40 protein-coding genes, 1 tRNA gene and 1 riboswitch (1 of these 42 running past the window's edge) are annotated in these 47,686 nt (G+C 46.5%); of the genes, 25 read left to right on the top strand and 16 right to left on the bottom strand.

The window, feature by feature from the left end:
• Nucleotides 1–75 (top strand): IS3 family transposase (locus tag CIK89_RS14005; RefSeq protein ID WP_144007332.1); only part of this gene is annotated, 75 nt, incomplete at its 5' end.
• A 252-nt stretch (nt 76–327) separates the two neighbouring features.
• Nucleotides 328–1,473, top strand: coding sequence for a glycosyltransferase family 1 protein (locus CIK89_RS02600; RefSeq protein ID WP_094389875.1), 1,146 nt, complete (start codon nt 328–330; stop codon nt 1,471–1,473).
• An 83-nt stretch (nt 1,474–1,556) separates the two neighbouring features.
• On the opposite strand, the gene CIK89_RS02595 is transcribed toward CIK89_RS02600, so the two are convergent.
• Both CIK89_RS02595 and rbfA read right to left on the bottom strand, forming a co-directional pair.
• Complete coding sequence (locus CIK89_RS02595) at nt 1,557–2,786, bottom strand: FtsX-like permease family protein (RefSeq protein ID WP_094389874.1); 1,230 nt, start codon at nt 2,784–2,786, stop codon at nt 1,557–1,559.
• Between the two features lie 8 nt (nt 2,787–2,794).
• Nucleotides 2,795–3,130, bottom strand: coding sequence for a 30S ribosome-binding factor RbfA (gene rbfA, locus CIK89_RS02590; RefSeq protein ID WP_094389873.1), 336 nt, complete (start codon nt 3,128–3,130; stop codon nt 2,795–2,797).
• A 352-nt stretch (nt 3,131–3,482) separates the two neighbouring features.
• Between rbfA and CIK89_RS02585 the strand changes: the two genes are divergently transcribed.
• Nucleotides 3,483–3,728, top strand: coding sequence for a hypothetical protein (locus CIK89_RS02585; RefSeq protein WP_094389872.1), 246 nt, complete (start codon nt 3,483–3,485; stop codon nt 3,726–3,728).
• A gap of 98 nt (nt 3,729–3,826) precedes the next feature.
• On the opposite strand, the gene murI is transcribed toward CIK89_RS02585, so the two are convergent.
• The 9 genes from murI to pckA all read right to left on the bottom strand — a co-directional run bounded on the left by murI (nt 3,827) and on the right by pckA (nt 14,042).
• Nucleotides 3,827–4,660 (bottom strand): glutamate racemase, encoded by an 834-nt coding sequence (gene murI / locus CIK89_RS02580; RefSeq protein WP_094389871.1) that lies wholly within the window; start codon nt 4,658–4,660, stop codon nt 3,827–3,829.
• A gap of 12 nt (nt 4,661–4,672) precedes the next feature.
• Nucleotides 4,673–5,236 (bottom strand): OmpH family outer membrane protein, encoded by a 564-nt coding sequence (locus tag CIK89_RS02575; protein WP_254046599.1) that lies wholly within the window; start codon nt 5,234–5,236, stop codon nt 4,673–4,675.
• Nucleotides 5,237–5,291: 55 nt separating this feature from the next.
• Nucleotides 5,292–5,789: an OmpH family outer membrane protein gene (locus CIK89_RS02570; protein WP_094389870.1), complete on the bottom strand. Its 498-nt coding sequence runs from the start codon at nt 5,787–5,789 to the stop codon at nt 5,292–5,294.
• Nucleotides 5,790–5,840: 51 nt separating this feature from the next.
• Nucleotides 5,841–6,365: an OmpH family outer membrane protein gene (locus CIK89_RS02565; RefSeq protein ID WP_254046600.1), complete on the bottom strand. Its 525-nt coding sequence runs from the start codon at nt 6,363–6,365 to the stop codon at nt 5,841–5,843.
• A gap of 72 nt (nt 6,366–6,437) precedes the next feature.
• The gene (locus CIK89_RS02560) at nt 6,438–9,101 is read right to left on the bottom strand and encodes an outer membrane protein assembly factor (protein ID WP_371591464.1); all 2,664 of its coding nucleotides are present in this window, start codon (nt 9,099–9,101) and stop codon (nt 6,438–6,440) included.
• Between the two features lie 47 nt (nt 9,102–9,148).
• The gene (locus CIK89_RS02555; RefSeq protein ID WP_094389882.1) at nt 9,149–9,889 is read right to left on the bottom strand and encodes an isoprenyl transferase; all 741 of its coding nucleotides are present in this window, start codon (nt 9,887–9,889) and stop codon (nt 9,149–9,151) included.
• A gap of 6 nt (nt 9,890–9,895) precedes the next feature.
• Complete coding sequence (locus CIK89_RS02550) at nt 9,896–10,567, bottom strand: DUF6089 family protein (protein WP_094389867.1); 672 nt, start codon at nt 10,565–10,567, stop codon at nt 9,896–9,898.
• Between the two features lie 16 nt (nt 10,568–10,583).
• The gene (locus CIK89_RS02545; protein WP_094389866.1) at nt 10,584–11,942 is read right to left on the bottom strand and encodes a DUF6242 domain-containing protein; all 1,359 of its coding nucleotides are present in this window, start codon (nt 11,940–11,942) and stop codon (nt 10,584–10,586) included.
• A 486-nt stretch (nt 11,943–12,428) separates the two neighbouring features.
• Nucleotides 12,429–14,042: a phosphoenolpyruvate carboxykinase (ATP) gene (pckA, locus tag CIK89_RS02540; protein ID WP_094389865.1), complete on the bottom strand. Its 1,614-nt coding sequence runs from the start codon at nt 14,040–14,042 to the stop codon at nt 12,429–12,431.
• 226 nt (nt 14,043–14,268) lie between these two features.
• Between pckA and upp the strand changes: the two genes are divergently transcribed.
• From upp to CIK89_RS02485, 11 genes are all read left to right on the top strand, one after another.
• Nucleotides 14,269–14,925, top strand: coding sequence for a uracil phosphoribosyltransferase (upp, locus tag CIK89_RS02535; RefSeq protein WP_094389864.1), 657 nt, complete (start codon nt 14,269–14,271; stop codon nt 14,923–14,925).
• 540 nt (nt 14,926–15,465) lie between these two features.
• Nucleotides 15,466–15,572: riboswitch (TPP riboswitch) on the top strand.
• A gap of 43 nt (nt 15,573–15,615) precedes the next feature.
• The gene (locus CIK89_RS02530) at nt 15,616–17,976 is read left to right on the top strand and encodes a TonB-dependent receptor (RefSeq protein WP_094389863.1); all 2,361 of its coding nucleotides are present in this window, start codon (nt 15,616–15,618) and stop codon (nt 17,974–17,976) included.
• Between the two features lie 2 nt (nt 17,977–17,978).
• The gene (gene pnuC / locus CIK89_RS02525) at nt 17,979–18,596 is read left to right on the top strand and encodes a nicotinamide riboside transporter PnuC (RefSeq protein WP_094389862.1); all 618 of its coding nucleotides are present in this window, start codon (nt 17,979–17,981) and stop codon (nt 18,594–18,596) included.
• On the top strand, nt 18,593–19,234 hold the full coding sequence (locus CIK89_RS02520) for a thiamine diphosphokinase (protein WP_094389861.1): 642 nt from the start codon (nt 18,593–18,595) through the stop codon (nt 19,232–19,234). Before pnuC ends, CIK89_RS02520 begins: the two co-directional genes overlap by 4 nt.
• A gap of 120 nt (nt 19,235–19,354) precedes the next feature.
• Nucleotides 19,355–21,037 (top strand): lipopolysaccharide assembly protein LapB, encoded by a 1,683-nt coding sequence (locus CIK89_RS02515; protein WP_094389860.1) that lies wholly within the window; start codon nt 19,355–19,357, stop codon nt 21,035–21,037.
• Nucleotides 21,038–21,040: 3 nt separating this feature from the next.
• Nucleotides 21,041–22,042: a TlpA disulfide reductase family protein gene (locus CIK89_RS02510; RefSeq protein WP_094389859.1), complete on the top strand. Its 1,002-nt coding sequence runs from the start codon at nt 21,041–21,043 to the stop codon at nt 22,040–22,042.
• Nucleotides 22,043–23,015: 973 nt separating this feature from the next.
• Complete coding sequence (locus tag CIK89_RS02505; RefSeq protein WP_144007331.1) at nt 23,016–24,914, top strand: HAMP domain-containing sensor histidine kinase; 1,899 nt, start codon at nt 23,016–23,018, stop codon at nt 24,912–24,914.
• 120 nt (nt 24,915–25,034) lie between these two features.
• The gene (aroQ, locus tag CIK89_RS02500; RefSeq protein WP_094389881.1) at nt 25,035–25,451 is read left to right on the top strand and encodes a type II 3-dehydroquinate dehydratase; all 417 of its coding nucleotides are present in this window, start codon (nt 25,035–25,037) and stop codon (nt 25,449–25,451) included.
• Entirely contained in the window at nt 25,448–26,074 is a 627-nt protein-coding gene (locus CIK89_RS02495; protein ID WP_094389857.1) for an O-methyltransferase, read from the top strand. The genes aroQ and CIK89_RS02495 overlap by 4 nt, the downstream gene beginning before the upstream one ends.
• A 315-nt stretch (nt 26,075–26,389) precedes the next feature.
• Nucleotides 26,390–27,232 (top strand): 5-dehydro-4-deoxy-D-glucuronate isomerase, encoded by an 843-nt coding sequence (gene kduI / locus CIK89_RS02490; RefSeq protein WP_094389856.1) that lies wholly within the window; start codon nt 26,390–26,392, stop codon nt 27,230–27,232.
• Between the two features lie 11 nt (nt 27,233–27,243).
• The gene (locus CIK89_RS02485; RefSeq protein ID WP_094389855.1) at nt 27,244–28,038 is read left to right on the top strand and encodes a gluconate 5-dehydrogenase; all 795 of its coding nucleotides are present in this window, start codon (nt 27,244–27,246) and stop codon (nt 28,036–28,038) included.
• Nucleotides 28,039–28,142: 104 nt separating this feature from the next.
• Here CIK89_RS02485 and CIK89_RS02480 read toward each other — a convergent pair whose 3' ends face one another.
• The gene (locus CIK89_RS02480; protein ID WP_094389854.1) at nt 28,143–28,418 is read right to left on the bottom strand and encodes an HU family DNA-binding protein; all 276 of its coding nucleotides are present in this window, start codon (nt 28,416–28,418) and stop codon (nt 28,143–28,145) included.
• Between the two features lie 235 nt (nt 28,419–28,653).
• Here CIK89_RS02480 and CIK89_RS02475 point away from each other — a divergent pair, with 235 nt between their 5' ends.
• The 3 genes from CIK89_RS02475 to secDF all read left to right on the top strand — a co-directional run bounded on the left by CIK89_RS02475 (nt 28,654) and on the right by secDF (nt 33,794).
• Nucleotides 28,654–29,568 (top strand): rhomboid family intramembrane serine protease, encoded by a 915-nt coding sequence (locus CIK89_RS02475; RefSeq protein WP_094389853.1) that lies wholly within the window; start codon nt 28,654–28,656, stop codon nt 29,566–29,568.
• Nucleotides 29,565–30,659 (top strand): endonuclease/exonuclease/phosphatase family protein, encoded by a 1,095-nt coding sequence (locus CIK89_RS02470; protein ID WP_094389852.1) that lies wholly within the window; start codon nt 29,565–29,567, stop codon nt 30,657–30,659. Before CIK89_RS02475 ends, CIK89_RS02470 begins: the two co-directional genes overlap by 4 nt.
• Nucleotides 30,660–30,764: 105 nt before the next feature.
• Nucleotides 30,765–33,794, top strand: a complete 3,030-nt coding sequence (secDF, locus tag CIK89_RS02465) for a protein translocase subunit SecDF (protein ID WP_094389851.1) — start codon at nt 30,765–30,767, stop codon at nt 33,792–33,794.
• A 212-nt stretch (nt 33,795–34,006) separates the two neighbouring features.
• Here secDF and CIK89_RS02460 read toward each other — a convergent pair whose 3' ends face one another.
• On the bottom strand, nt 34,007–34,471 hold the full coding sequence (locus CIK89_RS02460) for a MaoC family dehydratase (RefSeq protein ID WP_094389850.1): 465 nt from the start codon (nt 34,469–34,471) through the stop codon (nt 34,007–34,009).
• 94 nt (nt 34,472–34,565) lie between these two features.
• Here CIK89_RS02460 and CIK89_RS02455 point away from each other — a divergent pair.
• The 4 genes from CIK89_RS02455 (at nt 34,566) to nrdG (ending at nt 38,834) form a co-directional block, all read left to right on the top strand.
• Nucleotides 34,566–34,637: transfer RNA gene (locus CIK89_RS02455), tRNA-Arg, on the top strand.
• A gap of 29 nt (nt 34,638–34,666) precedes the next feature.
• Entirely contained in the window at nt 34,667–35,821 is a 1,155-nt protein-coding gene (locus CIK89_RS02450; RefSeq protein WP_094389849.1) for an N-acetyltransferase, read from the top strand.
• Between the two features lie 212 nt (nt 35,822–36,033).
• Complete coding sequence (locus CIK89_RS02445; RefSeq protein WP_094389848.1) at nt 36,034–38,277, top strand: anaerobic ribonucleoside triphosphate reductase; 2,244 nt, start codon at nt 36,034–36,036, stop codon at nt 38,275–38,277.
• A 56-nt stretch (nt 38,278–38,333) separates the two neighbouring features.
• On the top strand, nt 38,334–38,834 hold the full coding sequence (gene nrdG, locus CIK89_RS02440) for an anaerobic ribonucleoside-triphosphate reductase activating protein (protein WP_094389847.1): 501 nt from the start codon (nt 38,334–38,336) through the stop codon (nt 38,832–38,834).
• Nucleotides 38,835–39,825: 991 nt separating this feature from the next.
• Here the strand turns inward: nrdG and CIK89_RS02430 are convergent.
• Nucleotides 39,826–40,521 (bottom strand): Sir2 family NAD-dependent protein deacetylase, encoded by a 696-nt coding sequence (locus CIK89_RS02430; RefSeq protein ID WP_094389845.1) that lies wholly within the window; start codon nt 40,519–40,521, stop codon nt 39,826–39,828.
• A gap of 518 nt (nt 40,522–41,039) precedes the next feature.
• On the opposite strand from CIK89_RS02430, the gene argS reads away from it, so the two are divergent.
• The 4 genes from argS (at nt 41,040) to CIK89_RS02410 (ending at nt 45,652) form a co-directional block, all read left to right on the top strand.
• Complete coding sequence (gene argS, locus CIK89_RS02425) at nt 41,040–42,824, top strand: arginine--tRNA ligase (RefSeq protein ID WP_094389844.1); 1,785 nt, start codon at nt 41,040–41,042, stop codon at nt 42,822–42,824.
• A 3-nt stretch (nt 42,825–42,827) separates the two neighbouring features.
• Nucleotides 42,828–43,286 carry an RNase H family protein gene (locus tag CIK89_RS02420; RefSeq protein ID WP_094389843.1) on the top strand — a complete coding sequence of 153 codons (459 nt, stop codon included), beginning with the start codon at nt 42,828–42,830 and terminating at the stop codon, nt 43,284–43,286.
• A gap of 41 nt (nt 43,287–43,327) precedes the next feature.
• On the top strand, nt 43,328–44,116 hold the full coding sequence (locus CIK89_RS02415; protein ID WP_094389842.1) for a Cof-type HAD-IIB family hydrolase: 789 nt from the start codon (nt 43,328–43,330) through the stop codon (nt 44,114–44,116).
• Between the two features lie 210 nt (nt 44,117–44,326).
• Nucleotides 44,327–45,652 carry an ATP-binding protein gene (locus CIK89_RS02410; protein ID WP_094389841.1) on the top strand — a complete coding sequence of 442 codons (1,326 nt, stop codon included), beginning with the start codon at nt 44,327–44,329 and terminating at the stop codon, nt 45,650–45,652.
• Nucleotides 45,653–45,721: 69 nt separating this feature from the next.
• Here the strand turns inward: CIK89_RS02410 and ribD are convergent, their stop codons facing one another.
• Nucleotides 45,722–46,693, bottom strand: coding sequence for a bifunctional diaminohydroxyphosphoribosylaminopyrimidine deaminase/5-amino-6-(5-phosphoribosylamino)uracil reductase RibD (gene ribD / locus CIK89_RS02405; protein ID WP_094389840.1), 972 nt, complete (start codon nt 46,691–46,693; stop codon nt 45,722–45,724).
• Between the two features lie 61 nt (nt 46,694–46,754).
• Nucleotides 46,755–47,686 carry the 3' portion of an L-lactate permease gene (locus CIK89_RS02400; RefSeq protein ID WP_094389839.1) on the bottom strand. The gene runs 652 nt beyond the window's last position, so 932 of the gene's 1,584 nt are visible here — the last part of the coding sequence; its start codon lies off the right edge, out of view; it ends in the stop codon at nt 46,755–46,757.

Here is a 47,686-nt window from a genome sequence, read left to right as displayed (position 1 = left end):
AACAATAAAAGAATAAAAATCAAGTTAAATGGTATGAGTCCAGTACAATACAGAATGACTCAATTAAATACGTAAATGTTTAACCCGTCCAACTTCTTGGGGTCACTTCATTAGGTACTCACGTTCGGAAATGAAAATAAAAGCACGCTTTTATTTTGCATTTCTCTCACTTAATCGTACCTTTGAGGCTTTGCCTCTAAAGTACTCACGTTCGGGAATACAAAAGAAAAACGAGTTTTCCTTTTGCATTCCGCTCACTTAATCGTACCTTTGCAAAAAGAAGGCGGAAGAGTCATATAAAAACTATTCGACATCAGAAACAGGCACATGAACGACAAACTCATCATAGGATTGGATGCCAAACGCATCGTGAGAAACGGAACAGGACTGGGTAGCTATGGGCGGACGCTCGTCAACGACCTGGCGGAACGTCCATTGCAACTGCGCCTTTATGCTCCTGACGCAGGACGCGACGACCTCAGGCAACAGGTGATGGACCATGACAATGTGCAACTCTGCTTGCCCAAACGACCGTTGCCATTGGTGGGAAAGGCATTGTGGCGCAGCCGTGGCATGGTGGCTGACCTACAACGTGACGGAGTGCAGCTGTTTCACGGTCTGTCGGGTGAACTGCCTATCGGTATTCGTCGCCGTGGTATTCCTACTGTCGTCACCATCCACGACCTGATCTTTATGCGCCATCCAGAGTTCTATCACTGGGCTGATGTGCAGATTTACAAGTGGAAATTCCGTCAGACAATCCGTGAAGCCGACCATATTATTGCCATTAGCGAATGTACAAAGCGCGATATTATGGAGCTTGGAGACGTCGATGAGCGGCGCATCTCACTCATATATCAGAGTGCAGCCCATCGTTTTGCAGCCGAAGTCACAGCCGACGAGCGTCAGCGGGTGTGTCAGAAGTACGGCCTGCCGAAGCGCATCATACTGAATGTAGGATCGATAGAAGCACGAAAAAACATGTTGTTGGCGGTCAAGGCACTGCCTTACCTGCCCGAAGACGTGGGACTTGTGATGGTGGGACGCCATACACCATATACTGATACCATCGTCAAGTATGCTGAAACGCACCAACTGACCCACCGCCTGCATATCCTGCATGGTGTTCCCGATGAAGATTTGCCTGCCCTCTATGCTGTTGCTGAGGCTTTTGTATATCCGTCAGTATATGAGGGTTTCGGTATTCCTATCATCGAAGCCATCCGTCAGGGACTGCCTGTGGTGGCCTGTTCCGGATCGTGTTTGGAGGAAGCCGGAGGTCCAGACTGCCGTTATGTGGCGCCCGGCGATGTGCAGGGCATGGCAGATGCACTCCGAAAGTCGCTTGTGGGCGATGCAGAACGCAATGCGCGGATCATAGGCAGTCAGCAGTATATACGTCGTTTCGAGGGTAATACGGTGGCGAGTCAGGTTTATGACCTCTATCAAGAACTGTTGCGGAAACGCCCCTAAATGTTTCTTCCGACGGTTCTCCCTTGTCTTTTAGTGTTCTGACCGCCCCTTTGTGGCATCCTTATCGTTTATAATGGAACAAATCAATTGAGTAGCCGTTTGGCAAAATAATGTACGGGATACCACACGCTGATAAAGCCTACAGCGAGGACAGTGAAGAACACTACGACGATATCCCACGGGTGGACGCTGACAGGATAGGCATCGACCACAAACGAACCTTCGGTAGATCCTAAGCCTATCAAGCCGAACTGCTGCTGCAACAGGCATAGCAACAAGCCGATAGCAATGCCTATCACGGCACCAATGGCGGAAATCATGCGACCTTCGAAGAGGAAGATACGGATGATTTGGCGGTCGCTGGCACCCAGATTGCGTAGGGTCACCACGTCGTTGCGCTTGTCGATCATCAGCATAGAGAGGCTGCCGATGATGTTGAAACAGGCTATGACGAGGATAAAGGTGAGGAAGATATATGCCATGAGCTTCTCTACTTTCATGATGCGGAAGGTGTCTTCCTGCTGCTCATAGCGGTCGCGCACCACAAAACGGGTGCCTGCCATCTCTTGTACCTTGGCTTTCACATGCTCGAAATTGCTACCGGGTTTCAGTCGGAGTTCCAACGATGTGAGTTCTCCGTCGCGGTCAAAGAGGTTGCGGGTGAATTGTATAGCGGTGATAATATACCGCTTGTCGTACTTGCCTTGCTTGATGCTGAAGAGTACGCCCGGTGAATACAACTCGTCTTCCACGAATCCGTCTTGCAGATTAGCCATGTTGATCTGACCTTCGCGCCGTGGCGCATAGATCTTCAGCGGTTCGCGGTAGGTATAACCGATGCCGAGCTGATAGGCTACGCCCAGTCCCAAGATGCCATAGTTCATATCGGCAGCATGGAGTGCATAGTCGCCGTCACCTTCCAAAATCTGGCGGATATGGGTCAGCTTGTCGTAGTTGTCATCCACACCTTTAATCGTCACCATCTGCTGGCGGTCGCCATAGACAGCCAATGCCTGGTCTTCAAGCACATCGGTGGCTACAGCCACCTCGTCCAACTGGCGTATGCGCATCAGCGTAGAATCGTTGCTGGCGGCAGTCTTGCCCTTGGCAGGAGTGATTTTCAACTGTGGGTCGAGCTGCGTGAAAAATGATGCCACCATGTCGTGGAAGCCGTTGAACACGCTCAACGTCACCACTAACGCCATAGACGCCACGGCAACACCTACCACCGAAATGCCGCTGATGACATTGATGGCATTGGTAGATTTCTTGGAGAAAAGATATCTCCGTGCAATGTAGAATGGGAAATTCACAGTGACACTTATTGCTTAAGCAGCTCGTCGATGCGGTCTATGTAATCGAGTGAATCGTCGATGAAGAATCTTAATTCAGGGATGATGCGCAGTTGATGGCGCACGCGGGTACCCAATTCATAGCGTATCTGTGCGCTGGTCTTGTTGATGTTCTCCATAATTTCCTCTCCACGCTCACTGGGGAAAATGCTCAAATGGGCGGTGCAGATGCTGAGGTCGGGACTCACGCGCACTTGTGTGACGCTGACCATAACACCGTGCATGCTGCGTGTCTGTTGTTGGAATATCACGCTAAGTTCCTTTTGAAGCAGTCGTGCAATTTTGTTTTGTCTTGTTTCTTGCATATATATCTATTGATTCCTTTATTTTTGCAAAGTTACACTTTTCCTATCAAAACATCAAGGAAAACGCACACTTTTTCATCCTATCGCTGTCTGATAACTGGATTGCAACGTGCTTCTACCCTTCATGGACAACAGCAAGTCAGAGTGTGGCAACTATGGTTGGGTAGGGTAGGCAACCGCTTTGTGAATGATATGGAAGGTCTCTGGGACTGCGTGTAAACGACTGCTTGTCAGCTGGAAACGTTATTTCCGTTTGTAAATTCAATGAATTTGCTTTGCAATTTCAATGAATTTGCTGAGTAAACTCAATGAATTTGCTGACCAAACTCATTGAATTTCCTTTTATGCGTATATGATTCCAGCATGCTGTGGCTATGCTCTTGATGTGGTACGGATATTCCTTTGGATAGCAAATCAATTTGTTTTCCTTGGCAAATCAATTTGTTTTCCTTGGCAAATCAATTTGAATTCCTCAGCAAATCAATTTACTTTGCTGAGAAAAGTGATGTTAATTGCGGTGCAAAGTATTGAACGCGAGATTGATACATGGCGTTTGTGTGATGTCTGGCAAATAGCTGTTCAGCCGGCAGATAAGTGAGGTATTGCCTTTTGTCGGCAATCAGCATCTGGAAGGATGACTTTTGCGGGATGAGGCATGATAGGAGATTGCAGCGTCTGTTCATGCCCATCGGCTGTTTATCCCAGTGAGATATTCTCCACCTCAACGGGTTCGTGGAGAAACAGTTGAGCCGACTCTTTGAAGCGATCGGGGTTCTCGGTAGTGAGATAATGCACATGTCCGCCTTTTGTGCAACGCTGTTCCATGTCGGGATGGCGATCAAAATACTGGCGGAGCGACTCTGCCACATATTCCCCCTGTGATACGATACGCACGCCACGGGGTATGAATTTATTGATTTTAGGCAGCAGCAAAGGGTAGTGGGTGCAACCTAAAATAATGGTGTCAATCTGGGCATCGAGGCGCAACAACTGATCGACACGCTTCTTCACAAAATAGTCGGCACCGGGAGAATCGGCTTCGTTGTATTCTACCAAAGGAACCCAGAAGGGACATGCCACACCCGAAACCTTGATGTCGGGAAAGAATTTGTGGATTTCCAAGTTGTAGCTCTCGCTTTTAATCGTTCCTTCGGTGGCAAAGATACCCACGTGGCGAGTCTTGGTCAGTGTTCCCACCACTTCGGCAGTGGGACGGATGATGCCCAAGACACGGCGGTTGGGGTCTATCAGCGGCAGGTCTTTCTGCTGAATGGTGCGCAGGGCTTTGGCTGAAGCGGTGTTGCAACCGAGGATGACCAAATGGCAACCACGCTCGAAAAGACTGATGACAGCCTGGCGGGTAAACTCATATACCACGTCAAACGAACGTGTGCCGTAAGGCGCACGGGCATTGTCGCCCAGATAGAGAAAGTCGTACTGGGGAAGCAACTGGCGGATTCCATGCAGAATGGTTAGTCCGCCATAGCCGCTGTCAAAGATGCCTATAGGGCCTGGATTACTGGGCAACATCGGTAATGACGCTTATCGCAATGCAGTTTTCACAGCCTCGGTCACGTCTTCACCCATCATGGGGTGGGTCCATGCCACAGCCTGTTGGTCGGTATTGATGATAAAGGCAAGGCCACGCGCTATGCCAACACGACCCATGGCTTCGGCAATACGCTTGCGAAGAGGTGCCTCTGCCTTGGCTTTTGCCTGTTCCAAGAGTGCCTGACTCTCTTTCTTGAAGGTGATGTTACGGTTGAGCAAGTCTTGAAGTTCGCTTTGGCGCTTCTGCAAAATAGTCAGCGGCATATCGCGCTGCGTATCGAGAAACTCCTCGTACTTCCGGTTGAACTCGTCTTCTGCACGTTTCTGTTCGGCTGCATACTTCTCGTTGAGCTGCATCATGCTGGTCTCAACGGTGGCATATTCATTCATGCTGTGGAGCACGGCATCATAACTGAGATAGCCATACTTCAGGGTGTTGCCATCTGTTGCTACATCCTGGGCAGAAACAGTTAAAGGTAAAAAAGCAAAAAGGCAAAAAGGTAAAACCCATTTTACCGCATTTTTTACCATGCTGTCAAATATCATCTTTTTCATAAGTTTCTGTTGTTTTTATCTTTTTACGTTTTTACTTTTTTACCTCACACATTGTTTATTTCAGTCCGAGCTTGGCTTTTACCTGGGCTGTTACATCAGTAGAAAGGGTTGTGCTGATATAGGGCACGCCACCCTGAACATCCATGATATAGACATAACCACCAGCCTGTCCGACAGCCTTGATGGCATCGAGAACCTTCACGTTGATAGCCTGAAGCTTCTCACCCTGTGCCTTGTCGAGGGCCTGACGGTTGTCCTGATAGCTCTGCTGGATCTTCTGATACATCTCCTGAAGCTCCTGCTCACGACGCTGCTTGATGTTCTCTGGAAGGTTGGCCTGCTCCTTTTCGTAAGCCTGTGCCTTCTTCTGAAGCTCATCCTGCATGCTCTTCAGATCAGCCTCGTATTGTTTGGTGAGGGCCTCGATCTCGGTGCGAGCCTTGGTAAACTCAGGCATGGCCTGGATGATTTCCTGTGTGTTGAGGTGACCGAACTTCTGTGCGAATGTTGCCAGAGGGGCAAACACCAACAACATTAAAATAAGTTTTTTCATTGTTTAATTGTTTGTTTAGTTATTATTGTTTCTTTCTGTTTTATTTTGAAGTTAGCGTGTGGAACCCAAACGCGACAGTACATCGTCGGAAATGTCGATGCGGGGAGATCCGTAGATGATGCCCGAATCACTCGCACGGTCCAATACCAACTGATAACCGCGTGATTCTGCTACATCGCTCACAGCGTTATATACCAGTTCCTGAATAGGAGCAATGAGTGCGTTGCGCTTCTTGAAGAGTTCACCGTCGGGTCCGAAATACTTCTTTTTAAGTTCGGCAGCCTCGCGTTCCTTCTTCATGACAGCGTCTTGGCGCTCCTTCTTCTGTTCTTCTGAAAGGAACACGACGTCGCGCTGGTAGTTCTTGTACATGCTTTGTGCTTCTGTCTGGATGGCTTCCACCTCTGCCTGCCACTTCTTGGAAATCTGTGTCAGCTGTTCGTTAGCACGCTCGTAGGCTGGAATGTTCTTGAGAATATAGTCCATATCGAGCAATGCAAACTTCTGTGCACTGGCACTCTGGGGCAGGAAGATCATGATGGCTGCAACCAATAGTGCCTTGGCGGCGAGTGCCATCAGTAGGGTTTTGCCCATTGTCTTGTATTCTTTCTTCATATCAACAGTCTCCTTTCTGTAGGTTTTATAAGGTTAGAACTCTTGTCCGAGAATGAAGTGGAACTGGCTGCCGCCCTTCTGGTAGCTGCCGTTGTTATATACCTTGTCAAAGCCATAAGCCCAGTCGATACCCATCATACCTACCATTGGGAGGAAGATGCGGACACCCAGACCGGCAGAACGCTTCATGTCGAAGGGATTAAACTTCTTGGTATCTACCCATGCGTTACCGCCTTCAAGGAATCCAAGACCGTAGATGGTGGTGTTACCCAACATGAATGGATAGCGAAGCTCCAGGGTGAAGCGGTCGTAGGCATAGGCATTATAGTATGCACTCGTGCCTGCATGATAGGCTGCGGTGTTTGATATCGAACCGTTCTCATAACCGCGCAGACCGATGGTCTCTTCGGCATAACCAGTAGAGTAGCCACTCATACCGTCACCACCCACATAGAAGGTTTCGAAAGGCGACTTCTTGTCTTTATTGTAGGAGCCCAACAGACCGAGTTCGACACGGGTCATCAGCACGAAACACTTCTGACCGCTGGTCAACGCAGTATAGGTCTTTGACTTAAACTTCCATTTGTGGTATTCTATCCAACGGTATTTCTCCTGCAATTCACGCTCGTAGGCTGCTGAATAGCGGTCGGTGGCGAGGGTGGAATAGTCTTTGTGGTCGAACAAAGACCATGGTGGAGTGAGCTGTACGGATGCTGAGAACTCTGATCCCTGACGTGGGAAAAGCTGGTTGTCGATAGATGTACGTGACAGCGTAATACCGAGGTTGATGTTGTTACAGTTACCGTTGCTGATGATAAAGTAACTCCAGTCGCGTAGCATATAACGGGTGTATGCCAACTGCATTGACAATTGGAAATAGTCGTCGGGCCAGCGCAAACGCTTACCCCATCCCAATGCTACACCGAACATCTCAATATACTTATCGTCGTCGAGCATAGCGTCGTAGTTGTGACCGAAGTCGTTGTACGAACCAAAACCATACATGTAGTTGAGGTAGTTGTTATAGTAGCTGTTGTTGCGGTAACTGCTTGAAATATCGCTCTGCTTAGAGAAGAAGGCGCTGACGTTTAATGCATTCGGGCGCTTGCCACCAAACCATCCGGTGCTGTAACCTGTAGAGAGCGAGGTATAGTAGCGTCCGTTGGTCTGCAACGACAGTGACAGTTGTTCGCCATCACCGATAGGCATGATACCACGGTGCATCTTGTTCTTACCAAAGAGGTTGCGCATGGAGAAGTTGTTGAGCTTTATGCCGATTCGACCGATTACACCAGTCTGTCCCCAACCCAGTGAGAATTCAAGTTGGTCGTTAGACTTCTGTTCCAATTCCCAGTTGATATCCACGGTGCCGTCCTCATAGTTAGGCTTGATATCTGGGTTGATGGTCTCAGCATTGAAGTATCCCATGTTACCAATCTCACGGGCAGAACGCATCACAGCATCTTTAGAGAAGAGGTCACCGGGCTTGGTACGCAACTCACGGCGAACAACTTCTTCATAGAGGCGGTCGTTACCATAGATGCGTACAGCATTGATGTGAGCCTGCTGGTTTTCGGTGATACGCATCTCAAGGTCGATAGAGTCGCCCACAATATTGACTTCGGTGGGGTCGAGCTGATAGAAGATGTATCCGTTGTTCCAATAGTAGTTACCCACGGCATCTTCATCTTCTTTCAGACGTTTGTTCATCAGTTTCTGATTATAGACATCGCCCTTCTTCATGCCCAAGGCATTGTTGAGGAAGTCGCTGGTGAGTACTGAGTTACCCACCCATTCTATATTGCGGATGTAGTATTGCTGACCTTCATCCACCTTGATATATACGTTGACGTGCTTCTCGTCTTCGTTCCATACCGAGTCTTCCAAAATGGTGGCATCGCGATAACCGAGCTCGTTGTATTTTTCAATCAGGTTTTTCTTGTCGGTTTCGTAGCGTTCAGGGGTGAACTTCTTGGCTTTGAAGAAGTTTTTGAACTTGCCGGCTTCGTGTATCTTGGCAAAGGCTCCGTTCTTAAAGAATGTACCTGTAATCTTGTTTCTCTTGAGTTTTTCGTTGCCTTCGATGATGATGTGACGCACCTTCATCTTGTCTTTCTTGTCGATATCAACGTCAAGAATCACCTGATCCTTATTGGATACATCGTCGCGCTGAAGGATGCTGATTTCTGCGTTCTTATATCCTTTATCGTCAAAATAGCGCTTGGCGAGAATCTTTGCACGGTCTATCATGTTGGGCGTAATCTGGTTTCCCTTCATAATACCCAGCTTGTTTTCCAAATCTTCGCGTTCGCTCTTCTTCACACCATTATAGTTGATGCGGCTTACGCGTGGGCGAGTGCCGAGATGGATGCAGAGATAAATCTTTGAACCTACGATAGAGTCGGCAGTGATAGCCACTTTCGAGAACAGTCCGTGACGCCAGTAACGCTTCACGGCATCGGTGATTTCAGAACCTGGTACACTGATGACTTGACCTACGGAGAGTCCTGACAGACCTGTCAGCACATAGTCTTCGTAACCTTCTACGCCTTTTACAGCTATACCGCCAATCTCACAAACACGCGGTGTGCCTGTATAGGAGATTTCGGGATTGGTAATCACATCCTGTGCTTTAACAGCGGCAGGAAGGAAGAGTATGGTGCAAAGCAGCATCATGCACTTTGCCATGTCTGTCAATTTGTTGGAATAGAATATATTTCTCACTTTACTAATTATTTCCGTTGTTATTTCTCTTCATTTTCCACCTGTGCTTCGGTCTTGCCAAAACGACGTTGGCGCTGTTGGTAATTGGCAATGGCTTCGTGCAACGCTGCTTCATCGAAGTCGGGCCAGAATGTATCACAGAAATACAATTCTGAATAGGCTATCTGCCACAGCAGATAGTTGGAGATGCGCAATTCTCCGCCTGTACGTATCAGCAGTTCGGGATCTGGCATGAAATTGGTTGCCAGATGCTGGCTGATGGTGGTGTCGTCGATGGCATCAACAGACAGGGTGCCTTGTTTCACTTCTGTTGCGATATCACGCATGGCTTTGGTGATTTCCCATTTCGACGAATAACTCAACGCTACTACCAAGGTCATGGTAGTATTGTTGGCAGTATGCTCTTCGGTCTCGCGTAGTTTCTGAACGACAGACTCTGGCATTCTTGAGACATCGCCAATGACGCGGAAGCGTACATTGTTCTTCATGAAGAGTTCGTCTTCGAGTGATGTGAGTATCAGTCCCATCAGTGCTGCAACCTCGTCAGCAGGGCGGCTCCAGTTCTCTGTAGAGAATGTGTATAGTGTCAGATACTTAACTCCCAGTTTGGCAGACTCCGAGGTGATGCGTTTTACAGCCTCTACACCGGCTTGGTGTCCATAGCTACGCTCTTTACCTCGCTGTTGTGCCCAACGCCCGTTGCCATCCATGATAATGGCAATGTGCTCGGGGATGCGTGTCATATCCAGTTGCTTGTTCATAGTCATTTATATATCGTTGTTACACGTTTTGCATTTTCTCCAGATGTCGTATGTCAGTGACAACCGCAGGTGGCTGTAACCATCGGTATTCTTGAAGAGTCCACTGCTCTTGATGCCGTATGGATCTGCCACACCGTCGATTTTATCGCTGGTTGTGAAGTGTATGGTCCATTCCATTGCGACATTGGTACGGTCGCCTATCTTGTATTTCACACCTGCGCCAATTGGCATGTTGACAGCTGCTTCTGTCTTTTCCGGTTTTGCGATGGTGGCTCCGATACCTATATATATATAAGGTGTAAACCGTTGCGCTCCCCGATATTCATGTCCTGTGCCGTAGGGCCAGAAGTTATATTCATACCTCATACCTATGTCTGCCACCGAATGTTTGAAGCTCATGGGCTCCAAATCCGGGTAGTAGGTGTTGGCATGGGTTGACGATCCTTTCAGTTGTCCCCAACTGATATTGGCAGCCAGTGCCATGCGTGGATTGAGGCGATAGCGTCCTACGAGGGTCAGCATGGGTTGCTGGTTGCGTAGCGGATTGCCGTTGAAATCGCCTTCATAGGCCACCAGTCCTATTGCCCCGCCTATCTCGGCTCGATATTCGGGAGCTTCCTGTGCACTGGCATGTATGGTCAGTGTGAGGAGAACCAGTGTTTGCAGTATCTTTCTCAAAGATAGTTTCGTTCTTTTACCACGCCAGTTTGTTGAGTCTGCCACGCCATACTTCGCCGTTTACTCCGCCGAAGAGCCAGATATTCACACCGTCTGATGTGGCGGCATAGCGTGTGGTGCTGGTATCGAAATCGTTTGGCAGTTGGTAGTACTTGTTCTTTTTCCAAGTGATACCGTTGTCGCGCGACTGGTAGATATAGGTAAAATTGCCATTCACCGTACCGATGGCGAGTACGCCGTCATCGTAGGGCACCAGTGTGAGGTTGTCGAGTTGTGGCAGTTCGTATCTGTTGCCGTCGGCTTCCATATATACCCATTGTCCTGGCTCGCTATGATAGTTGAATTCTGCAATCTTTCTCCATACCACGGCAGCTTTGGCGTTTGCTGTACTGTTGCCTGCCATAACGACATAGTCGGTAGAGTCTGCCATGTTCATTGGATAGCATGTCGTGGCGACTGTTGCAGTGGGTAGGAGTGATTCGCTTGCGTCGATGGCATCGGCTTGCCACTGGTGTCCACCGTCGCGTGATACCATGAGTTTGTTGTCGGCAGTCATGCCGTAGAGTTCTTTCTTGCTTGCACCGATGAGTTTGGCAATAGCTGTTGTCTCGCCAATCTCGTCCCATTGGCTGCCGTCGGCAGTGCGCAACAGCATGTTGCCGTTCATCATGTAGATAGAATCTGCATTTGCCACGGTTTGTTTGTATGCTCCTGCGGTCAGCGGTGTGTTGATGTTGGGAGTGAGTGTAGTCCATTCGTTGCCATCGGTGGTGGTATAGCCAACGGTAGTGCCGCCATCGTTGCCGAATACGAAGATACGCTTGCCCAATACCATGGCCTTCATGCCAGAGAGTGCTGCCAACTGGTTGTTGTCAGCCATTTGTTTCCATCCAAAGGCATCGCCGTCTTCTTGGTGGACATTCACTTTGATGGTGTATTTCTGATACGACATACCATCGGTAGCATAGACACGGGCTTCGCGTGGTTGCGAAAAGTCGATGCTGTCTGATGAGGTGTAGAATTTCAGTGAGTCGTTGTTGAGGTTTTTGATGACTACTATGCCATTGTTCTTTGTACCTATGGTGCATACCACCTTTGACGCATCAATACCCAAAGGCAGTGAGTCGGGGTTGAAGATGACGTGATTGATCTGGTCGATGTTGAATTTGTAGCTTGATGCTGCTACGCTTGTCTTGTAGATAGAGTCCTTTCCTGCTGCTGTTGTTGTGTGCAGATAGCGGTTGAGTGTGCCCAAGGTAAACGACGTGATTGCGGCGTCGTTATAATATACGGCCTCATCATCGTTAGACTTCAGACATGATGTCAAAACAGCTATGACCAACAGCATGCATGCTGCATTTACGAGTTTTTTCATTTGAAATATTTCAATTTTGGATGCAAATTTACTCACAATTCTGCAAATAGCGTCATATTTGGTGCTTTTATTAAGTAAATTATATGATAATGTGACATATTTTAGAATTTCTAAACATAAAAAGAGTGTGACATGAATAGCTCAAGTCGCACTCTTGTTGTTAACGGACATTCGTGTGTGTCAATGTTATTAGGCACATGACAGCCGATATTGCCACAGTCGCCAGAATGGCCATTGTGTGTAAATCAAACATAATTAATTAGAATTCTTGTCTATTAGTTCCTAAATAAATCTTTTACCTTTATCTCTCAATTGCGGGTGCAAAGTAACTACATTTCTTTCAGATGACCATCGTGTAGAGGTCTTTATTTTGTCGGTTTGCTATGTTTCTTTGACTTCTGTCAATTTCTGAAAGAAGGTGTATAACAAAAAAAGCCCGTTTCCACGGAGGAAACGAGCCATATTTAGAATGAATAGACGGGTCTATTAGAGTTTTGGACCAGCAGCTACGAGAGCCTTACCAGCCTCGTTGCCCTCATACTTCTTGAAGTTCTTGATGAAGCGGGCAGCCAGATCCTCAGCCTTCTTGTTCCACTCTGCAGCGTCAGCGTAAGTGTCGCGTGGGTCGAGAATGTTGGTGTCAACACCCTCAAGCTGTGTGGGAACTTCGAAGTCGAAGTAAGGAATCTTCTTGGTAGGAGCGTTCAGGATAGCGCCACCGAGGATAGCATCGATGATACCACGAGTGTCGCGGATAGAGATACGCTTGCCAGTACCATTCCAACCAGTGTTTACGAGATAAGCCTTGGCACCGCTCTTCTCCATCTTTTTCACGAGCTCTTCAGCATACTTGGTAGGATGCAACTCGAGGAATGCCTGACCGAAGCAAGCAGAGAAGGTTGGAGTAGGCTCGGTGATACCGCGCTCTGTACCAGCCAACTTAGCGGTGAATCCGCTGAGGAAGTAGTACTTGGTCTGCTCAGGAGACAGGATAGATACTGGAGGCAGTACGCCGAATGCGTCGGCTGACAGGAAGATAACGTTCTTGGCAGCAGGACCTGCGCTACGACCGTTCACCTTCTTCACGATCTTCTCGATGTGCTCGATAGGATATGATACGCGGGTGTTCTCAGTTACGCTCTTGTCTGCGAAGTCGATCTTGCCGTCGGCAGCAACTGTTACGTTCTCGAGCAGAGCGTTGCGCTTGATAGCACCGTAGATATCGGGTTCGCTTTCTTTGTCGAGGTTAATAACCTTTGCATAGCAACCACCTTCGAGGTTGAATACGCCTTCGTCGTCCCATCCGTGCTCGTCGTCACCGATAAGCAGACGCTTAGGATCGGTAGAAAGAGTGGTCTTACCTGTACCAGAGAGACCGAAGAAGATTGCGGTGTTCTTACCTTCCATATCGGTATTGGCTGAGCAGTGCATAGAAGCAATGCCCTGGAGAGGCAGGAAGTAGTTCTGCATAGAGAACATACCCTTCTTCATCTCACCGCCGTACCATGTGTTGATGATGCACTGTTCGCGTGAAGTGGTGTTGAAGGCTACGCAAGTTTCTGAGTTGAGGCCGAGCTCTTTGAAGTTCTCAACCTTAGCCTTAGAGGCATTGTAGATAACGAAGTTAGGTTTGAAGTTCTCCAGTTCCTCTTTGGTAGGCTGGATGAACATGTTGGTAACAAAGTGTGCCTGCCATGCTACTTCAACGATGAAGCGTACAGCCAGACGTGTTGCCTCGTTGGCACCGCAGAAAGCATCAACTACGTAGAGCTGCTTGTTGCAGAGCTCCTTGATAGCGATATCCTTAACTTTTGCCCAAACCTCCTCGCTCATGGGGTGGTTGTCGTTCTTGTATTCTTCGGTGGTCCACCAAACCTTATTGTGGCTCTGTGCATCGTCAACGATGTACTTGTCCTTAGGAGAACGTCCGGTGTAGATACCGGTCTTTACGTTTACTGCGTTGAGCTCAGTGTTCTGACCTTTATCGAAACCAGTCAGTCCTGCCTTTGTCTCCTCTTCAAAGAGAAACTCATACGAAGGATTGTGAGCAATCACGGTTGAGCCTGTGATGCCATACTGTGTCAAATCTAACTTTGCCATAATAATGAAAAATATTTGAGTTTGAAATTACTATTATCCGTTTTACGGCGCAAAGTTACAAAGAATTCCGAATTTACTGGTCGGCTTTTAGTTTTTTTAGCGTTTAGATGGGCCATTTTTTGGTTAAAGTAGTTAAAAATGGGTGGTCTCGCAAATAATTGTCACGCTGACTTTGCAAAATTCCGCGAACATTTCTTATCTTTGCGGTCAAAAACCGAAGCAATCTATGAAAATTATCAATTTCGATGAAGAGAACAGCGTGATGCACCTCTATATGGCTGAATTGCGCGACAAGAATCATCAGCGCAACCGTCTGTTGTTCCGTAATAACATCAAGCGTGTGGGTGAGTTGATGGCTTATGAGATATCTAAGACGCTCGATTACAAGTTGAAATCTGTTACCACACCGTTGGGCATTTGTGATATTCAAGTGCCTAAAGATGAAATTGTTGTAGGTACTGTATTGCGTGCGGGCTTGCCTTTCCATGAAGGATTCCTTCAGGTGTTTGACCGTGCAGAGAATGCTTTTGTGTCTGCCTATCGCATGTACACCAACCGCGAGCATACCGAAGTGGGCGTTCATACCGAGTATATGGCATCGCCCAGCATTAAGGGCAAGACTTTGATACTTGTTGATCCGATGCTGGCTACAGGTGGTTCGATGGCTGCTGCCATTGAAGCGCTTTGCAAAACAGGTAAGCCTCGCAAGATACATATCGCCAGTGTGATAGCTACACAAGAGGGAATTGATACCATTCGTCCTGTGTTGCCCGACGATGCCACTGTTTGGTGTGCCGCCATTGATGCCGGAATGAATGAACACAAATATATCATTCCTGGTTTTGGCGACTGTGGCGACCTTTGCTACGGTGAGAAATTATAACCCTTTGGCACCATTGTCTGCATTGGACAATGGTGCTTCTATCTTATAGTTTGGCGTGCTACGCAACCGATAGGTGCGTACTCATGGCATCGGCAGTATTGCCACACGTTGGAAGGTGTGGCAATACTGCTTACACCTATTATATAATTATAAGGATGGGGAGTGGTGTGTGTAGTTTTGACGATTATTGGAATGGTAAGACAGTTTCATGTCAAGTATTGATGACCTCTGTGGACTTTATGTCAATGCAGCCGAACAGTTTGTGAGATTCGCAAAAAGTGAGAAGAGTGTACTCAAGTTTACCCAATCTGCCGATTTGTAATGATAGCTCCCGAAATCGTAGTAGAGCAAATCGTGGTCAATCCTGATAACTCCCGTTATAGTTCCTTTGGTAACGGTTTCTCCTTGTAGGCTTTGTCAGGAAGAAGTGGTGGAGGTCGTGTGTTCCTCTTTGTTGCGCACAAGGTGCTCATGCTCAAAAAAATAACAATAATTTTGCAGTTTCAATTATTTATAGTAATTTTGCAATCGGTTAGCAGAGCGCTAACTAAGGGGTGCTACCTACTCGTAGAAGAGACGGAGGCTGAGAACATACCCATAGAACCTGTACAGGTAATGCTGTCGTAGGAATTTTCCTTGGACTACGTTCTTTCCCCCTTTATATAGTTTAAGGTTTATAACAAACATTCAATGAAAAGATTAAACAGGATTGCATTCAGTGTGGTGTGCTGTGTTTTTGCCAGTCAAGCCGTATGGGCACAAGCCACAATCGACACCGTCAAGGTGCACCAGCTGAATGAGGTAGTAGTAAAAGGTGTACGTGCAGCCAAGGAAGCTCCTTATGCCGTAGCCAACATTAAGAAATCAGAACTCCAGCAATTTTCTCGTACAGGAAAGGAACTCCCATTCCTCCTTTCGCGCACACCCGGCATCCTTGCATGGGGTGAGAATGGATTGGGCACTGGTACCAGCTATATGCGTATTCGTGGTGCTGCAGGTAGCCGCATCAATGTCACCCTCGATGGTGTAGCCCTTAACTCTCCTGAGGATCAGACCGTGTTCTGGGCCAATATGAACAGCTATGCCGCTCTTTTGGGTAGTGTGCAGATTCAGCGCGGTGTTGGTTCATCTACCAATGGTGATGGAGCCTTTGGTGGTAGCATCTCTATGGCTACTGCTTTCCCATCGCTTATCCCTACCGCAGAGGTGACAGGTTCGTTTGGTAGCTTCAACACCTATAATACAGGTGTCAGCTTCTCAACAGGTTTGTTGGGCAAACACCTGATCTTCGACGGTGCCTATCATGAGACCGCTACCGATGGCTATATCGATGGAACATCAGGACGATCAGGTTCTTACTATGGTGGACTGACATGGCTTGCTGACAATTTCAAGGTGAGCTACAAGAATATCGGCAACTTTGAAAAGACCGGCCAGGCATGGAATGGTGTGCTCGCCAGCGACTATGACACCAACTTCACGTTGATGAGCGATGGTATCTATACCTATAAGGATATGGATGCTGCTGGTCTCGGGAAGTTCAATATCCTGACAGCAGGATTGGTGCGCAACGGCAAGGGCGACTATACCATCGTGCCTTACACCATGCGTGATGGTAGTCTTTGGAACAAGACCACCGACAATTTCTATCAGAACCACAATATCCTTTCTGCTGTTTGGACTCCCAACGACCATTGGAGTCACAACTTTGCCGTACACTACACCTATGGTTATGGCTACTACAACGAGTTCAAGAGCCAGTCGAAATTTGCTAAGTTTGGTCTCACCTTCTATGATGCAGACGGCAATTTCGTAAAGCGTTCCGACTTTGTGCGCAAGAAGGGGCTGACCCAGCACACCTATGGCATCGTGTATAACACCAACTACAAGGATGAACACTGGGATGTTATTGGCGGATTGAACCTTCAGCAGTTCCGTGGCAACCACTGGGGCTATCTCACCTATATTGCCAATCAGGCAGCAGAAAACCAGTTCCTGGGCAGCAATGGTCAGTATAAATACTATGATTCTGATGCCCATAAGTATGACTATAGCGCCTTTGTTAAGGCCAACTATCGTTTTGCCGACAACTGGAATGTATTTGCCGATTTGCAGTTCCGTCGTGTAGAATACAAGACCGATGGTGTCAACGATAAATTTGTGGAGCAGGCTGACGGTACCTATAAGAACCAAGTATTGGACATCAACGAGAAGTTCAATTTCTTCAATCCCAAGGCAGGTATCAGCTATACCAACAATGGTCATAAGGCCTATGCTTCTGTAGCTTACAGTAATCGCGAACCTGAGCGCAACAACTATACCGACAACTACAACTATCCATTCCCAGAGCAAGAGAAGTTGCTCGACGTAGAGTTTGGCTATCAGTATCAGGGCAGCAACTGGCATGCCGGTGCCAATTTCTACTATATGGGTTATGACAACCAGTTGGTACAGACCGGTCAGCTGAGCGACATCGGTGAGGCACTCACCACCAATGTGAAAGATTCCTATCGTATGGGCGTAGAGCTCACAGCAGGATGGGCACCCTTGTCATGGATGTCGTTGGAAGGAAATGCCAGTCTGAGCAAGAACAAGATCAAGGATTTCGACGAGTATGTAGATAACTGGGACGGTGATCCATTGAAGATCCACTACGACAATTCAACCTTGTCATTCTCACCTTCTGCCATCCTCAACGGCTTCATCGACCTCCACTATGCAGGATTCTCTGCCACATGGCATACCAATTTCGTCAGCAGTCAGTATCTCGACAACTCCGAGAGCAAAGACCGTTCACTGCCTTGCTATTCACAGAGCGACCTCAGCATCAACTATGGTTCAAAGGTTACCAAGGCATGTGGTATCAAGTATGTGACCATCGGTTTCGATATCAACAATATCTTCGGTCGTTGCTATGCTCCTTCTGGTTTCGTATGGTACAATGCTGTTAGCGAGAGTGCCGGCTATACCAAGGATCATCGTCTGAGTGCCATCAGCTATATTCCTATGGCAGGCACAACCTTCATGACCCATCTGACATTGAAATTCTAATCATGTACGACTATATTGCCCTACATGGGCTTGACATACTGACCACGATACTCGGTTTGATATATATCTGGCTGGAGTATCGGGCCAGTATTTTTCTTTGGATAGTAGGCATCGTGATGCCCGCCCTCGATATCTGGCTCTATTGGCAGCACGGACTCTATGGTGATGCAGGAATGGCTACCTATTATACTTTGGCAGCAGTCTATGGCTATATCGTATGGAAATGGGGACACGGCGAGAAGCGTACGCTTCCCATCAGTCACATGCCCCTACGTCTTTATCTGCCAGTCACGGTGTTCTTCTTTGCAGCGTGGGGAGCTACCTACTATATACTCATCACTTGGACCAATTCTACCGTTCCTGTACTCGATGCCTTCACCAATGCGCTGAGTTTTGTGGGCCTATGGGCATTGGCACGCAAATATATGGAGCAATGGTTCTTTTGGATTGCAGTCGATGTGGTATGCACGTTCCTCTATGTCACCAAAGGCATTCCCTTTAAGGCAGGACTCTATGGACTCTATGTTGTGATTGCCGTAGCAGGATGGTTTAAGTGGCGTCAACTGATGCATCGCCAGAATCATCAATGCCAGCAGTCACCCTCAACCTCAGAAGCATGATGATGTCGCAATTCCTCTTTCGTCCCGATGCCGTTATCCTTGCCAATGGTGTGTTTCCCACCCATGCCATACCGCTCGGAGTGCTTCGTTCTGCTCCCCATGTGGTTTGTTGCGACGGATCCATTGCCCATTGGCCCGATGCTGATGTTGTAGTGGGCGATGGTGACAGCATTCCTTCGCAGTATCGCTCACGGTTGGCACGGATTACCGAACAGGAAGACAACGACCTCACTAAAGCCACACGCTATTGCTTGGACCACTATCAGTCCTCCGTCAGTAATCATTGCCGTTTACGCTTAGCCTATCTTGGTGCTACTGGAATGCGTGAAGACCATACCCTTGGCAATATCGCCTTGATGATGCGCTATTACCGTCAGATGAATATCGAACCCCTGATGTTGACCGATTATGGATGGTTTGTTGCAGCAGAAGGTCGCCAAACCTTTGATAGTTTCGCAGGCCAGCAGGTCAGTATCTTCAGTTTCAATACCACTCGACTCACGTCAGAAGGCCTTCGTTGGTCTGCCTATTCCTATGAAGAACTGTGGCAAGGCACGCTCAACGAATCCTTAGGAGCCCGTTTTACCCTCGATGCCGATGGATGCTATTTGGTATATCGCACTTATGATGCCAAATAGATAGAATGACGGCAAATATACCTTAAAAATCACTAAAAATCCAGTCTTATTCGGTCTTTTACAGAATAAGTGACTATCTTTGCAATATCTTAAAAAAACAGGTAAAAAACAGATAGAATAATGAAGAAATTAGTATTTCTGTCAGCAGTGGCAGTTGCCGCACTGACATCGTGTGGTGGAAAGCTTGGAGAATTGTCTGCCGACAACTTCAAGGTAGTACCCAATCCGTTGGTTGCCGAGTCGGGTCAGGTACCTGCAACAATCAATGGTATGTTCCCTGAGAAGTATATGGCCAAGAAAGCTGTGGTTACCGTAACACCGGAACTGCGCTTCACCGACAATGGCGTAGAGACTGCCGTTAAGGGACAGAGTGCAACATTCCAGGGCGAAAAGGTGTTGGGCAACGATCAGTCCATCTCCTATAAGGTAGGCGGCCACTATACCATGAAAGCCAATTTCGCTTATCAGCCTGCCATGCAGAAGAGCGACCTCTATCTCACCTTCAACGCACGCGTTGGTAAGAAAGAGGTGCAAGTACCAGCTGTCAAGGTTGCAACAGGTGTGATTGCCACCAGCGAACTCTATCGTTCTACCATTACCAGTGCTAATCCCTGCACATCGCAGGATGCATTCCAGCGTGTCAACGAACAGAAGTTTGATGCTACTATCAAGTTCCTCATCCAGCAGGCTGAACTTCGCAAGAGCGAGTTGAAGAGCAATTCCGTACAGGAGTTCACCAGTCTGCTCAAGCGCATTGCACAGGATCAGGAAGGTCTCAATATCAATAATGTAGAAATCTCAGCCTATGCTTCGCCCGATGGTGGTGTGTCTCTCAACGAGAAGCTCGCCAACAAGCGTCAGAAGAACACCGAGTCATACGTGAAGAAACAGATGAAGGCTGCCAAGATCGACGCCAACCTCTCTTCACAATATACCGCACAGGACTGGGAAGGTTTCCAGGAGTTGGTTAAAGCCAGCAACATTCAAGACAAGGATGTTATCCTCCGCGTTCTCTCTATGTATCAGGACCCACAGGAGCGTGAGCAGCAGATTAAGAACATGAGTCAGGGCTTCCGCGAATTGGCAGACGGCATTCTGCCCGAACTGCGTCGTGCCCGCATGACCATCAACTATGAGACAATCGGTCGCGATGACGATCAGATTTTCGCTCAGTATAAAGAAGATGCTTCTAAGCTCAGCGTTGAGGAACTGCTCTATGCAGCATCTATCGCCGATACCGATGCACAGCGTGAGGACATTCTCAAAACCACAACCAACCTCTATCGTGAGGACAGCCGCGCTTACAACAACCTCGCCGTACTGGCTATGCAGAAGGGCAACAATGCCGAGGCACAGAAATATCTGAGCATGGCACGCACCCTCGATGCTAAGAATGCTGAGGCCAATGCCAACATGGGTCTGCTGGCTCTGCAGCAGGGTGATGCTAAGACCGCAGAGGATTATATCTCACGTGCAGCCGGTGCCAACAATCTGGCAGAGGCTCTGGGTAACCTGCATCTGGCACAGGGCAACTACGCTCTGGCACAGCAAGACTTCGCAGGTGTAAACTCTAACAGCGCTGCTCTGGCACAGTTGCTCAATAAAGACTACGCCCGTGCCACTCAGACACTGGCTAACGTGAAGAATCCCGACGCTATGACCGACTATCTCAACGCCATTGTCAATGCACGTCAGGGCAACAACGACGCAGCAGCTTCTTATCTGCGCAGCGCCATCCAGAAAGATCCCAAACTGGCTCAGTATGCTGCCAACGACTTGGAGCTGAGCAAGGTTAGCAAATAAAGAATGAGAAAAATTCTTGGATATATTTCGTTCGTCTTGATTCTCGTTTCGTGTGGCATCAGCGGTAACAAATTCCGTCTTGAGGGCCGACTCAGAAACCTGAATCAAGGCGAATTCTATGTGTATAGTCCCGATGGAGGCATGACGGGCACCGATACCATCAAGGTGCGCGACGGACGTTTCTCTTACGAGAAAGCCGTGCAGGGCGACTATACCTTTATCATCATCTTCCCCAACTATAGCGAACTGCCCGTGTTTGCCACTCCTGGCACTTCGCTCAATATCAAAGGCGACGCCACCCATCTGAAGGAGATTACGGTGAAAGGGTCTAAGATCAACGAGCAGTTCACCGATCTGCGTTCACAACTCAACCGCCTCACACCGCCTGAAGAGCGTAAAGAGGTGGCAGACTATATCCGTAAGCATCCCGAATCGCCCATTAGCACTTATCTGCTCAATCGCTATTTTGTCTTGACCATAGATGCCGATTTCGACCAAGCCGCCCAATTGGCAGCAGTGATGTTGAAGGCGCAACCCAACAATGCACGGTTGCTCACGCTGCGCCGCCAACTCGATGTACTGAAGAAGAACCGTCAGGGTGCTGTCCTCCCTTCGTTTACCGCTACCGATCTTAAAGGTCGTCCCGTATCGAAAGCACAGCTCAATGGTAAGGTCAATGTGGTCAATGTCTGGGCAACATGGAGTTATCAGAGTGGTGACATACAGCGCCGTTTGCAGAAACTCCAGAAGACCTACGGTTCAAAACTCGCCGTGGTGACACTCTGTCTCGATGGTAATATCAAAGACGTGCGCCACCGTGTAGATCGCGACTCCATCCCATGGCCCGTAGTGTGCGATGGTAAGATGTTCCATTCTCCCATGGCAACCCAGTTGGGCATATCCGCAGTCCCCGCCATGATTGTTGCCGACAATAGCGGACGTATAGTGGCACGCGACTTAGAGCCCGAAAAGGTGGAACAGGAATTGGAGAGAAGATTGAAGTGAAGACTATGTGATTGTTGGGTGAAAAAATCAATATGGATATTGTTCATCAGTCTATGTAATATTAGTTGTCTTTTTTTAATTTATAGGACTATGAAAAGAATTTTATTTGTATTGCTGACCATGGTTGCCACACTTTCATTTAGAGAATTATTGATGATAGAAACATAAACTTTATAGAAACCATCGTTTGATAATAAGAGCGTTTGTGTTAAGCCCAATGAGCAGAATTAAGCTTGCTTAAATTTTGCCATGGCGAGAGAAAGTGATATAAAATGGTAGGTTCGTTTGATATGGTCAGACGAACCTCTTTCTCTATATACGCGCGTACGCCTACGCACGCGCGATGTTGCAAAAATCGACCACTCGACCACCATGACGGTATAACATCAAGCGAAACAGAATGTTATGCGGTGGTCGAATGCTTTTCTTTCAGGTGTTTTCGACCACACTTCGACCACCGGATTTCCATCTCTCATAACCATGAAACTGCTAAACGACCCACGTATATCAATGTATAAATAGGGTTAGTGAGATTTATCAGCACTTTTTCAAACCTTGATAATATTTTTATCCAACGATGGATAACACCTTTATCCAATATTGGATAACACCTTTATCAAACGTTGGATAATACTTTTATCAAACGTTGGATAACATCTTTATCAAACGTTGGATAACATCTTTATCAAATGTTGAAAAGACCTTTTTCAATCGTTAGACAATACTCTTGCCAAATGTTAGACAATACCCTTGCTAAACGTTGGGCAATACTTTTGCCAAGCATCTAAAACTCCTTGCCAAAACGTTATCAAAAAAACAATCCATTTTATTGCTGAGCGACAATTATATTTCTTTTGCAATTTACTCTGTAATTTTATCACCATTGTAGTTCTAAAAATTGAAAAATTGTTGTATCTTTGCAGAAAATTAAACCAATGATAGTAAATAGGAAATGATAATACACCACATGAGTATGCTGAAAAGAACGATAGCGTTTATATTTTTTCTGTCAATCATAACCATATCCAGTGTTCAAGCACAGTCAGAAGAGGCGCAAAGCAAGAAAGAAGTGCTCGTATTGAGTTCTTATTTCCAGGGATATGCATGGGCGGAAAACCTCGCCAGTGCCGTAGTTTCACGTTATGCAGTCAACAGACGGTTGACGGTAGAAGTGGAATTTCTTGACCTTGTAGCCCAGCGCGACAGCGTATTGATGCGGGAAAAAGCCGAATCTATCATGAACACCAATGATGCCACAGGCAAGGAAATAGTCATTCTGATAGGTGAGGAAGCATGGATTATGTATCGCACATTTATGAAAGGCGCATGGAAAGAGGTGCCTTGCGTTGCTGTTTTCTCTGGCGAATACACCTTCAGTGCCAAGGACTATAACAGTGGTAAGGAGTGTGTGGAAAGTATGAAGATACCACTGGAAGAGTCGCGTCGCGGCTTCAATGCCGCACTCATCACCGATCCCTATTCTATACACGAGACCATTGAATTGGCTTTACAACTCAAACCGAATACCAAGAATCTTGCCCTTGTCACTAATTCATGGCAGATAGGCTATCTTTCAAGATATAAAACGCGAAAAGTGTTGGAGCAATACCATCCCGACATCAATTTCATCGACCTCAACAATAGGCAGATGACTACTGCCGAGTTGCAAAACCGACTGATGACACTGCCCAAAAACACAACAGTAATCTTCGATTCGTGGATCAGTCAGAACCAGAATGCCACCCGTGCATTATATCCCGACAATGCCATGCGACAGATTGTGGGCCAGTTGACTGGCGATGCCGCTTTCGGACTTTACGATTTGGGCATCAGAGATGGCGCATTGGCAGGAGGCGTATATCCCACTTCCGACGAATTCATAGAGAAGTTGCAAGAAGTGCTTTCGAAGATAGAGAACGGCACACAACCCAAAGATATTCCTCTGATACAGCTCGACAATGCCAAAAGATACCTCAATTACAACACGCTGAAAGCCTACGGCATACCCGAAGAACTCTATCCCGCTGATGCCGTTTACTACGGCAAACCCGTGAGTTTCTTAGAGCGCAACAAGGTGTATGTCATTATTGGCCTCATCATTATGGCATTCTTCCTGATAGTGTTATTCACCATAGCTGTCGTTGAACGCAAACTCAAGAAGAAAACCAAAGAACTGCTTGTCCTTACCAAAGAGAACGAAGCCGGCAAGACCCGCTTCATAGCCAATATGGGCAAACTCATCCGCAATCCGCTCCATGTCATCCAGATGTCTATCGACATGATTGATACGAACCATCTGAGCGAAGACGAGCGCAGGATGATGAAAATCATAGCCAACAACAAAACGCAGCTCATCAACCTCTTCGACGACATCATCGACCTCGGAAAGGCTGGTCTGAACGACTTCCAGTTGTATAGAGCCAATGTCAATGTGGAAACAACACTGTCAGATATCCACGAAACACAAGAGCAGTGTAACAACCTTGAGTTTACGCTGATACCTGCCGGACGGGAGCATTATGTCTATGCTGATCCCAAGCGTCTTTCGCAAGTACTGACATACGCCATACTCAATGCCGACTGTCGTAAGACCGAAGGGCAGGTGGAAGTGAAATGTGAGGGCGATGGCAAGCAGGTGAAAATCTGGGTGATGGCACATGCCAACTTCCAAGATAAAGACAAAACCGAACTGTTTGATGCCTTCAACGACAGGCAGCCCTATGCACAGAGCGACCGAAGCAATCTCGAACTGCCCCTGTGCCACAAAATCATGGAAGCCATGGGTGGCACTATCACGCTGCAGAAACTTACCGACGGCAAATGGGCATTCCTCATAGAAATGAGCGAAAGTTCTCCGCTTAAGAGCAAGTAATCGAAGGTTTCTGTTCTATGAGACATGGTGCCGCCAGGTATCGTGCGATTTTATCGCGATAATGGGGCTGGATTTGAAAAAATGTTGTATCTTTGCACCACGCAAAAAAAGATGAAACAGATGAAAATACTTATTGTGAACGGTCCCAACCTTAATCTGCTCGGACAGCGCGAACCAGGCATCTACGGCACCTCGTCGTTTGAAAGTTATCTGCCTACGCTGCGGCAGCGTTATCCCGATGTGGAGATAGACTACTATCAGAGCAATGTAGAGGGAGAACTCATCAACCGCATGCAGCAAGATGGATTTACGGTAGATGGCATCGTGCTCAACGCCGGTGCATACACCCACACTTCTATAGCGCTGCACGATTGCATCAGGTCGCTGAAAAGTCCAGTGATAGAGGTACATATCTCCAATGTGCATCAGCGCGAACCATTCCGCCACCATTCCTATCTCTCGCCAGCCTGTCGCGGAGTGATCTGTGGTTTCGGACTCGACTCCTACCGTCTGGCTATTGAAGCACTCATCGGATGACGCTCGACAACTATATACTGACCCATTCAGACCCAGAGCCCGACTATCTCTATAAGCTTTGGCGTGCTACCAATATCCATCTGCTCCATGGACGCATGGCATCGGGTCACCTCCAGGGCAGACTGCTGAAAATGTTGGTCGGCATGATACGCCCCAAGAATGTGCTTGAGGTGGGTACGTTTAGTGGCTATAGCGCCTTGTCAATGGCTGAAGGACTGGAAGATGGCGGACATCTCTACACTTTCGAAATCAACGACGAGCAAGAGGACTTCACCCGTCCGTGGATAGAACAGTCGCCATGGGCTGACCGCATCACCTTTCTCATTGGCGATGCCATTACCGAAGCGCCCCGACTCGGCGTCAGCTTCGACCTTGCTTTCATAGATGGCGACAAGCGCACATATCGCGAAACCTACGAAATGGCACTCTCGGTGGTGCGCAAGGGTGGCTTTATCCTTGCCGATAACACCCTGTGGGACGGTCATGTGGTGGATCCTTCCTACGGGAAAGACCAGCAAACCCAAGGCATCGTCTCTTTCAACGACTATGTCAGACAGGACTCCCGTGTGGAGCGTGTCATCCTCCCGCTGCGCGACGGACTGACCCTGATTCGCAAACTATAGGCGGCGAACACAGGCTTGCCTGCGGTTTCGTCCTTTCGCCACAACTCTGTAGAAAGAGGCAGAAACGGCAACCTTTTTGTATTCTGCTCACTTAATCGTACCTTTGACCTTACGGTCTTAGGTACTGTCGTTCGAGAATAAAAAAGAAATTTAATTTTTCTTTTTGTATTCTGCTCACTTAATCGTACCTTTGACCTTACGGTCTTAGGTACTGTCGTTCGAGAATAAAAAATAAATTTAATTTTTCTTTTTGTATTCTGCTCACTTAATCGTACCTTTGCAGTACGAATTTAACTAGAACAAATCATCACACTTATGAAAACAAATTATGAAATTCGTTATGCAGCGCATCCCGAAGATGCAAAAAGCTATGACACTAAACGAATCCGACGCGATTTCCTAATTGAAAAAGTATTCGCCCAAGACGAGGTGAATATGGTTTATTCTATGTATGATCGCATGGTCGTAGGTGGAGCAATGCCTGTCAACGAGCCACTAAAACTCGAAGCCATCGATCCGCTGAAAGCTCCTTTTTTCACTACACGACGTGAAGTGGGTATCTTTAACGTGGGTGGAGCCGGAATCGTAAAGGTGGGCGACGAAACTTTTGAACTCGACTATAAGGAGGCACTCTACATCGGAAGTGGCGACCGTGACGTGGTGTTTGAATCGAAAGATGCTAAGCAGCCTGCGAAATTCTACTTCAACTCTACTACCGCACACAAGCAATATCCTTGCAAGAAAGTAACTAAAAAGGATGCGGTAGTGGCTCACATGGGTGCACTCGAAACTTCTAACGAGCGCGATATCAATAAGATGCTCGTCAATCAAGTGCTGCCTACTTGTCAACTGCAAATGGGTATGACCGAACTCGCACCCGGTTCTGTATGGAATACCATGCCTGCTCACGTGCACTCAAGACGTATGGAAGCATACTTCTACTTTGAGATTCCCGAAGATCAGGCCGTTTGCCACTTCATGGGCGAAGTGGAAGAGACACGCCACCTCTGGATGAAAGGCGACCAAGCTGTGCTCTCGCCAGAATGGAGCATACACTCGGCTGCTGCCACACACAACTATACTTTCATCTGGGGTATGGGCGGCGAAAACCTCGACTATGGTGACCAAGACTTCTCACTCATTACTGATCTGAAATAAAACATAAGTATATGACAAATCTATTTTCATTGGAGGGCAAAGTAGCCCTCGTTACCGGTGCTGCCTATGGTATCGGATTTTCTATCGCGGAAGCCTATGCTAAGGCTGGTGCAAAAATTGCTTTCAACTGCCGCAAGCAGGAACACCTTGATAAAGCTCTTGCCGACTATAAGGCTAAGGGTATTGAGGCTCACGGATACATCTGTGACGTGACCGATGAAGAGCAGGTGAAAGCTATGGTTAGCGACATCGAAAAGAAGTTGGGCGTTATCGATATTCTCGTCAACAACGCTGGAATCATCAAGCGAATCCCCATGACAGAAATGTCGGTAGAAGACTTCCGACAGGTGATTGACATCGACCTCAACGCTCCTTTCATCGTATCAAAAGCAGTATTGCCAGGCATGATTAAGAAGGGACATGGTAAGATTATCAATATCTGTTCTATGATGTCGGAACTCGGAAGAGAAACCGTTTCGGCATACGCAGCGGCTAAGGGCGGACTGAAAATGCTCACACGCAACATCTGCTCGGAGTTTGGTGAATACAATATCCAGTGTAACGGACTCGGTCCAGGATATATCGCAACACCACAAACCGCACCCTTGCGCGAACGTCAGGCAGACGGTAGCCGCCATCCATTCGACAGCTTTATCTGCGCCAAAACACCTGCAGGACGCTGGCTCGAACCTGAAGAACTCATGGGACCTGCTGTCTTCCTCGCTTCAGACGCATCAAATGCTGTCAACGGACATATTCTCTATGTGGATGGAGGTATTCTGGCATATATCGGAAAACAGCCCTGATGTCAGAAACTGATACTTATCAGCCCAAAAAGGAAACAGACTGAAAAAAGAATGGGGACTCCAAAACGGAGTCCCCTATTCTTTGTTGGGTCTAAAGACACAGATTACTTGTTGATAGCCTCTGCAAACTCAGCACCAGCCTTGAACTTGGCAACCTTCTTTGCAGCGATGGTGATCTTCTCACCTGAACGGGGGTTGATACCCTCGCGAGCGGGCTTCTCAGCAACGGCGAAAGTACCGAAACCTACGAGCTGAACTTTATCACCTGCGGCGAGAGCGGCCTTAATTACGGATACGGTGGCCTCAAGGGCTTTCTTAGAGTCAGCCTTTGTCAATCCTGCCTCGGCTGCAATCTTGTCAATCAATTCTGTCTTGTTCATAATTCTGATTTTTTTGATAAATTATTAATAGTTTTTGTCGGTTCTTATTTAATTTCTTGGCAAATATAGGGGAAAGTATTCAAAAAACAAACAAAAAATCAAAAAAAGTGAGTTTTTTACTAAAAAAAACCGCTTACAAGGCACTTTTCATGCCGAAACAGCAAGATTTTTAGTAATTTTGCGACCGAAAAGAAATAACAAGAGCTTACATATAATAAAACGAAGGAACAACACGATGAATAATATACCAAGTATTACAAAGAACCTGCTCATCATCAATGTACTGGCATTCTTTGCCACATGGGTGTTTGAAAAACAAGGCCTCGATCTCACAGCAACATTCGGTTTGCATTTCTTCATGGCCAAAGACTTTTCGTTCTACCAACTCGTTACATACTTGTTTATGCACGGTTCGTTCATGCATCTATTCTTCAACATGTTTGCAGTATGGATGTTTGGAACCGTTATGGAACGAGTTTGGGGACCAAAACGATTCCTTATCTACTATCTTGTATGTGGAATAGGAGCAGGTATCATACAGGAAGGTGTGCAATACATCAACTATGCCAACGAAAACCTTGCGGCATACGATTTCGTAATGACATCGTCAGGAAGAATTACAACCGAAGCGTACCTTAATCTGTGGACCACAGTAGGAGCGTCGGGAGCCGTCTATGCCATTCTGTTGGCATTCGGTATGACATTCCCCAACGAGAGAATGTTTATCATTCCATTCCCATTCCCCATCAAGGCAAAATGGCTCATCGGGGGATATATCGTGATAGAAGTGTGGTCGGCATTGAATACTCCGGGCGACGGAATAGCACACATGGCACATCTTGGTGGTATGCTCTTCGGATTTCTGCTCATACGCTACTGGCGGAAACATCCGAACATTGAACAGAGATGTAATGGCCAAAACGGTTTCTTCCAACAGATGAAGAAACAATATGAGAATAAGCGCCGCAACACCTTCCACTATCAGCCTTCTACCGAAACACCACGTTGGGAGGAACATAAAGAAAAGGAAGAAGACAGCGCACGGCAGGCAGAAATAGACGCTATACTCGACAAAATCAGAAAAAGCGGATATGACAGTCTGACTAAAGAGGAAAAGAAGAAACTGTTTGAACAAAGCAATAGAAATTGATTAAGCGACTCAAACAGTTCACTATAACGATGGTAGCAGGCGCCAATATGGCGCTGGTACTCATCATGCTGGCCGTGGGATTCTCTGATAGACTCAATCCTGCCGACCATCCGGTATTGTCGTGCGTTGGAATGACATTCCCTATCTTGCTACTCATCAACTTGTGTTTCCTCTTCTTCTGGCTCACATTCAAGTGGAGAATGGTGTGGATTCCTATCCTCGGATATGTTGCAACATATATTCCCATCAGCACCTATATGCCACTCAATATGCAATTTACAGATCCTGATGAAGGCGCAATAAAGCTCATTTCATATAACGTATGCACCTATGGGGGCAACTATAAATATGAAGATGGATTTGGGACCGTGTGCCAATATCTGCATGATGAACAGCCAGATATCGTCTGTCTGCAAGAAGATGTGGATACGTGGAGAAGATATGCATTTAAAGAATTTCAGAAGACATTTGCCTATAACGATACTGTCCACTTCAATCCAGGACCTGCCATCAATGGAGTTGGCATACATACCAAGTTTCCCATCATACGAAAAGAACGAATCAACTATCGCTCAGAGGCCAATGGTAGTGTGGCTTGGTATCTGCAAGTGGGAAACGATACACTATTGGTAATCAATAACCACTTCGAAGGAACACACCTCTCAACAGAAGACCGACATAACTACCAGAACATCATTAAAGGCAATATCAAGGGACAAGAGGCCAAACATGAATCAAAAAAACTGCTCATCACACTGGCGGAATCATCGGCAAGGCGTGCTCCGCAGATTGATGCAGTATGTCAATACGTGGAAGAACATAAGCAGTATCCTATCATACTCTGCGGAGACTTCAACGACAACCCCATTTCCTACTCGCGCCACAAAGTATCTACAGTACTCAAAGACTGCTTCACCACAACAGGAAAAGGACTCGGATGGTCGTACAATCAAAAAGGATTTTACTTCCGCATAGACCACATTTTCTGTTCCAACGATATACAACCATACAACTGCAAGATAGACAATAAAATAGATGCCAGCGACCATTATCCCATAGTCTGTTGGCTTAAAATCAACGGAAAACCTTGAAAAATACACGTTTTTCAGCGAGAAATTTCGCTAAGTGAAGAAAAATAAGTATATTTGCAAACTATTTGGGAAAAAATATACAAAATAAAATAAAACAATAAAAAAATGCAAAACAAAGGAATCGTAAAATTCATCGCACTGGTTCTGATACTCGTGTGTATCTTCTACCTCTCCTTCTCCTTCGTGACACGCTACCACGAGAATAAGGCAGCGGCCATGACTGAAGAGAAAGGCCAGGAGTATCTCGACTCTATCATGAACGAGAAAGTGTACTGCGGAATCTACTCTTTCAAGCAGTGCCGCGAAATGGAAATCGGCCTCGGACTTGACTTGAAGGGCGGTATGAACGTGATTCTTGAGGTTTCAGTGCCAGACGTTGTTGACGTACTCGCTGACCACAAGACAGACGTTGCCTACAAAAAGGCCATGGAAGAAGCTAAAAAAGAAGAGGAAACAAGTCAGGAAGACTTCATAACACTCTTCGTGAAACATTGGAAAAAAGAAGGAAACGGTCGTCCACTCGCAGCCATCTTTGCTACACAGCAGATGAAAGGCAAAGTGAGCACCAGCAGCAGCGATGCTGAAGTTGAACGCGCACTGCGCACTGAAGTGCAGTCTGCTGTGGACAACTCATTCAATGTGGTACGCAACCGTATCGATAAATTCGGCGTGGTACAGCCTAACATCCAGAAACTGGAAGGACAAAGCGGACGAATCATGGTTGAAATGCCTGGTATCAAAGAGCCAGAGCGCGTGCGCAAATTGTTGCAAGGTAGTGCAAACTTGGAGTTCTGGGAGACCTACAACACCAAGGAAATCGTACCATTGCTGAGCCAGCTCAATCAGAAATATGCCGTAACAGGTGGTGCTGCTGAGGCAGAAGCCGACACAACAGCTACTGATACTACTGCAAATGCAAAGGCCGCAACCAACGATTTGGCTGCAAAGCTCAATGCTGGAAAAGCTAATGCAAGCAAAGAAGAAGCAAAGGCTATTGCTGCTGCAAAGAAGCAGAACCCACTCTTCTCTGTACTCCAGCCCATGCAGGGTGATGGTCTTGCCATCGTAGGTTACGCTAATGCACGCGATACTGCAGAGGTCAACAAGATTATCTATTCTGATATTGCCAACCAAGTGTTGCCTGCTGAGTGCAAACTCCGTTGGGGTGCTAAAGCTGAAGACTTTGGTGGACAGAATACTCGTGGTGATATCTTCGCTCTCTACGCATTGAAAGTGACTGAGCCAAACGGACGCGCTCCACTGGAAGGTGACGTTATCACCGGGGCTAAAGATGAGTTCGACCAGATGGGGCACCCATCAGTTTCTATGCAGATGAACTCTGACGGTGCACGCCGCTGGTCACAGATTACCAAGCAGAATATCGGTCGTGCTGTTGCCATCGTACTTGACGATGCCGTATATAGCGCACCGCGTATCCTTACACAGATTGACGGTGGTAACTCTTCTATCACTGGTAACTTCACTATTGAAGATACTAAAGACCTTGCCAACACCCTCAACTCAGGTAAAATGCCTGCTCCTACACGTATCGTACAGGAAGAGGTTGTAGGTCCTTCACTCGGTGCACAGTCTATTCAGCAGGGCGCTATCTCATTCGTTGTAGCTTTCGTACTGCTGATGATTTATATGGTAATGCTCTATGGATTCATTCCTGGAATGCTCGCAAATATTGCATTGCTCTTCAACCTCTTCTTCACACTTGGTATCTTGACGTCATTCCAAGCTGCCCTGACCATGCCGGGTATTGCCGGTATCGTGCTCACATTGGGTACTGCAGTGGATGCCAACGTGCTTATCTATGAGCGTACGAAGGAAGAACTCCGCAAGGGACATACCGTGAAAGAAGCACTCAACCTCGGTTACTCGAATGCCTTCTCGGCCATCTTCGACTCTAACTTCACTTCGTTGATTACTGGTATCATCCTCTACGTATTCGGAACAGGTCCTATCAGAGGCTTCGCTACTACTTTGATCATCGGTATCTGTGTATCATTCTTCACCGCTGTATTCATGACACGTCTGGTTTATGACGGCAAGATGAAGAAGGATAAGTGGCAGAATCTCACTTTTACCACCGCTTATTCACGCAACATGATGCAGAATACCAAGTTCAACTTCATGGGTGCATATAAGAAGTCATTCACCATCTGGGCTGTTGTGGCAGTTCTGTTCTGCATAAGCTTCGCTGTTCGCGGACTTAGCAAGAGTATCGACTTCACCGGTGGTCGAAACTACGTGGTAACACTCGACAAGTCTGTACCTGTTGAGCAGGTACGCACTACATTGGCTGGCGCATTCGTCAACACCGTTGGTGAGAACGCAGGCAAAGAGGCAAACACCAGCGTTATCGCACTCGGTACTGATGGAAAGACAGTTCGTGTTTCTACCAACTGGGATATCGAATCAAACAATCCTCAGGTGGACGACAAGGCTGAAACTATTCTTTATAACTCATTGAAGAAGGCTGGACTGGTTAGTCAGGAGAGCGTTGAAGACTTTAAGAACCCGGATATCCGCAAGGGTGGTTCTATCATTAGCTCATCAAAGGTTGGTCCTTCTGTTGCTAAGGATATTACTCACGGTGCTATCATCTCCGTATTCATCGCATTGATTGCCATCTTCCTCTACATATTGCTGCGTTTCCGCAACCTCGCTTACTCTGTAGGTGCTACTGTAGCATTGGCACTCGATGCCCTTATCGTTATAGGAATGTACTCGGTATGCTGGGGCATTCTCCCCATGTCGTTGGAGATTGACCAAACCTTCATCGGTGCTATCCTGACCGTTATCGGTTACTCTATCAACGATAAGGTGGTGGTATTCGACCGTGTACGTGAGAACCACAGCCTCTATGCAAAGCGCGATTTGCAGTCATTGTTTAATGGTTCGCTCAACCAGACACTGGCCCGTACCATCAACACCTCTGTGACTACATTGATCGTATTGCTGTGTATCTTCGTTCTCGGAGGCGACAGTATCCGTTCATTCTCATTCGCAATGTTGCTGGGTGTAATCTTCGGAACGCTATCGTCTATCTTCATAGCTGCTCCTACTGCATTCCTTGTAATGGGTAAGACTATCCGTGAAGATAATGCCGGAGAAGCAAAAGCATAAGGATACACCTTATTAATATATATAGCGAGCCCGCTTCCACATGGAAACGGGCTCGCTTTTTCAATTCATCAATAGGAAAGAAGGTCGAACGAGAACTGATATCTTAGTTTCGAAACCACTACAACCGTCTTTGTCGAGAACGTCACTCGAATAGAGTGAGTACGTCTGATGTATGGGATAGTGCGGTTTCTTTCCGCAGTTGATAGAGAACTTTACTCGAAATAATAAAGGAAGGCAGCAATACCCTCAAGGGCTGGTTTGCGTTGTCCCTCAATTTCAATCTTGAACTTAATTTCAGCCTTACAGATACCGCGAAGGTTTTGAATAGCATGAAGAGTAGTGACAAGGCGCACGCGACTGCCGGTGATAACAGGTTGGCCGAAGCGCATGTCAGTCATGCCGTAGTTGACCAACATCTTGATATTGTTGACTTCAATAATCTGATCCCACATGTATGGCAACAGACTTAACGTCAAGTAACCATGAGCAATGGTGCTCTTGTAAGGACTCTCCTCTTTTGCGCGCTTTACGTCCACGTGTATCCACTGGTGGTCGAGTGTAGCATCAGCAAAGAGATTGATGCGATCTTGATCTACTTGCAACCAATCGGAAGCACCTAATTCCTCGCCCAGATGGGCGGCAAACTCGTCATACGAGTTGATGACTAATTTTCCCATAATATCAATATTTGTATTAGAAATATGCTACAAAGGTACTCAAAAATAATCATATTACAATTATATTTCGTACCTTTGTGGTCGCATTTCGGCTGCCCTGATAGTTAAATGGATATAACAAGGCTCTCCTAAAGCTTAGTTCCGAGTTCGATTCTCGGTCGGGGTACTATCGAATCTACTACTAAGCATAAGGCGATGATGACTAATATAGAAATAAAGAAAGTAACCACACGTCAGGAATTGAAACAGTTTGTGCAGTTTTACTACGAGATGTATCGTGAGTGTAAGCAGGCTGTTCCGTTTCTTTATTCCGAAGAGATGAATACTTTGCGACATGACTGTAATACGGCGTTCGAATGTTGCGAGGCGGAATACTATCTTGCTATGCGAGACGGGAAGGTTGTGGGACGCGTTGCAGCCATCATCAACCATCGGGCTAATGAGCGATGGAACCGCAAGGAGGTGCGTTTCGGATGGTTCGACTTCATCGATGATGCTTGCGTGAGCCGTGCACTGATGGATGCTGTCATGCAGTGGGGACGCCAGAAAGGCATGAATGAAATAGCTGGGCCACTCGGATTTACTGATATGGATCGTGAAGGTATGCTGATTGAAGGATTCGATGAAGATGCCACGATGTATATCAACTACAACTACCCTTATTATATAAAACATATGGAGCAGTTGGAAGGATTTGTCAAAGACAATGACTATATGGAATATCGGGTGAAAGTGCCTGAAGTGGTGCCTGAGAAATTCCATAAAATTGCCCAGATGATACGCAAGCGCTACAATCTTCAAATACATAAATTTACAAGAAAGGAACTTGTTGAAGGAGGTAAAGGACGTGAAGTATTTGATATTATCAATGCCACTTACAAGGACCTTTATGGTTACAGCCAACTCTCAGAGAAGCAGATTGACCAGCTTGTGGAACAGTATATTAAGATTGCGGACTTGAAATTGGTGACCAGTATTGAGGATTGGAACACTCCTGATCATCGAATGATAGGATTCGGAATAGCTTTCCCTTCGTTTACTAAAGCACTTCGCCAAACGCGTGATGGGCGTATGTTACCATTCGGTTGGTGGCATCTTTTGCGTGCATTGAAGTGGCATAAGACGGATACTGCCGACCTTTTGCTTATCGGCGTGCTACCAGAATATCGTGCCAAGGGTGCCAATTCGCTCATTTTTGACGACCTCATTCAGCAGATTCAACGCTATGGCTTCAAGTGGGCAGAGGCTATGCCACAGATGGAAACCAATGAGAATGTGCGCAGCCAATGGCAGTATCTTGATGCCAGACAGCACCGTAGGCATCGTTGCTATCGTAAACAACTTGTATAAGTATAGGGTTTTCTTTTTAGAAAACTTACAAATGGGGACTTTTTCAAAAGTTTCCCATTTGTGTTTTGTAACTTATTGTGTGTTAGCGAATTGACATTTATTAACACAACAAAAGTTGTCCAAAACGAAAATCTTATAATATTTATTTGTATCTTTGCAAACGGAAAATAACAACCCAATAACCAATTCATAATTCCAAAAGTTATAAAAGCATGATACAGACAGTAGTAAAGCGCGACGGACGCATCGTGGGATTCAACGAGCAAAAGATTATGGCCGCTATTCGCAAGGCTATGATCAGTACAGAGAAAGGTGAAGATGATAGCCTTCTACAGACTATTACAGACCGCATTGCCGCACGTGGCAGTGCTCAGATGACGGTAGAGCAGATTCAGGACTCGGTAGAAATGGAGCTTATGAAGAGTTCGAGAAAGGATGTTGCACAGCGCTACATTGCCTATCGCAACCAACGTTCCATTGCCCGTAAGGCTAAGACTCGCGACGTGTTCCTTGATATTGTCAACATCAAGAACAACGACGTGACACGTGAAAATGCCAATATGAATGCCGACACCCCTGCCGGTATGATGATGAAGTTTGCATCTGAAACCACTAAACCCTTTGTCGATGACTATTTGCTCTCACCTGAGAGCCGCGATGCCGTGGAGCACAACTATCTGCACATCCACGACAAGGACTACTATCCCACGAAGTCCCTCACCTGCTGTCAGCATCCTCTCGACAATATTCTCACTAAAGGTTTTGTTGCCGGACATGGCGCCAGCCGTCCTGCTAAGCGCATTGAGACTGCTGCCGTACTGGCTTGTATCTCTCTGGAATGTGCACAAAACGAAATGCATGGCGGACAGGCTATTCCTGCCTTCGATTTCTATTTGGCTCCATACGTACGCCTATCGTATATAGAGGAACTGAAAGCGCTCGAAGATTTGTATGGTGAGAGTTTTGCAGACCTGTATCATGAGCCGCTGATTGACTATCTAAAGCAGGATCTTGATGGCTTGAAGGGTAAAGACCGTGTGCGTCAGCATGCTATCAACAAAACTGTCAGTCGCGTACATCAGGCTATGGAAGCTTTTATTCACAACATGAACACCATTCACTCACGTGGTGGTAATCAGGTTGTGTTCTCAAGTATCAACTATGGAACCGATACTTCGGCTGAAGGTCGTTGCATCATGCGTGAATTGCTCAACTCTACTTATCAGGGTGTGGGTAATGGCGAGACTGCCATCTTCCCAATCCAAATATGGAAAAAGAAGCGTGGTGTCAACTATCTGCCACAAGATCCTAACTACGATTTGTATCAGCTGGCATGTAAAGTGACTGCTCGCCGTTTCTTCCCCAACTTCCTCAACCTCGATGCTACCTTTAACCAAAGTGATGCATGGCGTGCCGATGACCCCAAGCGCTATATGAACGAGGTTGCCACTATGGGTTGCCGCACTCGTGTATTCGAGAACCGTTTCGGTCCAAAGACCTCTGTTGGTCGTGGTAATTTGTCGTTTTCAACCATCAATATCGTGCGTATTGCCATCGAATGTATGGATGTGAAAGATCAGGAGGCTCGTATCGCCAAGTTCTTTGCAAAACTCGATGAAGAGTTGGAAATAGCTGCTAAGCAACTCGATGAGCGTTATCAGTTCCAGAAAACCGCTTTTGTTAAACAGTTCCCACTGTTGATGAAGAGTCTTTGGATTGGTGCAGACAAACTGAATTCTGATGATACTATTGAGAGCGTCATCAACCAAGGCACCCTTGGTATTGGTTTCATCGGCTTGGCAGAATGTCTTGTAGCACTGACAGGAAAGCATCATGGCGAGAGCGAAGAGTCTCAGAAACTGGGTCTGAAGATTGTGGGTTACATGCGCGACCGCGCCAATGATTTCTCTGAGCGCTATCAGCACAACTACTCTGTTCTTGCTACTCCTGCAGAAGGCCTTAGTGGTAAATTCACCAAGAAGGATCGTGCCGAGTTCGGATCAATCCCCGGTGTGACCGATCGTGATTATTATACCAATTCTAACCATGTGCCCGTTTATTACAAATGTTCAGCTCGTTATAAGGCGGAAGTAGAGGCTCCATACCACGAAATGACTCGTGGTGGTCACATCTTCTATGTTGAAATCGACGGTGATGCCACCCACAATCCACAGGTTATCATGAATGTTGTAGATATGATGGATCAGTTGAATATGGGTTACGGCTCAGTGAACCACAATCGTAACCGTTGCATGGACTGCGGATATGAGAATGCCGATTCACACCTGGAAGTATGTCCTAAGTGCGGCAGCAAGCATATTGATAAGTTGCAGCGCATTACCGGTTACCTCGTAGGAACTACCGATCGTTGGAATCACGGCAAACTTTGCGAGTTGAACGATCGTGTGACCCATATTGAAGGTTCGCAACAGCAGAATCTTTTCGACGAGAAATAATCCATCAGCAACATAATTGTTGGATTGATTTCTACGAAACAAACAGTCAATCACTCATGATACAAGTACTTGATATCATAGAAGACACAATGGTAGATGGTCCGGGTTTCCGGACCTCTATCTATTGTGCAGGTTGTCATCACGAATGTCCTGGTTGTCACAATCCTCAGTCCTGGAATCCAGGAGGTGGACATCCGATGACCACTGACGAGGTGATGAAAATCATTGTAGCCGATCCTTACGCCAACGTAACATTCTCAGGAGGTGACCCCCTGTATCAGGCAGAAGGCTTTACCGAGTTGGCTCGTGCCATTCGTAGCCAGACTCAAAAGACCATTTGGTGTTATACCGGTTTTACCTTTGAGGCCATCGTGAAGATACCGCGTTATCGGCAGTTGCTCGATGAAATAGACGTTTTGGTTGATGGTCCCTTTGTGAAATCCTTGCGCGACGAAGACCTCCTTTTCCGTGGAAGTAGCAACCAGCGCCTTATTGATGTACCAGCATCACTTGCCAAAGGAGAGGTGGTGGAATTTCATCCCGACGTCGAAGTATAATGTCCTTAGACACAAATTAAAACCTTGGCGACTTTTCTGAGTTCTGTTGTTACTATAATACTTAGTTGACGATATATCGAAAGAAACTTGTTTCTCTGCAAGACGATGTCAGAATCCACCATCTTTAATAAACTGGCTCAAATATCGTTGGGGCGTGATTATTAAGTGCGCCAAGCAGAAACGCTTGCTTACGTACTTTGTTTTCCTTAATCTATCAGTCATGGCCATAGGTAGTCTTTGCCTCTATCAACATAGAGGCATGCAAATGGACGAGACCAACCATATCTAGTATAAAATTGTAATCAAGACCAGAAAGGACAAAAGCATTGGCGTGAAGTTGACTCCATCCTGCATAGGAACAGAGGCTTCTATGACAGACTCTTCAAATAATACATGATTTGTGTCATGTATTGTTCTATTTGAGGATGTTGGAATACAAACTGGGAACAAACCATAGACTTACAGAAATGGTTTCGGCTATGAAATGGTGGTTTACGAGAGAAATATGGTGGGTGGAAATAAAAAAAACGCCGCTACTCAACACGAGCAGCGACATCCAAAGCCTATGTATAACTAAAAATCCTTTCTTTTTGTTTTCCAACCTCAAGATTGGATTGCCTTGCGGCGTGTATATGTTGTATGAAACAAAATTCTATAAAAAAAAGAAAGTTATGGGAGCCTCACGGCGACCACTGTTATCCATATTTCAAACTTTCTTTTTACCAATAACTAAAAACCTAAAACTATAAATATTACTACTAACCTAAAACAATCTATTAACCGAATGTCTGATAAGAACCTCTTGTTCTTTTTGACGATGCAAAGTTACGATGATTTTCATAACGACGCAACTTTTTTGGAATATTTTACGCAAAATAAACATATATTATTGATATGAATCAATTGCTGTGTGCGAAAACATCAGTATTTTAGCACTTGTTTACATTTCGCGACCATTATTGCTTATGAATCCTATAATCCATAGCTTGCGTTAGTCTGAAAGAAGCAGTTTTGAGAGTTGGCGCATGCCTTCGCTGGCTCCAGCCTGTATTTGCTGTACGTTGGAACCGGCATTGACGGGGTGGGGGTCTATGAGATATACAGGTACTCCCGGTCTGACATACTGCACCAGTCCGGCTGCAGGATAGACGTTGAGCGATGTACCGATGATAATAAAGATGTCCGCATGTTCTGCTTCATCCGCTGCACGACTGATCATTGGCACGCCTTCGCCGAAAAAGACTATAAAGGGGCGGAGAAGCGATCCATCGCCAGCCAGTGTGCCGGGCTTTACTTCACAGTTCTCGGCAGTGAGAAGTTGCTGATATCGCGGGTTATCTACATCCCTACTGCTGCACACCTTCATGAGTTCGCCGTGCAGATGGATTACTTTTGATGAGCCCGCAGCCTCGTGAAGGTTATCCACATTCTGTGTCACTACAGTCACATCATATTTCTTTTCGAGTTCTGCTACAAGTTTATGGCCCTCATTGGGTTTGGCATCGAGACATTTTTTTCGCAGCATATTATAGAAATTGGTCACCAAAGTGGGGTTTTCGAGCCATCCTTCGTGTGTTGCCACCTGTGCTACGGGATAGTTTTCCCACAATCCGTCAGCATCGCGAAAAGTTTTCAGTCCACTCTCTACCGACATTCCGGCACCTGTCAAAACTACGATTTTCTTCATAAGGCAATTGCTTTTTTAGTGTTTAGTTGATGCGAAAGTACGAAATTTCCAGCAATTGCGAAAGCATTTCTGCATATAATTTTCTGTGGCGTATTTTTTTCTATCGCTTATTCGTATGCCTTTAAAGGCTTTGTAGTTACCTCTGATGCTTCGCATCTTAGGTACTTGCGTTCGAGAATCCAAAAGAAATTTGGTATTTCTTTTTGTATTCTGCTCACTTAATCGTACCTCTGATGCTTCGCATCTTAGGTACTTACGTTCGAGAATCCAAAAGAAATTTGGTATTTCTTTTTGTATTCTGCTCACTTAATCGTACCTCTGATGCTTCGCATCTTAGGTACTTGCGTTCGAGAATCCAAAAGAAATTTGGTATTTCTTTTTGTATTCTGCTCACTTAATCGTACCTCTGATGCTTCACATCTTAGGTACTCACGTTCGAGAATCCAAAAGAAATTTGGTATTTCTTTTTGTATTCTGCTCACTTAATCGTACCTTTGCACTCTAAATATAATAGGTATATGAATATAGAATCACAGATAATCACATCGGCACAAGAGGCCGTATCATCACTTTACGGACAACAAGTGCCCGAAAAGATGGTGCAACTGCAGAAGACACGTAGTGAGTTTGAGGGTAATCTTACATTAGTGGTATTTCCCTTCCTTAAGATTTCTAAGAAGAATCCAGAACAGACTGCACAAGAGATTGGTCAGTATCTTGCAGACCATTGCGAAGCTGTCGCTGGATACAATGTTGTGAAGGGTTTCCTCAATCTGGTCATTGCGCCAGCAGCATGGCTTGCCCTGCTCAACGATATCAATGCCAATGAACATTATGGTGAGCGTCAAGCTAATGAAAATAGTCCGTTGGTGATGATCGAATACTCTTCGCCCAATACCAACAAACCACTTCACTTAGGACACGTGCGCAACAACCTGTTGGGCTGGTCGTTGGCACAGATTATGCAGGCTAACGGTAATCGTGTAGTGAAGACCAATATTGTCAACGACCGAGGCATACATATCTGTAAGTCTATGTTGGCTTGGTTGAAATATGGCAATGGCGAGACTCCTGAGACAAGCGGTAAGAAGGGCGACCACCTGATTGGTGATTACTATGTTGCTTTCGATAAGCATTATCGCGAAGAAGTAAAGCAACTTGTTGAAAGTGGCATGGACGAAGAACAAGCCAAGCAGGAGGCTCCTCTCATTAAGGAGGCACACGAGATGTTGGTGAAGTGGGAGAATAATGATCCCGAAGTGCGTGCCCTCTGGCAAAAGATGAACAACTGGGTATATGCCGGTTTCGACGAGACCTACAAAAAGATGGGTGTTTCGTTTGATAAGATTTACTATGAATCGCAGACCTATCTCAAGGGTAAAGCCAAAGTAGAGGAAGGACTTGCCAAAGGCCTCTTTGAGCGTCATGCCGACAATTCTGTTTGGGCCGATCTTACTAACGAGGGCCTTGACCAGAAACTCCTGTTGCGTTCCGATGGAACCAGTGTCTATATGACGCAGGATATCGGTACTGCTGAAATGCGCTTCCAGGATTACCCCATCGACAAGATGATTTACGTGGTGGGCAATGAGCAGAACTACCACTTCCAGGTACTTTCAATACTCCTCGATCGCCTCGGTTTCAAGTGGGGTAAGGAACTTGTCCACTTCTCCTATGGTATGGTCGAACTTCCCAATGGTAAGATGAAGAGCCGTGAAGGTACTGTTGTCGATGCCGACGACTTGATGGCACTCATGGTCAGCGACGCCAAGAAGACCAGTGAGGAACTGGGTAAGTTTGACGATATGAGTGAAGACGAGCGCAACGAGATTGCACGCATCGTGGGAATGGGTGCCCTGAAATACTTCATTCTGAAGGTTGATGCACGCAAGAATATGCTCTTCAATCCCGAAGAGTCTATCGACTTCAATGGCAATACCGGTCCTTTCATCCAATATACCTATGCCCGTATCCGCAGCATTCTGCGCAAGGCAGGCGAGCAGGGAGCATCCGAAGCACCACTCACCGCAGTTCTTTCCGACAAGGAAACCGAACTCATTCAGAAGATGAGCGAGTATGGCGCTGCCGTAGAGCAGGCCGGTAAAGACTACAGTCCCAGTGGCATTGCCAACTACTGCTACGAACTCACAAAGGTATTCAACCAGTTCTACCACGACTATAGCATCCTCAACGAGGCCGATGAGCAGAAGAAACTCGTGCGTCTTGTTATTGCACGCAACGTGGCAAAAGTCATCCGCAATGGCATGGCACTGCTTGGTATCGAGGTTCCTGAGCGTATGTAGCCCATGCAGACCCCTCCCGACTATCGAAACGACACCGTTCTGCCGTTGCCTCTTGAGGTGACGGCAGATGCGTGGGCCGTCGATGCTGCCTGTTCCGGAAATCCCGGTCCGATGGAATATCAGGCCATCGACTTAGCTACAGGTGCCCGTGTGTTCCATTTTGGTCCGATGAAAGGCACCAACAATATCGGTGAATTTCTCGCCATAGTCCATGCACTCGCACTCATGCAACAGCAAGGACAAACGCAAAAAACCATTTATAGTGATTCTTACAATGCCATTCTTTGGGTGAAGAAACGCCAGTGTAAGACCAAACTTGAGCGCACACCACAGACAGAACCACTTTATCAGATTATCCAGCGCGCCGAGCGTTGGTTGAACACACACACTTGGACAAACCCCATCATCAAGTGGGAAACCAAGAAATGGGGTGAGGTGCCTGCCGATTTCGGTAGGAAATAAACCTCTTACCCACTAGTTTCACAATATAAAGATTGTATTTCATGGATCATCAATATGCCCTTTTCTTCGATATCGACGGTACTCTCGTTAGTTTCAAAATCCACCAGATACCACCATCTACCATCCTTGCCCTCACACAGGCTAAGGCCAATGGCGCACGCATCTATATTTCTACGGGACGTCCCTATTATATTCTCAACAATCTCAAACCTATCGAACATCTCATTGACGGCTATATCACTACCAACGGAGCACATTGCTTTGTAGGCGAGCGCACCGTTCGTCGTGTGCCTATAGCCCCTGCCGATGTGGATTTGATTCTCAACGATTGTCGTCAGAATGACGATGCTTGTCTCGTTTGTACCGAGTCACGCATGGTGCCATTCAATAGCAAAGAGTGTATTGCACGTATCTTTGAACACGACCTTGCGGTGACCAATATCGACTACGATACGCCCCTTGACGTGGCTATGGAAGAACCTGTCTATCAGTTGTCGGCATTCTTTGATGCCCACCATGAGTCGTTGCTCATGCCCCAAGTGCCCCATTGTGTGTCGGGCAGATGGCATCCGGAGTTTACCGACATTACCCATTGCGATGCTGACAAAGGCAAAGGGCTTATCGCTATGGCAGAGGCAGAAGGTATAGATATGAGCCACACCATCGCTTTCGGTGACGGTGGCAACGATATGAGCATTATTCTCAAGGCTGGAACAGGCATCGCCATGGGTAATGCCATCCCCGAATTGAAGGCTGCTGCTACTTATGTTACTACAAGTGTAGATGATGATGGCATCCTTTTGGCGCTTCGCCATTATGGCATTATCTAATGTCTTAATTCTGTTCTTAGCCCCTAATTTTCTCTGATTTGAGTGATTCTTAGCCCCTAATTTTATAAGGTTTGGGCAGCTTTTAGCCCCTAATTTTCTCTGATATAGGTAATTCTTAGCCCCTAATTTTATAAAATTTAACCAATTCTTGATTCTTAATTTCATAAAAAAGTGGTATCTTTGCGACTGAAAACCAGTAACATATAGGATATGGCTAAATATAACAAACGATATATAGACAAAGAACTTCAGAACTGGGCAAAGCAAACAGACCGAAAACCTCTGCTATTGCGAGGAGCAAGACAAGTTGGAAAAACAACTGCAGTACGGCATCTTTCGGAGCAATTTGATAACTTTGCAGAAGTGGATTTCAATGAACGGCCTGACATACATTATATGTTTGACGGAACTTATTCACCACAAGAGATCTGCCAATTGTTGTCAATACAGCTTCATCAGCCAATTATTGCAGGCAAAACCCTTTTGTTTTTCGATGAGATACAAGCATGCCCACAAGCAATTAATCGTTTAAGATACTTTTATGAAAAGTATCCAGAACAACATCTAATAGCGGCTGGCTCTCTTTTGGAGTTTGCTTTAGAATCGTTACCATCCTATGGAGTTGGAAGAATAAGAAGTATCTTTATGTATCCATTTTCTTACGAGGAGTTTTTGTGGGCTACGGGTGATGAGATGTTGGCAAGTGTGATAGCCAAAGCAAATCCATTTAATCCACTTCCAGAACCTATACATGAGCAAGCCGTGCGCAAATTGCGGTTGTTCCTGATTATGGGAGGAATGCCCGCTGTGGTATCCAGATATTGTCAAGATGGTAATTTGCAAGAGTGTCAGCACCTATTGCGCGACCTGATACAGTCGTTTAGAGATGATTTTGTAAAGTATCGCCAGCGTGTCCCGTCTGTTCGTATTGATGCCGTATTCCGTTCTGTTGCCGAGCAAGGGCTTGGCAAATTCGTATATAGCAAGGTGAACTGCGATGGAAACAGCGAGCAGATTAAAACAGCACTTGAAACTCTTATCCTTGCCGGACTTGTATATCCAGTAACCCATACGTCTGCCAACGGAATACCTTTGGGAGCAGAAATCAATGAAAAATATCGTCGTATGATATTCCTTGATACTGGATTGTTGCAATGTCTTTTAGGTTTAGACCTTTCAGATATTCTATCCACTACTGACATACAAGTTGTAAATCGTGGTGCCATCGCAGAAACTTTCGTTGGTAACGAAATAGTCAAATCATCCTCTTGTTACGAACCAAAATCACTTTTCTGTTGGCATCGGGAGAAGAGTGGCAGCAATGCTGAAGTGGATTACGTAGTACAACTTGCTGATAAGATACGTCCAATAGAAGTTAAATCGGGTATCAAAGGTTCTATGCAAAGTATGCGTTATTTTCTTCACCAGAAAGACATTGACTATGGAATACGTACATCACTTGAAAATTTCTGTAGTTATGATGACATCAGGGTCTATCCACTTTATGCCATCAAGAATATTTTCAATAAATGTTGAGCGATAAGCTATTATAACACGTGCAGGGATTCTGAAAGGAATCCCTGCATGTGTTATGTAGTAGCCTGATTATGCTTGTGAGCCTTTATGTTGTTTGCGGCGATAGACGGTGATGGTGTTGTCGGCATAATGGTGATGGCTGACAATGGCGATGTCGGCAGGCAAATGGGGTGCAGGAGTACCGTCTCCAACGGTCATGGGCGATAGCTCTCTCCGTATTTCGTCCCATAATCCCGCTTCTATGAAACTTTCCAATGTCTTTCTTCCTCCTTCCACGATGAGCGACTGGATGCCCTGTTGATGAAGATCACCTATGAGTTGCTGCAGCGGACGTGCATGGGTTAGAATGATGCGCTTCGGATCTTGTCCTGTCCAGTGTCGCACGTTGAGAGCCGGTTTGTCGCGCTCAGCAGTGGTATGTCCCACCAATATAGCCATTTCCTCCGATCTCAGTTTGTGTGAAAGCATTTGCGTTTGCGGATTGGAAATCATTACTGGGTGGTAATGGTCATCGATAAATCCATCGCCCGTCTGTGCCCATTTCAGGATGATGTATGGTCGTTGTTGGGCATGATAAGTAAAGAATCGCCTGTTGAGCCACCAACACTCATCCTCCAACAATCCCACTTCCACCTTTATTCCAGCTTCACGCAACTTTCTGATGCCCCGTCCTTGCACTTGGGCAAATGGGTCGATGATGCCCACCACAACGCGCTTCACTCCCTTGCTGATAATCAGATCGGCGCAAGGTGGCGTCTTGCCCCAGTGTGAGCAAGGTTCGAGCGACACATAGACGGTTGCCTCTTTGAGCAACGGTTCGTCGTCTTGACGTACAGAAGCAAAGGCATTCACTTCAGCATGACCTTGTCCGCATCTCACGTGATAGCCCTCTCCAATGATTCTTCCGCGTGCTGTAATCACCGCACCCACCATCGGGTTAGGTCGTGTGGATAGCAGTCCGTTCTCTGCCAGTTGTATGCAACGCCGCATATATTTCACGTCGTCGTCCGTCCAAACCGGTTGCTTGTTGTCGTGTTCCATATATATAAATAGGTGTATGTTGTCTTGTTGTAGGCCGTGTCAGTATGTTATGTCATCCAGATTAAATACCGAAATAGACCATGAGTCCTCCGAGTATGATGTATACCGCCGCATAGGGAATAGCCGAAAGCATAATCTCTCCGTCCTTTCCTTGCATATCACACGATGCAGTAGCAATAGCGATACTTTGTGGTGAAATCATCTTTCCACCAGTTGCACCAGTGGTATTTGCAGCGACGAGCCAGTTGCTTTCCGAGCCAGAGATGCCATAGAATGACGATGTGCCCGTCATGCCCAACTGTCCTGCCACATTGGCTTGTAGTTTTGCGAAAAGTATATTCGACGAGGTATCAGATCCTGTAACGAATGTTCCGATAGCACCGATGAGTGGCGCAAAGAATGGATAGAACGATCCAGTCAGTGCCACGAGTCCTGCCGCAATAGCCCCTATCATGCCGCTATAGTTCATGACCGATGCCAATGCGATGAGTGAAACGATGGTCACCACCGTTTTCTGCAGGTTGATGGTAGTACGTGCAAGCACTATCATCAACTTGCGTAAAGAAAGTCCTTGTATCATTCCACCGATGGTAGCACCTAAGAAGAGCATAAGTCCTGCATTGGATATCCATCCGAATTTGAACGTCGATCCGATGACTGGCAGCGGCACTTTCGATACGAGATGTGTTTTGAGGAAATCGTTGACTGGTGGGCATAGTGCACCGCTGACAAGGATAAACACAAGGATAAAGAGATATACGCTCCATGCGCGGAAGGTCTCTCCGAGTGTGAAGTGTCGTTCGTTCTCACGATGTTCCTTCTTCTTCCCAAAGAGTTTAGCATAGATGATGATAGCCACGATAGCCGCCACACTGCCTATGATAGCAGGAGTTTCCGATCCCAGATAGCGTGCGCAGAGATATTGCACCACTACCGATATGATGCCCGTCCATAGTGCCAGTGCAATGTTTTTCGCCCAAGCTTTCCGGTCGG

The organism is Prevotella sp. P4-119 (assembly GCF_002251345.1).
Taxonomy (GTDB): domain Bacteria; phylum Bacteroidota; class Bacteroidia; order Bacteroidales; family Bacteroidaceae; genus Prevotella.
This window is presented reverse-complemented; position numbering and strand designations above follow the sequence as displayed.

Coding starts and splice junctions, on each gene's coding strand:
- CIK89_RS02570 (WP_094389870.1), bottom strand. CDS start 5,789: ATGAAAAAACTTATTTTAATGTTGTTGGTGTTTGCCCCTCTGGCAACA.
- CIK89_RS02530 (WP_094389863.1), top strand. CDS start 15,616: ATGAAAAGATTAAACAGGATTGCATTCAGTGTGGTGTGCTGTGTTTTT.
- CIK89_RS02450 (WP_094389849.1), top strand. CDS start 34,667: ATGATGACTAATATAGAAATAAAGAAAGTAACCACACGTCAGGAATTG.
- CIK89_RS02505 (WP_144007331.1), top strand. CDS start 23,016: ATGCTGAAAAGAACGATAGCGTTTATATTTTTTCTGTCAATCATAACC.
- CIK89_RS02545 (WP_094389866.1), bottom strand. CDS start 11,942: ATGAAAAAACTCGTAAATGCAGCATGCATGCTGTTGGTCATAGCTGTT.
- CIK89_RS02555 (WP_094389882.1), bottom strand. CDS start 9,889: ATGAACAAGCAACTGGATATGACACGCATCCCCGAGCACATTGCCATT.
- aroQ (WP_094389881.1), top strand. CDS start 25,035: ATGAAAATACTTATTGTGAACGGTCCCAACCTTAATCTGCTCGGACAG.
- pnuC (WP_094389862.1), top strand. CDS start 17,979: ATGTACGACTATATTGCCCTACATGGGCTTGACATACTGACCACGATA.
- CIK89_RS02575 (WP_254046599.1), bottom strand. CDS start 5,236: ATGAAAAAGATGATATTTGACAGCATGGTAAAAAATGCGGTAAAATGG.
- CIK89_RS02495 (WP_094389857.1), top strand. CDS start 25,448: ATGACGCTCGACAACTATATACTGACCCATTCAGACCCAGAGCCCGAC.
- argS (WP_094389844.1), top strand. CDS start 41,040: ATGAATATAGAATCACAGATAATCACATCGGCACAAGAGGCCGTATCA.
- upp (WP_094389864.1), top strand. CDS start 14,269: ATGAAAATTATCAATTTCGATGAAGAGAACAGCGTGATGCACCTCTAT.
- CIK89_RS02420 (WP_094389843.1), top strand. CDS start 42,828: ATGCAGACCCCTCCCGACTATCGAAACGACACCGTTCTGCCGTTGCCT.
- CIK89_RS02600 (WP_094389875.1), top strand. CDS start 328: ATGAACGACAAACTCATCATAGGATTGGATGCCAAACGCATCGTGAGA.
- CIK89_RS02585 (WP_094389872.1), top strand. CDS start 3,483: ATGATTCCAGCATGCTGTGGCTATGCTCTTGATGTGGTACGGATATTC.
- CIK89_RS02510 (WP_094389859.1), top strand. CDS start 21,041: ATGAGAAAAATTCTTGGATATATTTCGTTCGTCTTGATTCTCGTTTCG.
- CIK89_RS02430 (WP_094389845.1), bottom strand. CDS start 40,521: ATGAAGAAAATCGTAGTTTTGACAGGTGCCGGAATGTCGGTAGAGAGT.
- nrdG (WP_094389847.1), top strand. CDS start 38,334: ATGATACAAGTACTTGATATCATAGAAGACACAATGGTAGATGGTCCG.
- CIK89_RS02485 (WP_094389855.1), top strand. CDS start 27,244: ATGACAAATCTATTTTCATTGGAGGGCAAAGTAGCCCTCGTTACCGGT.
- CIK89_RS02565 (WP_254046600.1), bottom strand. CDS start 6,365: ATGGCACTCGCCGCCAAGGCACTATTGGTTGCAGCCATCATGATCTTC.
- CIK89_RS02460 (WP_094389850.1), bottom strand. CDS start 34,471: ATGGGAAAATTAGTCATCAACTCGTATGACGAGTTTGCCGCCCATCTG.
- secDF (WP_094389851.1), top strand. CDS start 30,765: ATGCAAAACAAAGGAATCGTAAAATTCATCGCACTGGTTCTGATACTC.
- kduI (WP_094389856.1), top strand. CDS start 26,390: ATGAAAACAAATTATGAAATTCGTTATGCAGCGCATCCCGAAGATGCA.
- CIK89_RS02515 (WP_094389860.1), top strand. CDS start 19,355: ATGAAGAAATTAGTATTTCTGTCAGCAGTGGCAGTTGCCGCACTGACA.
- CIK89_RS02520 (WP_094389861.1), top strand. CDS start 18,593: ATGATGATGTCGCAATTCCTCTTTCGTCCCGATGCCGTTATCCTTGCC.
- CIK89_RS02415 (WP_094389842.1), top strand. CDS start 43,328: ATGGATCATCAATATGCCCTTTTCTTCGATATCGACGGTACTCTCGTT.
- ribD (WP_094389840.1), bottom strand. CDS start 46,693: ATGGAACACGACAACAAGCAACCGGTTTGGACGGACGACGACGTGAAA.
- rbfA (WP_094389873.1), bottom strand. CDS start 3,130: ATGCAAGAAACAAGACAAAACAAAATTGCACGACTGCTTCAAAAGGAA.
- CIK89_RS02445 (WP_094389848.1), top strand. CDS start 36,034: ATGATACAGACAGTAGTAAAGCGCGACGGACGCATCGTGGGATTCAAC.
- murI (WP_094389871.1), bottom strand. CDS start 4,660: ATGTTGCCCAGTAATCCAGGCCCTATAGGCATCTTTGACAGCGGCTAT.
- CIK89_RS02475 (WP_094389853.1), top strand. CDS start 28,654: ATGAATAATATACCAAGTATTACAAAGAACCTGCTCATCATCAATGTA.
- CIK89_RS02410 (WP_094389841.1), top strand. CDS start 44,327: ATGGCTAAATATAACAAACGATATATAGACAAAGAACTTCAGAACTGG.
- CIK89_RS02480 (WP_094389854.1), bottom strand. CDS start 28,418: ATGAACAAGACAGAATTGATTGACAAGATTGCAGCCGAGGCAGGATTG.
- pckA (WP_094389865.1), bottom strand. CDS start 14,042: ATGGCAAAGTTAGATTTGACACAGTATGGCATCACAGGCTCAACCGTG.